The sequence below is a fragment of the Heyndrickxia acidiproducens DSM 23148 genome (genome assembly GCF_000374345.1).
Taxonomy (GTDB): domain Bacteria; phylum Bacillota; class Bacilli; order Bacillales; family Bacillaceae_C; genus Weizmannia; species Weizmannia acidiproducens.
Genome location: NZ_KB894000.1, coordinates 1 through 46,258 on the forward strand (window position 1 = coordinate 1; position 46,258 = coordinate 46,258).

Annotated in this window: 57 protein-coding genes, 1 rRNA gene, 2 pseudogenes and 2 other annotated features; all 60 genes and pseudogenes read right to left on the bottom strand. The window is 44.7% G+C overall.

The window, feature by feature from the left end; genetic code table 11:
- A pseudogene (locus C232_RS19415) lies at positions 1 to 127 on the bottom strand (DNA-directed RNA polymerase subunit alpha); the annotation flags it as partial.
- Between the two features lie 177 nt (positions 128 to 304).
- A complete protein-coding gene (gene rpsK, locus C232_RS0110290; protein WP_018663935.1) occupies positions 305 to 694 on the bottom strand; it encodes a 30S ribosomal protein S11 in 390 nt (129 codons plus the stop codon).
- Positions 695 to 718: 24 nt separating this feature from the next.
- Entirely contained in the window at positions 719 to 1,084 is a 366-nt protein-coding gene (gene rpsM / locus C232_RS0110295) for a 30S ribosomal protein S13 (protein ID WP_018663936.1), read from the bottom strand.
- Positions 1,085 to 1,104: 20 nt separating this feature from the next.
- On the bottom strand, positions 1,105 to 1,218 hold the full coding sequence (gene rpmJ / locus C232_RS0110300) for a 50S ribosomal protein L36 (RefSeq protein WP_018663937.1): 114 nt from the start codon (positions 1,216 to 1,218) through the stop codon (positions 1,105 to 1,107).
- A 131-nt stretch (positions 1,219 to 1,349) separates the two neighbouring features.
- Positions 1,350 to 1,568, bottom strand: coding sequence for a translation initiation factor IF-1 (gene infA, locus C232_RS0110305; RefSeq protein ID WP_018663938.1), 219 nt, complete (start codon positions 1,566 to 1,568; stop codon positions 1,350 to 1,352).
- A 473-nt stretch (positions 1,569 to 2,041) separates the two neighbouring features.
- A complete protein-coding gene (locus C232_RS20375) occupies positions 2,042 to 2,167 on the bottom strand; it encodes a hypothetical protein (RefSeq protein WP_018663939.1) in 126 nt (41 codons plus the stop codon).
- A gap of 15 nt (positions 2,168 to 2,182) precedes the next feature.
- Positions 2,183 to 2,839 (bottom strand): adenylate kinase, encoded by a 657-nt coding sequence (locus C232_RS0110315; protein WP_018663940.1) that lies wholly within the window; start codon positions 2,837 to 2,839, stop codon positions 2,183 to 2,185.
- 67 nt (positions 2,840 to 2,906) lie between these two features.
- Positions 2,907 to 4,199 (bottom strand): preprotein translocase subunit SecY, encoded by a 1,293-nt coding sequence (secY, locus tag C232_RS0110320; RefSeq protein WP_018663941.1) that lies wholly within the window; start codon positions 4,197 to 4,199, stop codon positions 2,907 to 2,909.
- A complete protein-coding gene (gene rplO, locus C232_RS0110325) occupies positions 4,199 to 4,639 on the bottom strand; it encodes a 50S ribosomal protein L15 (protein ID WP_018663942.1) in 441 nt (146 codons plus the stop codon). The genes secY and rplO overlap by 1 nt, the downstream gene beginning before the upstream one ends.
- Positions 4,640 to 4,669: 30 nt before the next feature.
- Entirely contained in the window at positions 4,670 to 4,849 is a 180-nt protein-coding gene (rpmD, locus tag C232_RS0110330) for a 50S ribosomal protein L30 (protein ID WP_018663943.1), read from the bottom strand.
- Between the two features lie 13 nt (positions 4,850 to 4,862).
- On the bottom strand, positions 4,863 to 5,363 hold the full coding sequence (gene rpsE, locus C232_RS0110335; protein ID WP_018663944.1) for a 30S ribosomal protein S5: 501 nt from the start codon (positions 5,361 to 5,363) through the stop codon (positions 4,863 to 4,865).
- Between the two features lie 21 nt (positions 5,364 to 5,384).
- Complete coding sequence (gene rplR / locus C232_RS0110340; RefSeq protein ID WP_018663945.1) at positions 5,385 to 5,747, bottom strand: 50S ribosomal protein L18; 363 nt, start codon at positions 5,745 to 5,747, stop codon at positions 5,385 to 5,387.
- Positions 5,748 to 5,778: 31 nt separating this feature from the next.
- On the bottom strand, positions 5,779 to 6,315 hold the full coding sequence (gene rplF, locus C232_RS0110345) for a 50S ribosomal protein L6 (protein WP_018663946.1): 537 nt from the start codon (positions 6,313 to 6,315) through the stop codon (positions 5,779 to 5,781).
- 29 nt (positions 6,316 to 6,344) lie between these two features.
- Positions 6,345 to 6,743: a 30S ribosomal protein S8 gene (gene rpsH / locus C232_RS0110350; protein ID WP_018663947.1), complete on the bottom strand. Its 399-nt coding sequence runs from the start codon at positions 6,741 to 6,743 to the stop codon at positions 6,345 to 6,347.
- A gap of 30 nt (positions 6,744 to 6,773) precedes the next feature.
- A complete protein-coding gene (locus tag C232_RS0110355; RefSeq protein WP_018663948.1) occupies positions 6,774 to 6,959 on the bottom strand; it encodes a type Z 30S ribosomal protein S14 in 186 nt (61 codons plus the stop codon).
- A gap of 26 nt (positions 6,960 to 6,985) precedes the next feature.
- Positions 6,986 to 7,525 (bottom strand): 50S ribosomal protein L5, encoded by a 540-nt coding sequence (gene rplE, locus C232_RS0110360; RefSeq protein ID WP_018663949.1) that lies wholly within the window; start codon positions 7,523 to 7,525, stop codon positions 6,986 to 6,988.
- Positions 7,526 to 7,551: 26 nt separating this feature from the next.
- Positions 7,552 to 7,864 (bottom strand): annotated as a pseudogene (rplX, locus tag C232_RS18540) (50S ribosomal protein L24).
- 36 nt (positions 7,865 to 7,900) lie between these two features.
- Positions 7,901 to 8,269, bottom strand: coding sequence for a 50S ribosomal protein L14 (gene rplN / locus C232_RS0110370; protein WP_018663950.1), 369 nt, complete (start codon positions 8,267 to 8,269; stop codon positions 7,901 to 7,903).
- A gap of 45 nt (positions 8,270 to 8,314) precedes the next feature.
- Positions 8,315 to 8,578: a 30S ribosomal protein S17 gene (gene rpsQ / locus C232_RS0110375; protein WP_018663951.1), complete on the bottom strand. Its 264-nt coding sequence runs from the start codon at positions 8,576 to 8,578 to the stop codon at positions 8,315 to 8,317.
- Positions 8,579 to 8,598: 20 nt separating this feature from the next.
- Complete coding sequence (rpmC, locus tag C232_RS0110380; RefSeq protein WP_018663952.1) at positions 8,599 to 8,802, bottom strand: 50S ribosomal protein L29; 204 nt, start codon at positions 8,800 to 8,802, stop codon at positions 8,599 to 8,601.
- Entirely contained in the window at positions 8,792 to 9,226 is a 435-nt protein-coding gene (gene rplP / locus C232_RS0110385) for a 50S ribosomal protein L16 (RefSeq protein WP_018663953.1), read from the bottom strand. Before rplP ends, rpmC begins: the two co-directional genes overlap by 11 nt.
- Before the next feature lie 2 nt (positions 9,227 to 9,228).
- Positions 9,229 to 9,885, bottom strand: coding sequence for a 30S ribosomal protein S3 (rpsC, locus tag C232_RS0110390; RefSeq protein ID WP_018663954.1), 657 nt, complete (start codon positions 9,883 to 9,885; stop codon positions 9,229 to 9,231).
- Positions 9,886 to 9,888: 3 nt separating this feature from the next.
- Positions 9,889 to 10,230 carry a 50S ribosomal protein L22 gene (gene rplV, locus C232_RS0110395; RefSeq protein WP_018663955.1) on the bottom strand — a complete coding sequence of 114 codons (342 nt, stop codon included), beginning with the start codon at positions 10,228 to 10,230 and terminating at the stop codon, positions 9,889 to 9,891.
- Between the two features lie 18 nt (positions 10,231 to 10,248).
- The gene (gene rpsS, locus C232_RS0110400) at positions 10,249 to 10,527 is read right to left on the bottom strand and encodes a 30S ribosomal protein S19 (protein WP_018663956.1); all 279 of its coding nucleotides are present in this window, start codon (positions 10,525 to 10,527) and stop codon (positions 10,249 to 10,251) included.
- Positions 10,528 to 10,587: 60 nt separating this feature from the next.
- Positions 10,588 to 11,418 carry a 50S ribosomal protein L2 gene (gene rplB / locus C232_RS0110405; protein ID WP_018663957.1) on the bottom strand — a complete coding sequence of 277 codons (831 nt, stop codon included), beginning with the start codon at positions 11,416 to 11,418 and terminating at the stop codon, positions 10,588 to 10,590.
- Positions 11,419 to 11,455: 37 nt separating this feature from the next.
- Positions 11,456 to 11,740, bottom strand: coding sequence for a 50S ribosomal protein L23 (rplW, locus tag C232_RS0110410; RefSeq protein ID WP_018663958.1), 285 nt, complete (start codon positions 11,738 to 11,740; stop codon positions 11,456 to 11,458).
- A complete protein-coding gene (rplD, locus tag C232_RS0110415) occupies positions 11,740 to 12,363 on the bottom strand; it encodes a 50S ribosomal protein L4 (protein ID WP_018663959.1) in 624 nt (207 codons plus the stop codon). The genes rplW and rplD overlap by 1 nt, the downstream gene beginning before the upstream one ends.
- Positions 12,364 to 12,387: 24 nt before the next feature.
- A complete protein-coding gene (rplC, locus tag C232_RS0110420) occupies positions 12,388 to 13,017 on the bottom strand; it encodes a 50S ribosomal protein L3 (RefSeq protein ID WP_018663960.1) in 630 nt (209 codons plus the stop codon).
- A 38-nt stretch (positions 13,018 to 13,055) separates the two neighbouring features.
- Complete coding sequence (rpsJ, locus tag C232_RS0110425) at positions 13,056 to 13,364, bottom strand: 30S ribosomal protein S10 (RefSeq protein ID WP_003354783.1); 309 nt, start codon at positions 13,362 to 13,364, stop codon at positions 13,056 to 13,058.
- A gap of 340 nt (positions 13,365 to 13,704) precedes the next feature.
- The gene (gene tuf / locus C232_RS0110430; protein WP_018663962.1) at positions 13,705 to 14,892 is read right to left on the bottom strand and encodes an elongation factor Tu; all 1,188 of its coding nucleotides are present in this window, start codon (positions 14,890 to 14,892) and stop codon (positions 13,705 to 13,707) included.
- 124 nt (positions 14,893 to 15,016) lie between these two features.
- Positions 15,017 to 17,095 (bottom strand): elongation factor G, encoded by a 2,079-nt coding sequence (gene fusA, locus C232_RS0110435; protein WP_018663964.1) that lies wholly within the window; start codon positions 17,093 to 17,095, stop codon positions 15,017 to 15,019.
- Between the two features lie 50 nt (positions 17,096 to 17,145).
- Positions 17,146 to 17,616, bottom strand: coding sequence for a 30S ribosomal protein S7 (gene rpsG, locus C232_RS0110440; RefSeq protein WP_018663965.1), 471 nt, complete (start codon positions 17,614 to 17,616; stop codon positions 17,146 to 17,148).
- A gap of 39 nt (positions 17,617 to 17,655) precedes the next feature.
- Positions 17,656 to 18,075 carry a 30S ribosomal protein S12 gene (rpsL, locus tag C232_RS0110445; protein WP_018663966.1) on the bottom strand — a complete coding sequence of 140 codons (420 nt, stop codon included), beginning with the start codon at positions 18,073 to 18,075 and terminating at the stop codon, positions 17,656 to 17,658.
- A gap of 96 nt (positions 18,076 to 18,171) precedes the next feature.
- Entirely contained in the window at positions 18,172 to 18,420 is a 249-nt protein-coding gene (locus tag C232_RS0110450; protein ID WP_018663967.1) for a 50S ribosomal protein L7ae-like protein, read from the bottom strand.
- Between the two features lie 191 nt (positions 18,421 to 18,611).
- Positions 18,612 to 22,205, bottom strand: a complete 3,594-nt coding sequence (gene rpoC, locus C232_RS0110460) for a DNA-directed RNA polymerase subunit beta' (RefSeq protein ID WP_018663969.1) — start codon at positions 22,203 to 22,205, stop codon at positions 18,612 to 18,614.
- A 150-nt stretch (positions 22,206 to 22,355) separates the two neighbouring features.
- Complete coding sequence (rpoB, locus tag C232_RS0110465; protein ID WP_026314572.1) at positions 22,356 to 25,916, bottom strand: DNA-directed RNA polymerase subunit beta; 3,561 nt, start codon at positions 25,914 to 25,916, stop codon at positions 22,356 to 22,358.
- A gap of 236 nt (positions 25,917 to 26,152) precedes the next feature.
- Complete coding sequence (locus C232_RS0110470; RefSeq protein ID WP_018663971.1) at positions 26,153 to 26,755, bottom strand: class I SAM-dependent methyltransferase; 603 nt, start codon at positions 26,753 to 26,755, stop codon at positions 26,153 to 26,155.
- Positions 26,756 to 26,852: 97 nt separating this feature from the next.
- Positions 26,853 to 27,218, bottom strand: coding sequence for a 50S ribosomal protein L7/L12 (gene rplL, locus C232_RS0110475; RefSeq protein ID WP_018663972.1), 366 nt, complete (start codon positions 27,216 to 27,218; stop codon positions 26,853 to 26,855).
- A 61-nt stretch (positions 27,219 to 27,279) separates the two neighbouring features.
- A complete protein-coding gene (gene rplJ / locus C232_RS0110480) occupies positions 27,280 to 27,786 on the bottom strand; it encodes a 50S ribosomal protein L10 (RefSeq protein ID WP_018663973.1) in 507 nt (168 codons plus the stop codon).
- 35 nt (positions 27,787 to 27,821) lie between these two features.
- Positions 27,822 to 27,965: a sequence feature (ribosomal protein L10 leader region), on the bottom strand.
- A gap of 48 nt (positions 27,966 to 28,013) precedes the next feature.
- Positions 28,014 to 28,712, bottom strand: a complete 699-nt coding sequence (gene rplA, locus C232_RS0110485) for a 50S ribosomal protein L1 (RefSeq protein WP_018663974.1) — start codon at positions 28,710 to 28,712, stop codon at positions 28,014 to 28,016.
- A gap of 109 nt (positions 28,713 to 28,821) precedes the next feature.
- Complete coding sequence (gene rplK / locus C232_RS0110490) at positions 28,822 to 29,247, bottom strand: 50S ribosomal protein L11 (protein ID WP_155891565.1); 426 nt, start codon at positions 29,245 to 29,247, stop codon at positions 28,822 to 28,824.
- A 208-nt stretch (positions 29,248 to 29,455) separates the two neighbouring features.
- Positions 29,456 to 29,989 carry a transcription termination/antitermination protein NusG gene (gene nusG / locus C232_RS0110495; RefSeq protein WP_018663976.1) on the bottom strand — a complete coding sequence of 178 codons (534 nt, stop codon included), beginning with the start codon at positions 29,987 to 29,989 and terminating at the stop codon, positions 29,456 to 29,458.
- 146 nt (positions 29,990 to 30,135) lie between these two features.
- Positions 30,136 to 30,321, bottom strand: a complete 186-nt coding sequence (gene secE / locus C232_RS0110500) for a preprotein translocase subunit SecE (RefSeq protein ID WP_018663977.1) — start codon at positions 30,319 to 30,321, stop codon at positions 30,136 to 30,138.
- Positions 30,322 to 30,350: 29 nt separating this feature from the next.
- Entirely contained in the window at positions 30,351 to 30,497 is a 147-nt protein-coding gene (gene rpmG, locus C232_RS19420) for a 50S ribosomal protein L33 (protein ID WP_081622753.1), read from the bottom strand.
- A 139-nt stretch (positions 30,498 to 30,636) separates the two neighbouring features.
- Positions 30,637 to 31,287, bottom strand: coding sequence for an RNA polymerase sporulation sigma factor SigH (gene sigH / locus C232_RS0110505; protein WP_026314574.1), 651 nt, complete (start codon positions 31,285 to 31,287; stop codon positions 30,637 to 30,639).
- Positions 31,288 to 31,360: 73 nt separating this feature from the next.
- A complete protein-coding gene (locus C232_RS0110510) occupies positions 31,361 to 31,870 on the bottom strand; it encodes an NYN domain-containing protein (RefSeq protein ID WP_018663979.1) in 510 nt (169 codons plus the stop codon).
- 1 nt (position 31,871) lies between these two features.
- On the bottom strand, positions 31,872 to 32,615 hold the full coding sequence (gene rlmB / locus C232_RS0110515) for a 23S rRNA (guanosine(2251)-2'-O)-methyltransferase RlmB (protein WP_018663980.1): 744 nt from the start codon (positions 32,613 to 32,615) through the stop codon (positions 31,872 to 31,874).
- 2 nt (positions 32,616 to 32,617) lie between these two features.
- Complete coding sequence (locus C232_RS0110520) at positions 32,618 to 33,040, bottom strand: Mini-ribonuclease 3 (RefSeq protein WP_018663981.1); 423 nt, start codon at positions 33,038 to 33,040, stop codon at positions 32,618 to 32,620.
- Positions 33,040 to 34,437 (bottom strand): cysteine--tRNA ligase, encoded by a 1,398-nt coding sequence (cysS, locus tag C232_RS0110525; protein ID WP_018663982.1) that lies wholly within the window; start codon positions 34,435 to 34,437, stop codon positions 33,040 to 33,042. Before cysS ends, C232_RS0110520 begins: the two co-directional genes overlap by 1 nt.
- Positions 34,418 to 35,089, bottom strand: a complete 672-nt coding sequence (cysE, locus tag C232_RS0110530; protein ID WP_026314576.1) for a serine O-acetyltransferase — start codon at positions 35,087 to 35,089, stop codon at positions 34,418 to 34,420. The genes cysS and cysE overlap by 20 nt, the downstream gene beginning before the upstream one ends.
- A gap of 114 nt (positions 35,090 to 35,203) precedes the next feature.
- Positions 35,204 to 35,430, bottom strand: a binding site (T-box leader).
- Positions 35,431 to 35,473: 43 nt separating this feature from the next.
- Positions 35,474 to 36,931 carry a glutamate--tRNA ligase gene (gene gltX / locus C232_RS0110535; RefSeq protein ID WP_018663984.1) on the bottom strand — a complete coding sequence of 486 codons (1,458 nt, stop codon included), beginning with the start codon at positions 36,929 to 36,931 and terminating at the stop codon, positions 35,474 to 35,476.
- Between the two features lie 178 nt (positions 36,932 to 37,109).
- Complete coding sequence (ispF, locus tag C232_RS0110540) at positions 37,110 to 37,586, bottom strand: 2-C-methyl-D-erythritol 2,4-cyclodiphosphate synthase (protein WP_018663985.1); 477 nt, start codon at positions 37,584 to 37,586, stop codon at positions 37,110 to 37,112.
- 25 nt (positions 37,587 to 37,611) lie between these two features.
- Positions 37,612 to 38,316, bottom strand: a complete 705-nt coding sequence (ispD, locus tag C232_RS0110545; RefSeq protein ID WP_018663986.1) for a 2-C-methyl-D-erythritol 4-phosphate cytidylyltransferase — start codon at positions 38,314 to 38,316, stop codon at positions 37,612 to 37,614.
- 34 nt (positions 38,317 to 38,350) lie between these two features.
- Positions 38,351 to 39,445: a PIN/TRAM domain-containing protein gene (locus tag C232_RS0110550; protein ID WP_018663987.1), complete on the bottom strand. Its 1,095-nt coding sequence runs from the start codon at positions 39,443 to 39,445 to the stop codon at positions 38,351 to 38,353.
- Positions 39,446 to 39,739: 294 nt separating this feature from the next.
- Positions 39,740 to 41,110 (bottom strand): DNA repair protein RadA, encoded by a 1,371-nt coding sequence (gene radA, locus C232_RS0110555; protein WP_018663988.1) that lies wholly within the window; start codon positions 41,108 to 41,110, stop codon positions 39,740 to 39,742.
- 125 nt (positions 41,111 to 41,235) lie between these two features.
- Complete coding sequence (gene clpC / locus C232_RS0110560; RefSeq protein ID WP_018663989.1) at positions 41,236 to 43,686, bottom strand: ATP-dependent protease ATP-binding subunit ClpC; 2,451 nt, start codon at positions 43,684 to 43,686, stop codon at positions 41,236 to 41,238.
- 16 nt (positions 43,687 to 43,702) lie between these two features.
- Entirely contained in the window at positions 43,703 to 44,770 is a 1,068-nt protein-coding gene (locus C232_RS0110565; RefSeq protein ID WP_018663990.1) for a protein-arginine kinase McsB, read from the bottom strand.
- Complete coding sequence (locus C232_RS0110570; protein WP_018663991.1) at positions 44,770 to 45,315, bottom strand: protein-arginine kinase activator protein McsA; 546 nt, start codon at positions 45,313 to 45,315, stop codon at positions 44,770 to 44,772. The genes C232_RS0110565 and C232_RS0110570 overlap by 1 nt, the downstream gene beginning before the upstream one ends.
- 21 nt (positions 45,316 to 45,336) lie before the next feature.
- Positions 45,337 to 45,798 (bottom strand): CtsR family transcriptional regulator, encoded by a 462-nt coding sequence (locus C232_RS0110575; protein WP_018663992.1) that lies wholly within the window; start codon positions 45,796 to 45,798, stop codon positions 45,337 to 45,339.
- Positions 45,799 to 46,051: 253 nt separating this feature from the next.
- Positions 46,052 to 46,167, bottom strand: a 5S ribosomal RNA gene (rrf, locus tag C232_RS0110580).
- Positions 46,168 to 46,258: the final 91 nt, after the last annotated feature.

A 46,258-nucleotide genomic window follows, 5' to 3' on the forward strand; every position in this document is an offset into this window, starting at 1 on the left:
TACGACGTAAGGAGTTACCCAAAGTAGTACCATATCCACGCTCAAGCGGCTCTACGACGAACTTTCCATAAGTAGCGTCATCGCTAACCTCAACCGTTTCAATTTTTGGCTTTTCAATTTCGATCATTCAAGTTTACCCTCCTTCAAAACGTCGAAACCCCGTATAGATCCCGAAAAACGAGTTCTATTCGAAATTCCCATGTTGCATTCCCTATTGTGCACAACAACTGGATTATTCAAATCTTTTTACAAGATTATACATCATATCCCATTATTGACAAGGATACAAAATCTATACACAAAATTAAACACGGCGACGTTTTGGCGGGCGGCAACCATTATGCGGAACAGGAGTTACATCTTTAATGGCCGTTACTTCAAGTCCTGCAGCCTGCAGCGCGCGAATAGCAGCTTCACGGCCGGCACCAGGGCCTTTAACCGTAACTTCCAAAGTTTTCATTCCATGTTCCATTGATGCTTTGGCAGCTGTTTCAGCAGCCATTTGTGCAGCAAATGGCGTGGATTTACGTGAACCTTTGAATCCAAGCGCTCCTGCACTGGACCATGCAACAGCATTCCCATGGGAATCAGTGATGGTTACAATTGTGTTATTAAAAGTTGAACGAATATGAGCTACACCAGCTTCAATATTCTTTTTTACACGGCGTTTACGAGTATTCGTTTTACGTGCCATAAATGAAACAACCTCCTTTGCAAATTATTTTTTCTTACCAGCGACAGTTTTACGAGGGCCTTTACGGGTACGTGCATTGTTCTTTGTATGTTGTCCGCGTACAGGCAAACCGCGGCGGTGACGAAGGCCTCTGTAAGAACCGATTTCCATCAAACGTTTGATGTTCAGGGAAACTTCACGGCGCAGGTCGCCTTCCACCTTCAGCTTATCCACGATGTCACGGATTTTGTTAATTTCATCTTCTGTTAAGTCGCGTACACGCGTATCTTCAGAAATTCCAGCCTCAGCAAGAATTTTAATCGCAGTTTGTTTTCCAATACCATAAATGTAGGTTAAAGAAATGACAACACGTTTATCACGCGGAATGTCAACACCAGCAATACGTGCCATAGATGTGCACCTCCTTTAAATTATCCTTGTTTTTGTTTGTGTTTTGGATTTTCACAAATTACCATAACTTTGCCTTTTCTGCGGATGACTTTGCACTTTTCACAGATCGGCCTGACAGATGGTCTTACTTTCATTTGTTTTACCTCCTTAATATAACGGAGTGTACCATTAGGTAGCATAGTACACGTTTTGTCTGCAAAGCGTTCGCCTGAATGATCCGGTCGTGCTGCAAACACTCGTGCAATACATGACTTTATTATAGAAGTTATTTGAAACGATACGTAATTCTTCCACGTGTTAAATCATATGGGGACAGTTCTACTGTTACTCTGTCGCCGGGCAGGATCCGGATAAAATTCATCCGGATTTTCCCGGAAACATGTGCAAGAACAGTGTGACCATTCTCTAATTCTACCTTAAACATTGCATTCGGCAAAGTTTCGCTTACCTTGCCTTCAACCTCAATAACATCATCTTTCGCCATCGAACTTTTCTCCCTTCTTCTAACATTTGGGACCTTAAAAATACCTATCCATAAACCTCACATCATATGGCCCGCCTTTATTCCTAAACCAAGACAAAATAACGAACAACACCAAATAAACAGTGTAAATCGGCCCTCATTATTCCATCGCGAAACCGGGCGTCCGGGGAACTGGTGAGAGCGGTATAGGTGGTCCTTAAGGCAAAATGGTTCTTCATGTCATTCTTGACCAATCCCATGTCCGGCATACACGCGAACGATAGAAAGCCTTTTGCATGAAAAAATTGAATTGCATGAGAGACGTTCGAATGACGTTCGCAAACCTTCTGAAAGGCAGCGAGCATTCCTCATCTATTTTCAACAAAATATTTTAGAAGAAGAATGTCATCAGTATCAGTTGGAGCCATATTTCAGCTGACCAATATTCTGTAAGCATCAATGGTGAAAATCGTCACGAAAACCATTATAACCTTTTAAGCCCAAAAATGCATCCAACTTGAAAAGATTTTTTTAGAAAATCCCACCATAATGAAGTTGGCAGCTAAACCTCTTTCCAAATCAAACGGTTTTGAAGCCGCGCTGCTTTCACTGGCTCTCATGAATTCATCCTGTCGTTAATGGTCTGCTAATTGGCTTAGCAATTCATCGATATCTGCAAACACCTGATCGATTTCCTGCTGGCCATTTATATTACGCAAGTAGCCTTTTTGTCTGTAAAAATCAAGAAGCGGTTTTGATTGTTTCATATTTACTTCAAGCCGGTTATGGACGGTTGCTTCATGATCATCCGCCCTTTGGTACAACGGCCCGCCGCAACGGTCGCAAACATCCGCAACTTTAGGTGGATTAAATTCCAAATGATACGTAGCACCACAGTTTGAACAAATTCTCCGGCCGGTTAAACGTGCCATCAAAAATGCTTTATCCACTTCAATATTAATACAGTAGTCAATCTGTTTGCCAAAGCTGCTTAAAATATCTTCCAACGCCTCAGCCTGTGCGACTGTCCGCGGAAAACCGTCAAGCAGGAAGCCATTTTGGCAGTCAGCCTTACTTAAGCGTTCGCGTACAATCCCGATCGTAACCTCATCCGGAACAAGTTCGCCTTTATCCATGTAAGATTTGGCCTGAAGTCCCAGCTTCGTTTCTTCCTTCATCGCTGCCCGAAACATATCTCCAGTCGAAATATGAGGAATGGAATACTTATCAATGATCTTTTCAGCCTGAGTCCCTTTTCCGGCACCGGGAAGGCCCATTAACACTAAATTCATCGGTACAGCCCCCTCAATCTCTAATATCGGTTTTTAGGCACAAATGGATTGCCCGCCAAAACCTTTTCTATTTAATAAACCCTTTATAATGGCGTTTGACTAATCGAGCTTCCAACTGCAGCATGGTTTCAAGCGTAACACCGATGACGACGAGCAAGCTGGTGCCGCCAATTCTTGCAGATGTCGGCAAACCGACAACATTGGTGAAAATGACTGGAAGTATCGCGATTACCGCCAGGAAAATCGATCCGACAAATGTTAGACGGTATAAAACACTTGTCACATAGTCCTGTGTATTCTTGCCCGGCCGGATACCGGGAATATAACCGCCCTGTTTCTTTAAATTATCCGCAAGCTTTTCCGGGTTGACTTGTACAAATGCATAAAAGTAGGTGAAAGCAATAATTAAAGCAACGTAGATCACTGCTCCTACCGGTTTCGTATAATCGAAAATCCATTGAATCGTGCTTGCGATTTGGTTCGAACCGAAAAACGATGCAATCGTTTGGGGCGCGATAATAAAAGAAATCGCAAAGATAACGGGAATAACGCCTGCAGCATTCACCTTTAAAGGCAAGTGGGCAGACTGTCCGCCAACAGCATTTCTTCCGGTAAGATGTTGTGCATATTGGATTGGAATTTTTCTTGATGCTTGTTGAAAGAAGATAACCCCAACCACAATTGCTAATACAATGACCAGAAGCAAGGCCAAAAGGATGATTTTCAAAAATAGCTGTGATCCGGCATTTTCAATTTGTTGCGCGTAGATTTGATTGACTGCATTTGGGATTCCGGCAATAATCCCGGCCATAATCAGTATGGATATTCCGTTTCCAACACCCTTTACCGTGATTTGCTCCCCAAGCCACATCAAGAAAGTTGTCCCGGCTGTCAGTGTAAGGGCAATGATCAAATAAGTCCCAAAACCGGAGTTCGTAATCAGTGCGCCCTGCGCCAAATTATTAAAGCCGTATGACATACCAAACCCTTCTATCAAAGAAAGGACTACGGTAAAATAACGTGTAAACTCCGCGAGCTTACGACGCCCGACTTCCCCTTGTTTATGCCATTCGGCAAATTTAGGGACAACATCCATTTGCAAAAGCTGCACAATAATGGATGAAGTAATATATGGCATAATCCCCATTGCAAAAATGGAGAAGTTTTGTAAAGCCCCGCCGCCAAATGTATTGAGAAAACCAACCAAGCCATTTGAGGCGGAAGCTTCTAAAACTTCTGCATCTACATAGGGAACTGGTATAAACGCGCCAATGCGGAATACAACCAGCATGAGAAGGGTGAAAATAATTTTATTTCTTATCTCACCCACACGCATAAAATTGGAGATTGTCTTAAACATTAAATCACCTCAATAGAACCGCCGGCAGCTTCAATTGCTTCTTTAGCAGCAGAGGAGAATTTATGGGCTTTAACCGTGAGCTTTTTCTCGAGTTTCCCATTTGCAAGTACCTTAATACCTGATTTTTCCTTGCTGACTAAACCTGTTTCCAAAAGCAGGGCAGGTGTGACTTCGGTGCCATCTTCAAAACGGTTTAAAGCATCCAAGTTTACAACTGCGTATTCTTTGCGATGGATATTCGTGAAACCGCGTTTCGGCAAACGGCGGAATAAAGGCGTTTGACCACCTTCAAAACCAAGACGGACACCGCCGCCTGAACGAGCCTTTTGGCCTTTATGGCCCTTCCCGGCAGTTTTACCATTTCCGGACCCGATTCCACGGCCAACACGATTACGTTCTTTACGGGAACCTTCAGCAGGTTTTAATTCATGAAGTTTCATTGTTGCACCTCCTTATTGTAAGATCTTTGATTAATGCTCTTGTACGGAAACAAGATGATCGATTTTATTAATCATACCGCGGATCGCAGCATTATCTTCATGCTCAACAGTTTGATTGACTTTGTGCAGACCCAGGGCTTTTACAGTTTCGCGCTGGTCTTGCGGACGGCCAATTACACTGCGGGTGAGGGTGATTTTTAATTTTGCCATTAGCGTTCCCTCCTTAACTTAATAGTTCTTCCACAGATTTATTACGCAATTTCGCAACTTCATCCGCATGTTTCAATTGCCCGATCGCGTCCATCGTTGCACGGATCATGTTGATTGGCGTATTTGAACCTAAAGATTTGGATGTAATATCAGCAACGCCTGCCAGTTCCAATATGGCACGGACAGGACCGCCTGCGATAACACCAGTACCTGGAGAACCTGGTTTTAATAAAATTCTGCCAGCGCCGAAGTGGCCGATCACTTCATGCGGAATTGTTGTGCCATTAACAGGCACTTCAAGCAATTGTTTTTTTGCATCCTCAACGGCTTTGCGGATCGCATCCGGTACTTCCTGTGCTTTACCTGTTCCAAAGCCGACATGTCCGTTTCTGTCTCCAACGACGACAAGTGCTGAGAAACGGAAACGGCGTCCGCCTTTCACAACCTTTGCAACACGGTTTATTGTTACAACACGTTCTTCTAATTCAAGTTTGTTTGGGTCAATACGAAGCATTCATTTTTCCCTCCTTTATGATTAAAATTGTAATCCGTTTTCGCGGGCAGCATCTGCAAGTGCTTTGACGCGGCCATGATACAAGTAACCGCCGCGGTCGAATACAACTTCTTCCAACCCTTTTTCAAGGGCGCGCTTTGCAATTAATTCGCCAACTTTTTGAGCAGCTTCAACATTGCCTGTTGATTCAAGGTTTAAATCTTTGTCAAGTGTAGAAGCACTCACCAATGTTACGTGATTCACATCATCAATCAATTGCGCATAAATGTTTTTATTTGAACGATATATGTTTAAACGCGGGCGTTCAGCAGTACCGCTTAATCTTGCGCGGACGCGGGCATGTCTTTTTTTCCGTACCTGATTTTTATCCGGCTTTGTGATCATTGAATTCACTCCTTTCTCAAACTACGCAGCATTACTTACCAGTTTTACCTTCTTTTCTACGTACATATTCGCCTTCATAACGAATTCCTTTGCCTTTGTAAGGTTCCGGCGGGCGAACGTCGCGGATGTTCGCAGCAAGCGCGCCAACGCGTTCTTTGCTCATCCCTTTAACGACGACTTTTGTATTTGAAGGGACTTCAACTTCCAAGCCTTCTTCTGGTTCAAATTCAACAGGATGGGAGTACCCGACATTCAACACAAGTTTTTTGCCTTGTTTTTGGGCACGATATCCGACACCGACCAATTCCAATGATTTTTCGAAGCCTTTTGATACACCATCGATCATGTTTGCAAGCAGCGCGCGTGTTGTGCCATGCAAAGCACGATGTATTTTGCTATCAGAAGGACGTGTTACGTTAATGATATTGTCTTCAATTTTGATGGCCATATCAGGGCTGAAGCTGCGTGATAATTCACCTTTTGGCCCTTTTACCGTAACAGTGTTTTCGTTAATGGTTACCGTAACTCCAGCTGGAATTTCAACTGGCTTTTTTCCGATACGTGACATATTCTGCACCTCCGTTCAACTTCAATTTATTACCAAACGTATGCCAATACTTCGCCGCCGATTTTGTTCGTGCGTGCTTCTTTATCTGTCAAAACACCTTGAGAAGTAGATACGATCGCAATACCAAGGCCGTTTAATACTTTAGGCACCTCATCAGCCTTCGCATAAACACGCAGGCCCGGTTTACTGATCCGTTTAATTCCTGTAATGACGCGTTCGTTGTTTGAACCGTATTTCAGGAAGATCCGAATGATACCTTGTTTATTGTCTTCAATATACTCAACATCACGAACAAAGCCTTCGCGTTTCAGGATTTCAGCGATTTCTTTTTTAACCTTAGAAGCCGGAACTTCCAATTTCTCGTGACGGACTGTGTTTGCATTACGAATACGAGTGAGCAAATCTGCAATTGGATCTGTCATGACCATTTATGATAACCTCCTTCCCCAATATGGGTTTTACCAGCTGGCTTTTTTGACGCCAGGAATTTGACCTTTATATGCGAGTTCACGGAAACAAATACGGCAAAGTTTAAATTTGCGAATGACAGAATGTGGTCGGCCGCAACGTTCGCAACGAGTATAAGCTTGCACTTTATACTTCGGTTCGCGTTTTTGTTTCACAATCATAGATTTTTTAGCCACGTTTTCGCCTCCCTTTTAGCGCGAGCTTATTTTTGGAATGGCATTCCGAGTTGTGATAACAGTTCACGAGATTCTTCGTCAGTATTCGCAGTTGTGACAATGACAATATCCATACCGCGAACTTTGCTGACTTGATCATAATCGATTTCAGGGAAAATCAATTGTTCTTTAATCCCTAAAGTGTAGTTTCCGCGGCCGTCAAAAGATTTCTTCGAGACGCCGTGGAAGTCACGGACACGTGGAAGAGAAACTGAAATCAGTTTATCTAAAAATTCATACATGCGTTCACCACGGAGGGTCACTTTTGTGCCGATCGGCATGCCTTCACGCAAGCGGAAACCGGCAATGGAATTTTTAGCTCTGGTGATAACCGGTCTTTGTCCGGAAATCAAAGTCAGTTCTTCAACAGCATTATCTAATAGTTTAGCGTTTTGAACAGCATCACCAACACCCATGTTAATGACGATTTTATCAACTTTAGGCACTTGCATTACTGATGTATAGTTAAATTTGCTTGTTAAAGCAGGAACGATTTCTTTTACGTATTTTTCCTTTAGGCGGTTCATGTCGTGTACCTCCCTTCATCTAAAAACTATTTATCTAATACTTCGCCAGATTTTTTTTGCTACACGGACTTTTTTGCCATCTTTTACATCATATCCAACACGTGTCGGTTCGTTTGTTTTCGGATCAACAACCATGACATTGGATACGTGAATCGGTGCCTCCATGTCGAAGATTCCGCCTTGTGGATTCGCCTGGGTAGGTTTTGAGTGTTTTTTTACAACATTCACACCTTCTACAATCACGCGGTCCTTTTTCGGGAATGCAGCAAGGATGGTACCGGTTTTGCCTTTGTCTTTACCTGAGATTACCATTACTTTGTCGCCTTTTTTTACATGCATCTTCATCGCACCTCCTTGAACATGAATCGGTATTTTTTAAAGCACTTCCGGAGCTAACGATACGATCTTCATGAAATTGTTGTTGCGCAATTCACGAGCGACCGGCCCGAAGATACGTGTACCGCGCGGGCTTTTATCATCACGGATAATCACGCAGGCATTTTCATCAAAGCGGATATATGAACCGTCACTGCGGCGGACGCCACTCTTTGTACGGACAACAACAGCTTTTACGACTTCGCCCTTTTTGACAACGCCTCCTGGTGTTGCTTGTTTCACAGTCGCAACAATGACATCGCCAATATTCGCTGTTTTGCGGCCTGAACCACCCAGTACTTTAATGGCTAAAACTTCACGGGCACCGGAATTGTCAGCTACTTTTAAACGGGTTTCTTGTTGTATCATTTCGTTTACCTCCCTTCGGAATAAACAGGTATCCGAACCTTTCTATTAAATAATAACTGCTTTTTCAACGATTTCTACGAGGCGAAAACGTTTTGTTGCTGAAAGCGGGCGGGTTTCCATGATGGTAACAATATCGCCTGTCTTTGCTTCATTGTTTTCATCATGTGCCTTGAATTTCTTAGAGTATTTGACACGTTTGCCATAAAGAGAATGTTTCTTATAAGTTTCTACCAGCACCGTAATCGTTTTATCCATTTTATCGGATACGACGCGGCCGGTATAAACTTTTCGTTGGTTGCGTTCACTCATGTATCGCTAACCTCCTCCCATTATCGATTGTTAAGACCAATTTCTCTTTCACGAATTACAGTTTTCATACGGGCAATCGATTTACGAACTTCACGAATGCGGGCAGTGTTTTCTAATTGACCAGTCGCAAGCTGGAATCGAAGGTTGAATAGTTCTTCCTTCAGCGATTTAACTTTTTGTTCTATTTCGGCAGTGGTAAGGTCACGAATTTCTTTAACTTTCATTAGATTCACCACCAATTTCTTCTCGTTTTACAAACTTGCATTTAATTGGAAGCTTATGTCCTGCAAGGCGCAATGCTTCACGAGCAACTTCTTCCGGAACGCCGGCAATTTCAAATAAAATTCTGCCGGGTTTTACAACGGCAACCCATCCTTCAGGTGCACCTTTACCGGAACCCATCCGTACTTCCAAAGGTTTTGCAGTGTACGGCTTGTGAGGGAAGATTTTAATCCAAACTTTACCGCCACGTTTCATATAACGTGTCATCGCAATACGGGCAGCTTCGATTTGGCGGTTTGTAATCCATGAAGCCTCTAAAGCCTGTAAACCATATTCGCCAAAGCTTACTTCTGTACCGCCCTTTGATTTGCCGCGCATTTTTCCGCGGTGGTCACGGCGGTATTTTACACGTTTAGGCAATAACATGATCAGTTTCCCCCTTCCTCAGTTTTTTTCTTAGCAGGAAGAATCTCTCCGCGATAGATCCATACTTTTACACCGAGTTTACCATAAGTTGTGTCGGCTTCAGCGTGTGCATAGTCGATGTCTGCACGAAGCGTGTGCAACGGCACAGTACCTTCGCTGTAGTGTTCCGCACGGGCAATATCAGCACCGCCTAAACGGCCGGACACTTGTGTTCTGATCCCTTTAGCCCCTGCACGCATTGCACGTTGAATGGCCTGTTTTTGCGCACGGCGGAAAGAAACACGATTTTCTAACTGACGAGCGATATTTTCAGCAACTAATTTTGCATCGATATCCGCTTTTTTGATTTCCACGATATTAATGTGGACCCTTTTTCCTGTTAATTCATTTAACGCTTTGCGTAATGCTTCAACTTCGCTGCCGCCTTTACCGATAACCATACCGGGTTTGGCCGTACGAATCGTAATGTTTACACGGTTTGCTGCACGTTCAATTTCCACGCCGGAAACAGAAGCATCAGAAAGGCGTTTTTCGATATATGCGCGAACTTTAATGTCTTCGTGCAATAAATCTGCATAATCTTTTTCAGCATACCATTTAGATTCCCAGTCACGAATCACTCCGATTCGCAAACCGTTTGGATTTACTTTTTGACCCACGAATTATCCCTCCTTTTGATCTGATACTACGATAGTAATGTGGCTTGTGCGTTTATTAATTTGGCTTGCACGGCCCATTGCACGCGGGCGGAAACGTTTGAGTGTCGGCCCTTCGTCTACATAAGCCTGTGATACGACAAGGCTGTTTACATCCATATCATAGTTGTGTTCTGCGTTTGCGATCGCAGAGTTAAGCACTTTTTCAATAATAGGCGAAACAGCTTTTGGCGTATATTTAAGAATGGAAATCGCTTCTCCCGCTTGCTTTCCTCGAATTAAATCAACAACCAGACGTGCTTTACGAGGAGCAATTCGAACTGTTTTAGCGACAGCTTTTGCTTGCATAGGAATACCCTCCTCTCATTAGCGTTTTGTTTTCCTATCTTCACCGGAATGGCCTTTGAAAGTACGTGTTGGTGCAAATTCACCAAGCTTGTGGCCTACCATATCTTCTGTAATATAAACAGGTACATGTTTGCGCCCGTCATAAACTGCAATCGTATGGCCTACAAATGCAGGAAAGATTGTAGAACGGCGTGACCATGTTTTAATGACCTGCTTTTTATTGGAATCATTTAATTTTTCGATTTTAACCATCAAATGCTCATCAGCAAAAGGACCTTTTTTTAAGCTGCGACCCATTGTTGAACCTCCCTTCGTGATTGCGCTACGGTTCTATATGCGAACCGTAGTCCAATCGCATTATTTTTTACGGCGACGTACAATGAATTTATCCGATTTGTTCTTTTTCTTGCGTGTTTTGTAACCAAGTGTCGGTTTGCCCCAAGGTGACATTGGCGATTTGCGTCCGATTGGCGCTTTACCTTCACCACCACCATGAGGGTGATCATTAGGGTTCATGACAGAACCGCGGACTGTTGGGCGGACACCCTTCCAGCGTTTACGTCCTGCTTTACCAATATTGACCAGTTCATGTTGTTCGTTGCCCACTTGGCCGATTGTTGCGCGGCAAGTAGCCAATACCATCCGTACTTCTCCTGAATTCAGGCGGACAAGCACATATTTGCCTTCTTTACCAAGCACTTGTGCAGATGCGCCGGCAGAACGGATTAATTGGCCGCCCTTGCCTGGTTTCAGTTCAATATTGTGGATCACTGTACCAACAGGGATAGCAGAAAGCGGAAGTGCATTCCCTACTTTAATATCAGCATCCGGTCCGGACATAATTTCCATGCCGACTTTTAAATTTTTCGGTGCAATAATATATCTTTTTTCACCATCTGAATAATGGATCAATGCGATGTTTGATGAACGGTTCGGGTCATACTCGATTGTAGCAACGCGTCCTGGTATACCATCTTTATCACGTTTGAAGTCAATAATACGGTATTGACGCTTATGACCGCCGCCATGATGACGAACTGTTAACTTCCCCTGGTTGTTGCGGCCGGCAGTTTTGCTGAGCGGTGCCAGAAGTGATTTTTCAGGTGTATCTGTTGTGATTTCCTCAAAATCCAAAGCCGTCATGCCGCGACGCCCGTTAGAGGTCGGTTTGTATTTTTTGATCGCCATGTTTTTCCCTCCTCTTCAAGTCTAATTAATGACAAAATTAAAGTTCAAAAATTTCAATTTCCTTGCTATCAGGTGTTAAAGTGACAACAGCTTTACGGCGCTTGTTTGTATAGCCTGCGAAACGGCCCATGCGTTTGAATTTGCCTTTGTAGTTTGCAACATTCACTTTTGCAACTTTAACATCAAATACTTCTTCGACAGCCTTTTTGATTTGTGTTTTGTTTGCTTTCACATCAACATCAAAAGTATATTTTTTATCAGCTGTCAATTGCATTGAGCGTTCAGTAATAACGGGGCGCTTTAGAACATCACGTGCATCCATTAACCAAGCACCTCCTCTACTTTTTGTACAGCGGATTGTGTCATGATCAATTTATCATGGCTGATAACATCCAGTACGTTTACACCGGAAGCTTCCACTACCGTAATACCCGGGATATTGCGTGCAGATAAAGCGACATTTTCATTTAATCCGTCTGTTACAACAAGTGCTTTTTTGTCGACTGACAAGTTTTTCAGTACAGCAACAAAATCCTTTGTTTTCGGTGCATCAAAATTCAGTGCATCCAATACTAAGATATTTTCTTCCTGGACTTTCGAAGACAATGCTGACTTAATCGCCAAACGGCGTACTTTTTTAGGTAATTTATAGCTGTAGCTGCGTGGAACAGGGCCAAACACGGTACCACCGCCGCGCCATTGTGGAGAGCGGATGGAGCCTTGGCGTGCACGGCCGGTTCCTTTTTGACGCCATGGTTTACGCCCGCCGCCTCTGACTTCAGAACGGCCTTTCACTTTATGTGTTCCTTGACGCAAGGAAGCTCTTTGCATAATAATGGCTTCAAATAATACATGTTCATTCGGTTCGATACCAAAAACGGAATCATTCAGTTCAATTTCTCCAACTTTTGAACCGCTTTGGTTGTATAGAGCTACTTTTGGCATTCCTGTTTCCTCCTTTCTTTACGGTTATTTTGCTTTTATGGCTGCACTCACTTTAAGCAAAGATTTTTTAGGACCAGGAACATTTCCTTTTATAAGAAGCAGATTACGTTCAGTATCCACTTTGACAATTTGCAGGTTTTGAACCGTAATTTGTTCTCCGCCTGTACGTCCAGGCAAGGCCTTTTGCTTAAACACACGGTTTGGCGCTACAGGACCCATTGAGCCCGGACGGCGATGATAACGGGAACCGTGGGCCATTGGGCCGCGTGATTGTCCGTGGCGTTTAATCACACCCTGGAAACCTTTCCCTTTTGAAATTCCGGTAACATCTACTATGTCACCTTCTGCAAAAATATCTACTTTGACTTCTTGACCAATTTCAAAATCACCAGTATTAACTCCGTCAAACTCACGAATGAAGCGCTTAGGAGCCGTATTGGCTTTTGTTGCATGACCTTTTTCAGGTTTAATTGCTAATCTGTCCGGTTTGTCGGAAAAACCAAGCTGAATTGCTTCATAGCCATCTGTATCAGCTGTTTTCTTTTGCAGCACCACATTTGGAGTCGCTTCAACAACCGTAACAGGGATAAGATCGCCATTTTCAGCAAAAACTTGTGTCATACCGATTTTTCTTCCTAAGATTCCTTTGGTCACGAGTCACACCTCCTGTAATTTATTCAATATGTTTATCATTAAAGTTTAATTTCAATGTCAACGCCAGATGGCAGGTCCAAACGCATCAAAGAATCAACAGTTTGCGGTGTTGGATTCACGATATCGATCAGACGTTTGTGTGTGCGCATTTCAAATTGCTCACGGGAATCTTTGTATTTATGCACAGCGCGAAGAATCGTATAAACCGATTTTTCAGTTGGCAACGGAATCGGCCCCGATACCGCTGCACCGGATCTTTTTGCTGTTTCTACAATTTTTTCTGCAGATTGATCAAGGATTCTGTGGTCGTAAGCTTTCAAACGAATGCGGATCTTTTGTTTTGCCATTATTTTCCCTCCTTTATCGCCTATTTGATAATAGACATTCTCCATGGAAATTTCCTGCACACGCGCCATGGCAAAGCGGCCGGGTGTGTCAGCAACCTCCCACTTCATCGCAGTCAAAGACCAACATCAATCATTATACACAAATTGCGCAGGCAATGCAACATTAATCTTGATCTTCTGCGTTTTCAACACGGGTTCTATTATACACACGAAAAAGCTCCATCTCAAGCTTTGGAAAAAATTACGCCGTATGACGCGAGCAGAGGATACATTTTAGCATATTGTTTTTAAGGCAAAAAAAAGCAACCAGGGAAACCCTGATTGCCTTTTGTTTGATCGCTTATTTTTCAATAGAAGCTACTGAACCTGCACCTACTGTACGTCCGCCTTCACGAATAGAGAATTTAGTTCCTTCTTCGATCGCAATCGGAGCGATGAGTTCAACAGCCATTTCAACGTTATCACCAGGCATAACCATTTCTACACCTTCAGGCAAAGTGATAATGCCCGTTACGTCAGTTGTACGGAAGTAGAACTGAGGGCGGTAGTTTGAGAAGAATGGCGTATGGCGTCCGCCTTCTTCTTTTGTTAATACGTAAACTTGTGCTTTAAATTTTGTATGTGGTGTGATGGAACCTGGTTTTGCCAACACTTGGCCGCGTTGTACTTCTTCACGGGCAACACCGCGGAGAAGCGCACCGATGTTGTCACCTGCTTCAGCATAGTCAAGAAGTTTACGGAACATTTCAACGCCGGTAACCGTTGTTTGTTTTGGTTCATCATTCAAACCAACGATTTCAACAACATCGCCGACCTTCAATTGGCCACGTTCTACACGGCCGGTAGCAACTGTACCACGACCGGTAATTGAGAATACATCTTCGACAGGCATCATGAAAGGTTTGTCTGTTTCACGTTGCGGAGTTGGAATGTATTCGTCAACAGCATCCATCAATTCAATGATTTTTGCTTCGTATTCAGGATCGCCTTCAAGAGCTTTCAAAGCAGAGCCTTTGATGACCGGTACTTCGTCACCAGGGAAGTCATATTCAGAAAGAAGATCACGAACTTCCATTTCAACGAGTTCAAGCAATTCTTCGTCATCTACCATGTCGCATTTGTTTAAGAATACAACGATGTAAGGTACGCCTACTTGGCGGGAAAGAAGAATATGTTCACGCGTTTGCGGCATTGGGCCGTCAGCTGCAGATACAACCAGGATAGCGCCGTCCATTTGCGCAGCACCAGTGATCATGTTTTTAACATAGTCCGCGTGTCCAGGGCAGTCAACGTGTGCATAGTGGCGTTTTTCAGTTTCATATTCCACGTGTGCAGTGTTGATTGTGATACCACGTTCACGTTCTTCAGGAGCACCGTCGATTTGGTCGTATCCGCGTGCTTCAGCTTTACCTTGTTTTGACAGAACAGTAGTAATTGCAGCTGTCAATGTAGTTTTACCATGGTCAACGTGACCGATTGTTCCAATATTACAGTGCTCTTTTGAACGATCGAATTTTTGTTTAGCCATTAGGAAATCCTCCTTAATATTTTAGATTATAAGTATAGATATGGCTTTAAAGCTGCGTAAACAACTTTAAAGCGTGATGAACCAACCTAGTAGTAGTTATACTTCATTAAAAGCAATAAATCAATTATTCGCCTTTATTTTTTTTAATGATTTCTTCTGCAATGGATTTCGGTACTTCTTCATAGTGGTCAAAGTGCATGGTAAATACACCGCGTCCTTGCGTACTTGACCGAAGAGCTGTTGCATACCCGAACATTTCAGAAAGCGGAACAAACGCACGGACAACTTGCGCATTACCGCGTGCTTCCATTCCTTCCACACGTCCGCGGCGTGCTGTAACTTGTCCCATGATGTCGCCGAGATATTCTTCAGGAATGATAATTTCCACTTTCATGACAGGTTCAAGCAATACCGGGTCACATTTTGATGCCGCATTCCTCAACGCAAGGGAAGCAGCAACTTTAAATGCCATTTCACTTGAGTCGACATCGTGGTAAGAACCATCGTACAGTTTTGCCTTAATATCAACTAAAGGATAGCCGGCTAAAACACCGCGCTGCATGGCATCTTCCAAACCGGATTGGATTGCCGGGACGTATTCACGCGGAACAACACCACCGACGATCGCATTTTCAAATTCAAAACCTTTTCCTTCTTCGTTTGGAGTAAATTCAATCCAAACATCACCATATTGCCCGCGGCCACCGGATTGGCGAACAAATTTACCTTGGACTTGGGCAGCCTTGCGGAAAGTTTCGCGGTACGCAACTTGAGGCGCGCCGACATTTGCTTCTACTTTAAACTCGCGTTTCATCCGGTCGACGATGATATCAAGGTGAAGTTCACCCATTCCTTCAATGATCGTTTGCCCGGTTTCCTGGTCAGTATGCGCGCGGAAAGTCGGATCTTCTTCCTGCAGTTTTTGCAGTGCTGTTGTCATTTTATCCTGGTCTGCCTTCGATTTCGGTTCAACAGACAATTGAATAACCGGTTCAGGGAATTCCATCGACTCAAGGATAACGAGACTATCTTCATCGCAAAGCGTGTCACCGGTTGTCGTATCTTTTAAACCAACTGCAGCTGCGATGTCACCGGCATAAACCTCGTCAATTTCTTTGCGGTGGTTTGCGTGCATTTGCAGGATACGGCCGACGCGTTCACGTTTGCCCTTTGTTGAGTTTTGAACGTAGCTTCCGGCGCTTAATGATCCGGAGTACACGCGGAAGAATGTCAGTTTACCAACAAACGGGTCTGTCATCACTTTGAAAGCCAGGGCAGAGAACGGTTCATCATCGTTGGAATGCCTTACGACTTCTTGATCACTGTCCGGAAGTGTACCTTTAATAGGCGGTACGTCCAATGGAGATGGAAGGTAGTCAATAACCGCATCAAGCATTAATTGGACACCTTTGTTTTTAAATGCAGAACCGCAAAGTACAGGGAAGAATTCAACGTTAACTGTACCTTTACGGATGGCAGCTTTTAATTCTTCTTTAGAGATCTCTTCGCCGCCCAGGTATTTTTCCATGAAGTCTTCGTCAATTTCAGCAACTGCTTCCAACAGTTTTTCACGGTATTCTTCAGCTGTTGCTTTATATTCTTCCGGAATTTCACGAACTTCAATCTTTGTGCCCAGATCATCGTCATAGAATGTTGCTTTCATTTCGACGAGATCAATAATGCCTCTGAAGTCATCTTCGGCACCAATTGGCAGTTGGACTGCATGTGCATTGGCTTGCAAACGTTCATGAAGGGTACCTAGCGAATATAGGAAGTCAGCCCCGATTTTATCCATTTTATTAACGAATACAATACGAGGGACCCCGTATGTTGTCGCCTGGCGCCAAACAGTTTCAGTTTGAGGCTCAACTCCGGATTGGGCATCAAGAACAGCAACTGCACCATCCAGCACACGCAGTGAACGTTCAACTTCAACCGTGAAATCCACGTGTCCTGGTGTGTCGATAATGTTTACGCGGTGGTCATGCCATTGTGCGGTTGTCGCCGCAGATGTAATGGTAATACCGCGCTCTTGTTCCTGTGCCATCCAGTCCATTTGAGACGCACCTTCATGCGTTTCGCCGATTTTATGAATACGGCCTGTATAATAAAGGATGCGCTCGGTCGTTGTGGTTTTACCGGCATCGATATGGGCCATGATACCGATATTACGAGTCTTTTCTAAGGAGAACTCTCTTGGCATCTCGTATTTCTCCTTCCTTTAATAGGTGTAATTTTAGGAATGAAAGAATATTACCAGCGATAGTGCGCGAACGCTTTGTTGGCTTCAGCCATTTTATGCGTGTCTTCGCGTTTTTTCACTGATGCGCCCGTGTTGTTTGCAGCATCCATAATTTCATTTGCAAGGCGTTCTTCCATTGTTTTTTCTCCGCGCAGGCGTGAATAGTTTACCAGCCAGCGAAGCCCTAAAGTTGTACGGCGTTCAGGCCGAACTTCAACCGGCACTTGATAGTTTGCACCACCAACACGGCGTGCTTTAACCTCAAGAACAGGCATAATATTTTTTAACGCTTGATCAAAAACTTCCATTGGATCTTTACCCGAGCGTTCACGGATAATGTCGAATGCAGAATAAAGGATAGTTTGAGATTTACCTCTCTTACCATCAATCATCATTTTATTAATTAAACGTGTTACCAACTTTGAATTATAAATCGGATCCGGTAATACATCTCTCTTTGCGACAGGTCCTTTACGTGGCATGAATGATCCTCCTTTCAGCAGGTCTTATGATTGCACTTCTTATTTCTTTTCTTTTGGTTTTTTCGTACCGTATTTAGAACGGCCTTGTTTACGGTTTTCTACGCCGGCAGTATCGAGTGCACCGCGTACGATGTGGTAACGTACCCCTGGCAAGTCTTTTACACGGCCGCCGCGGATCAGCACGACACTGTGTTCCTGCAGATTATGGCCAATACCAGGAATATAAGCTGTTACTTCAATACCGTTTGTCAAGCGGACACGCGCATATTTACGAAGCGCCGAGTTTGGTTTTTTCGGTGTCATGGTACCAACACGGGTACATACTCCGCGTTTTTGAGGTGATGACAAATCCGTATTGATTTTTTTGAAGCTATTATAGCCTTTATTCAGCGCAGGCGATTTTGATTTCTCAAATTTTGATTTACGAGGCTTGCGCACCAATTGATTAATTGTAGGCATTTGTTTTTCCTCCCTTCGAACAATTTAGTTCCACACATCCAGGTGGTTCATTTAATGGTAAAAACAAACTTTCGCGGTTGTATCCGCAAAAAGAGTTTAATAAATGAGTGCAACAGTTGCAGCTCCGACCTCTATACCGCACGCTTTGCCGAGCTGTTTTTTTGACTCAACAGTGGTAACCGGTATTTGAAACGCTTCAGCAATTGATATGACCTTGTTTGTGATATTCGGATCAGCATCCTCCGCAACAAGCAATTCATCTGCTTTGCCGGATTTTAACGCCTTTACTGTTTGTTTCGTTCCTACAATAAAAGATTTAGCCTGAGTTACTTTTTCATAAGACATATTTGCATCCTCCAAAGCATACAGGTATTGATAGGAGCACCTTGAATATATTATCACTTTAAAATTTCAAAGTCAATAATCATATTGAAAAAACAATTGGCCATTTCTCCCACATCCGCTAAAGCATATATCAGTTTGCAAAGAAAAATGGAGGGTGCGCCGGTTTCAGCACCGGCGCCGCCCTTCAATCCTTATTCTGCAGGGACTTCTTCATCTTTTTTTACAATTTCGGGAATGATCGTACGGTAACGGGGCATTCCCGTACCCGCTGGAACCAGTTTCCCGATAATCACATTTTCTTTTAAGCCGAGAAGCTCATCGCGTTTGCCCTTGATCGCCGCATCGGTTAACACACGTGTTGTTTCCTGGAAGGATGCAGCAGACAAGAATGAGTCTGTTTCCAGCGAAGCTTTCGTGATCCCGAGTAATACCGGGCGGCCTGTTGCCGGCAGACTGCCTTCAAGCAGCGCCTTTTCGTTGGCCTCAGTAAACTGATGGATGTCAAGCAATGAGCCCGGAAGTACATCTGTGTCGGCAGCATCCATGACTCTTACTTTCCTCAGCATCTGGCGGACCATAACTTCGATGTGTTTATCCCCGATTTCGACCCCCTGCATCCGGTATACTTTCTGTACTTCGTGGAGCAGGTATTCCTGTACGGTTGTCACATCTGTAATCCGGAGCAGATCTTTAGGGTCAATAGAACCTTCTGTTAGCTCCTGCCCTCTCTTCACATGGTCATTTACCGCAACTTTGAGCCTTGATGTATAAGGGGCAGTATAGGTGCGTGTTTCAACCGAACCCTGAATGACAATTTCGTATTGGCGGTCACGGCCTTCACCAATTGAAGTTACAACGCCATCCACCTCGGAAATGACTGCCTGCCCTTTTGGATTCCTTGCTTCAAACAGTTCCTGGATACGCGGGAGACCTTGGGTAATATCGTCTCCGGCCACACCGCCTGTATGGAAGGTCCGCATCGTCAGCTGGGTACCTGGTTCACCAATGGATTGGGCAGCAATAATACCAACTGCTTCCCCAACTTCAACTTCCTGGCCTGTTGCAAGGTTGCGCCCGTAGCATTTCTTACATACACCGTGGCGCGTGTTACAGGTAAATGCCGAACGGATCCAAACTTTTTCATAGCCGGCATCGACAATTTCCTTGGCGATGTCTTCTGTAATGAACTCATTTTCATGGACAATAATTTTTCCTGTCTCAGGATGTTTGACCGTTTTCCTTGAATAACGCCCGGTTAAGCGTTCTTCAAGTGTTTCAATGATTTCCGTTCCTTCCTTCAGTGAACTGATTAATAAGCCGCGGTCTGTGCCACAGTCATCTTCACGGATAATGACATCCTGGGCCACGTCAACAAGACGGCGGGTTAAGTAACCAGAGTCAGCTGTCTTCAGGGCGGTATCGGCAAGACCTTTACGGGCACCGTGCGTAGAAATGAAGTATTCTTGAACGGTTAAGCCCTCGCGGAAACTGGACTTGATCGGCAACTCAATAATCCGTCCGGCCGGGTTGGCCATTAAACCGCGCATGCCGGCAAGCTGTGTAAAGTTAGATGCATTCCCACGGGCACCGGAATCACTCATCATAAAGATAGGATTTCGTTTATCCAGCGAATCCCCGAGCTTGCCCTGGATCGTATCTTTCGCAGCGCTCCATATTGAAATCACCCGGTCATAACGTTCATCTTCAGTAATTAAACCGCGCCGGAACTGTTTCATGACATTGTCCACTTTAATTTGGGCCTCATGCAGGATTTCCTCTTTTTCACCCAAAACAACGATATCGGCCACACCGACTGTAATTCCGGCCTTGGTTGAATATTTAAAGCCCAGGTCTTTTAAGCGGTCAAGCATTTTGGAGGTTTCAGTGATCTTGAAACGTTTAAAGACTTCCGCAATAATGCTTCCAAGGAAACCTTTGACAAACGGCCGGATCAGCGGCTGCTGTTTAATGTGTTCTTTAACGTCAACAGTTGGATCCACAAAATATTTGTCAGGTGTTTTTTCTTCAAGATTGGATTTTGTTGGTTCGTTAATATACGGGAAACTTTCCGGCAAAATTTCATTGAAAATGATTTTCCCAACCGTTGTGATTAACAACTGATTATTTTGCTCTTCTGTAAACGTCGGGTTCTGCAGGGAACCGGCTCTAACCGCAATTCTTGAGTGAAAATGTACATAGCCGTTGTAATAGGCCATGTAAACTTCATTAATATTATTAAAGATCGAACCTTCACCGATTGCATCTTCCCGTTCAAGGGTCAGGTAATAGTTCCCCAATACCATGTCCTGGGAAGGCGTAACAACCGGTTTCCCGTCTTTCGGATTCAGGATATTTTGCGCAGCCAGCATAAGCATGCGTGCTTCCGCTTGCGCCTCTGACGACAGCGGTACGTGAACAGCCATTTGGTCACCGTCAAAGTCAGCGTTGTAAGCTGTACATACGAGCGGGTGAAGGCGAATGGCACGCCCTTCGACAAGCGTTGGCTCGAATGCCTGGATCCCAAGCCTGTGCAGTGTAGGGGCACGGTTCAGCAATACCGGATGCTCTTTAATCACTTCTTCGAGCACATCCCAAATTTCGGGCTGCAGACGTTCAATTTTACGTTTTGCGCTCTTGATATTATGGGCAAGGCCTTTTTCAACAAGTTCTTTCATCACAAAAGGTTTGAACAGTTCGATTGCCATTTCCCGGGGTAGCCCGCATTGGTACATTTTTAAGTTCGGGCCGACGACAATAACGGAACGGCCGGAATAGTCAACCCGTTTTCCCAACAGGTTTTGGCGGAAACGGCCTTGTTTCCCTTTTAACATATGGGAAAGTGATTTTAACGGGCGGTTTCCCGGTCCGGTTACAGGGCGTCCGCGGCGTCCGTTGTCGATTAAGGCGTCAACTGCTTCCTGGAGCATGCGTTTTTCATTCTGGACAATGATACTTGGCGCGCCAAGGTCGAGCAGTCTTTTCAAGCGGTTATTCCGGTTGATGACGCGGCGGTACAAATCATTCAAGTCGGATGTTGCAAAGCGTCCGCCTTCCAGCTGAACCATCGGGCGTAATTCAGGCGGGATAACAGGAATAACATCTAGAATCATCCAATCCGGTTTGTTACCGGAGTTACGAAAAGCTTCCAGCACTTCCAGGCGTTTAATCGCACGGGTGCGGCGCTGCCCCTGGGCAACTTTCAGCTCTTCTTTTAAAGCGCCCACTTCTTTATGGACATCGACATCCTGCAAAAGCTTTTTAATGGCTTCTGCTCCCATGCCGGCTTGGAATTTATTGCCGTATTTTTCACGGTATGCACGGTATTCCTTTTCCGAAAGCAATTGTTTCTTCTCAAGCGAGGTATCCCCTGCTTCTGTAACCACATAGGACGCAAAGTAAATGACCTCTTCCAAAGCACGTGGAGACATGTCGAGCACAAGGCCCATCCGGCTTGGAATGCCTTTGAAATACCAGATATGCGAAACAGGAGCAGCAAGTTCAATATGGCCCATTCTTTCACGGCGCACTTTCGCCCTCGTGACTTCGACACCGCAACGGTCGCAGACAACGCCTTTATAACGCACACGTTTATATTTCCCGCAGTGGCATTCCCAGTCCTTTGTCGGCCCGAAAATACGCTCGCAAAAAAGTCCGTCTTTTTCAGGCTTCAAAGTCCGATAGTTAATTGTTTCAGGTTTCTTCACTTCACCGTACGACCAGGAACGGATTTTATCAGGTGAAGCAAGACCAATTTTCATATACTCAAAATTATTTACATCCAGCAAGGGGCCAGCCTCCCTTTCGTCTTTAGGTTCAAACCTTAAAACTTTTCATAGAAGAACAGAAACAGAAGTCAGAAATGGACGGATTGGCATATGCATATATGTTGATCCGGCTTGTGACCTCTCTTTCTGTTTCATTCTAATTACTTGCCATTATTCTTTCGATGCCCCGATTCCTTCCGGTTCTTCTTTCGTATCCGGAGCAATATTTAATGTATCTGCTTGATTAACGTCGTCTTCATCTTCCAGCTCGCGCATCTCAATTTCTTCGTCATCGCCTGACAAAATTTTCACGTCGAGGCCCAAACTTTGAAGTTCCTTAATTAGCACTTTAAACGATTCCGGCACACCAGGTTCCGGAACGTTTTCACCTTTAACAATGGCTTCATAAGTTTTCACACGGCCGACAACATCGTCCGATTTGACGGTAAGGATTTCCTGCAGGGTATAGGCAGCGCCGTATGCTTCAAGTGCCCATACTTCCATTTCTCCAAACCTTTGCCCGCCAAATTGCGCTTTACCGCCGAGCGGCTGCTGCGTAACAAGCGAGTACGGGCCGGTTGAACGGGCATGAAGTTTATCATCAACCATGTGAGCCAGTTTAATCATATACATGATCCCGACTGAAACACGGTTATCGAAAGGTTCGCCTGTACGGCCGTCGTAAAGGACAGTTTTGGCATCGCGGGCCATACCTGCTTCTTCAATCGTTTCCCAAACATCTTCTTCGCGTGCGCCGTCAAATACCGGCGTCGCAACATGGAGTCCGAGCTTTCTTGCAGCCATGCCAAGGTGGAGTTCAAGCACTTGCCCGATGTTCATCCGGGATGGTACACCAAGCGGATTTAACATGATTTGGACAGGTGTCCCGTCCGGCATAAACGGCATATCCTCTTCAGGAAGAATCCGCGAGATAACCCCTTTATTCCCATGGCGTCCGGCCATTTTATCGCCCTGGTGGATTTTCCGTTTTTGAACGATATAAACACGTACAAGCTGGTTGACACCAGGAGGCAGCTCATCGCCGGCTTCACGGGTAAAGACTTTTACATCCAGAATGATGCCGCCGCCGCCATGTGGTACGCGCAAGGATGTATCACGGACTTCGCGGGCTTTTTCGCCAAAGATGGCATGCAGCAGACGTTCTTCAGCTGTCAGTTCGGTTACGCCTTTTGGTGTCACTTTCCCGACGAGCAGATCGCCGTCTTTTACCTCTGCACCGATGCGGATAATGCCACGTTCATCGAGGTTTTTCAGCGCATCTTCACCAACGTTTGGAATATCGCGCGTCATTTCTTCAGGCCCTAATTTCGTATCGCGGGCTTCAGATTCATATTCTTCAATATGAATAGACGTATACACATCTTCTTTAACAAGTTTTTCACTCATGATGATGGCATCTTCATAGTTATAGCCATCCCATGTCATAAAGGCAACTAAAACATTCTGGCCAAGTGCCATTTCACCCATGTCCATTGACTGGCCGTCCGCCAAAATTTCACCTTTGACAACACGGTCGCCTTTTTTCACGATTGGGCGCTGGTTAATACACATTCCGTTATTGGAACGTTTAAATTTCTGCAGGCGGTATTTATCGAGGTCAGCCTCTACTTCCCGGCCGTCCACGTTCACCATGCGGCGGACCCAGATTTCACTGGCTTCAACATGTTCGACAATCCCGTCATACTTACAAATCAGCGCCGCACCGGAGTCTTTCGCATTAACATATTCCATACCGGTTCCGACAATCGGTGCAGAAGGTTTCATCAGCGGAACAGCCTGGCGCTGCATGTTTGCCCCCATCAATGCACGGTTCGAGTCGTCGTTTTCAAGGAAAGGGATACAAGCAGTCGCTGCAGACACAACTTGCTTCGGTGAAACGTCCATATAATCCACGCGCTCCGGTTTCACAGCGATGTTTTCACCACGGAAACGCGCTAATACCTCTTCCTCAATGAAGAACCCTTCATCGTTTAACAAGGCATTCGCCTGGGCAACAACATAATTATCTTCTTCATCAGCCGTCAGATAATCAATATGTTCCGTTACACGACCAGTTTCCGGGTCCACACGGCGGTACGGTGTTTCGATAAAACCAAACCGGTTCACTTTCGCATAAGTGGAAAGCGAGTTAATCAACCCGATGTTCGGGCCTTCAGGCGTTTCAATCGGGCACATCCGCCCATAGTGGGAGTAGTGGACGTCACGCACTTCCATGCCGGCGCGTTCACGTGTCAAGCCGCCGGGGCCCAGTGCAGAAAGCCTGCGTTTATGGGTCAATTCAGCCAGCGGATTCGTTTGGTCCATAAATTGCGACAACTGTGAGCTGCCGAAAAATTCTTTAATGGACGCGATCACCGGACGGATATTGATTAGTTGCTGCGGTGTAATGGTATTGATGTCCTGAATTGACATTCTTTCGCGCACGACGCGTTCCATCCGCGATAAGCCAATACGGAACTGGTTTTGCAGCAATTCGCCGACAGATCTTAAACGCCGGTTTCCCAAGTGGTCAATATCGTCAGTATCGCCAACACCATGCAGGAGATTGAAAAAGTAGCTGATTGAAGCTACGATATCTGCCGGTGTAATATGTTTAATGCTTTCGTCAATATAAGCATTGCCGATTACATTGATTACTTTTTCATTATCATCGATCGGGGCATAAATCTGGATGGATTGCAGCAAGACATCATCTTCCACAACACCGCCGACCTGATTATATGTTTTAAAGCCTAAGCCGTTTTCAAGATTAGGCAAAATTTTATCCAGTGTGCGCCGGTCTAAAACTGTCCCTTCCTCCGCGATAATTTCGCCGGTTTCAGGATCTGCCAGTGTCTGCGCTAAGCGCTGGCCAAACAATCGGAACTTCAAATGAAGCTTCTTATTCATTTTATAACGGCCAACGTTTGCCAAATCATAGCGTTTCGGATCAAAGAAACGTGAGATTAACAGGCTTTTTGCATTTTCAACAGTTGGCGGTTCACCCGGGCGCAGGCGCTCATAGATTTCAAGCAGCGCTTTTTCTGTGCTTTCTGTATTGTCTTTTTCCAATGTATTTCTTAAGTATTCATTATCACCGATCAATTCAATAATTTCCTGGTCAGAGCCAAAACCGAGCGCTCTCAGGAGAACGGTAATCGGCAATTTCCTTGTACGGTCGATGCGGACATAAGCAACATCTTTTGCATCTGTCTCATATTCGAGCCAGGCGCCGCGGTTTGGAATGACCGTTGCTGTAAATCCGTATTTGCCGTTTTTGTCCATTTTACTGTTAAAATAAACACTGGGGGAACGAACGAGCTGGGATACAATGACACGCTCCGCTCCATTTATGATAAATGTTCCTGTTTCAGTCATTAACGGGAAATCGCCCATGAATACGTCCTGGTCTTTTACTTCGCCGGTTTCCTTGTTTACAAGGCGGACCTTTACACGAAGCGGAGCTGCATACGTGACGTCGCGGTCTTTGCATTCATCAATCGGGTATTTCGGTTCACCAAGACTGTAATCAATAAACTCCAAAGACAGGTTTCCGGCAAAATCCTCAATTGGGGAGATATCCTGAAACATTTCCCTTAAACCTTCATCAAGGAACCACTGGTAGGATGCAGTTTGAATCTCAATCAGGTTTGGCAACTCTAAAATTTCCTTAATACGCGCATAACTTCTGCGTTGGCGGTGCCGTCCATACTGAACTAGTTGATGTGACAACTGATTCACCCCTCAAATCAAGCGTTTTGTTTGCGTCTTTTAGTCAAACAACACAAGGCTAAGACAAAAAGAAAAAGGGTTTTTCATAAAAAAACCACAATATCGCATGACGAGCTATTATTTTATAAGTATTTTCCATTTCATCCAAAATATATACTTGACAAAAATATTTTAGATAGTATAACGAAAAATAAGCTATTGGCATTTTTTAATTTTAACACGCAGCAAAATAAGAGTCAACTTTTTTTGCCTCTGAAAACATAATATCCCTTATCTTTGCCAATCAAATCGACTTCTTTGAATAATTCCTCCATTTTTTTCCTTGCTGACGGGGCGCCTTGTTTCTTTTGGATCACAACCCATAATTCCCCGTTGCCAGCCAGATGCCGGCAGCTCTCTTCAAAAATCCGGTGGACAACTTTCTTCCCTGCGCGAATAGGCGGATTGGTTACAATCAGGGCAAAATCATCCGTACGTACGTTTTCAAAAATATTGCTCTCGTAAATCTCTGTGTTGCCAATATGATTCTTTTCCGCATTTTTCCTGGCCAGTTCAATTGCTCTTTTGTTGAGATCCACCATATGGATGGTCCGGTCCGGAAAAGATTTCGCGAGTGCAAGCCCGATCGGCCCGTAACCGCAGCCCATATCAAGAACAGGGCCTTTTAGATCCGGCATTTGAACGCATTCTGCTAAAACGCGGGAACCGTAATCCACTTCCTTTTTTGAAAAAACACCTTGATCTGTTTGAAAATGCAAAAGATGCCCTCTGAGCGAAAAATCCCAGAATAAAGGCCTGCTTTCGGAATCAGGTTTTTGCGAGTAGTAATGATCAGCCATCTTATCGCCTCTTTCCTGGAGGTATGGGGTGATAATCGGAGTGTTGGGGTAATATTGGGAAAAGCCCGCTACAACAGCGGGCTTTTTAAAAAGGAACTTACTTGACTTCTACGCCAGCTCCAACTTCTTCAAGTTTAGCTTTAAGTTCTTCAGCTTCTTCTTTCGATACGCCTTCTTTAAGCGCCTTAGGAGCATTATCAACAAGTTCTTTTGCTTCCTTAAGGCCAAGGCCTGTGATTTCACGGACAGCTTTGATGACTTTGATTTTTTGTGCACCAACGCTTGCCAATACAACATCAAATTCAGTTTTTTCAGCAGCAGCATCTGCACCTGCAGCTCCGCCTGCAACAGCAACCGGTGCAGCAGCAGTAACGCCAAATTCGTCTTCAATTGCTTTAACAAGATCATTTAATTCAAGAACTGTCATTTCTTTGACAGCAGAGATGATTTCTTCTTTCGTCATTTTAATATCCTCCTAAATGGTTTTTGTTTTATACAATCCGTTATCCTTCAAACAGCGAATCTTAAGCGCCTTGTTCTTCTTTTTGGTCTGCAACAGCTTTTGCAGCAAGAGCCAGATTGCGGATCGGAGCTTGAAGAACGCTGAGCAACATAGAAAGCAAGCCTTCGCGTGACGGAAGTGCTGCAATAGCCTTGATATCCTCTACAGTTGCTAAATTCCCTTCGATGACCCCGGCTTTGATTTCCAAAGCTTCATGGTCTTTTGCAAAGTTATTTAAGATTTTAGCAGGGGCAACAACATCTTCTGCACTGAATGCAATCGCATTCGGGCCGACCAATACATCTTTCAAGCCTGACATTTCTGCAGCATCAACAGCACGGCGTGTCATTGTATTTTTGTATACTTTGAATTCAACGCCGGCTTCACGCAGCTGTTTACGGAGTTCAGTCACTTCCGAAACATCTAAGCCGCGGTAATCAACAACAACTGTAGACACGCTTGATTTTAATTTGCCTGTAATTTCATCTACAACCAGTTTCTTTTGTTCAACTACACTTGCACTGCCCATCTTGACACCTCCTATAGATATTCTTGATGAACATTTATACCAAATAAAAACCTCCATATCCGGGACATGGAGGTTTTACGCATACAGCCATAACAGACTGATAATCTATACGTATGACCTCGGCAGGAAATTAAGCTTTTTAAGGCACCTGCTGTCTACGGTACAAATGTTTTCTCTTTTTAAGACAAGACCCATTATAGCAAGACATGACAAGCATGTCAAAGGGATTATTTTACTGCAAAGGATGACGGGTCAACTTTTACGCCAGGGCCCATCGTCGAAGTAACGGAAACATTTCTCAGGTATGTTCCTTTAGCAGCCGATGGTTTTGCTTTAGCCAAAGTATCAAATAAGGTTGCAAAGTTCTCAACTAGTTTTTCTGTATCAAACGATGCTTTCCCGATAGGAGCATGAACATTACCGGCTTTATCCACGCGGTATTCAACTTTACCGGCTTTGATATCGTTAATGGCTTTTGTGACATCGAATGTTACGGTGCCGGTTTTAGGGTTTGGCATTAAACCTTTAGGCCCAAGGATACGCCCTAATTTACCAACCTCGCCCATCATGTCAGGGGTTGCAACAATAACATCAAAATCAAACCAGCCTTGTTGAATTTTATTGATATAATCTGCATCGCCGACATAGTCAGCACCTGCAGCTTCTGCTTCTTTCAACTTTTCGCCTTTTGCAAATACCAAAACGCGTTGTGTTTTACCTGTTCCGTTAGGAAGGACAACAGCTCCGCGGATCTGCTGGTCTGCTTTTTTAGGGTCAACGCCCAGACGGAAAGCAGCCTCGACCGTTGCATCAAATTTTGTGAAGCTTGTTTTTTTCACAAGTTCAATCGCTTCTTGAACAGAATATGCTTTAGAACGGTCGACAAGTTTTAAAGCTTCTGTGTATTTTTTTCCTTTTTTAGCCATTTTATTTTCCTCCTCGATTGTGGTTTTAACGGATTAACCTCCCACGAAAAAGGTTGCGAGCAAGTTCAGCATCGCAACCTCGTCGGACAGAAACCATTGTGCGCATGAATTAGTCTTCGATCGTAATACCCATGCTGCGCGCAGTGCCTTCCACCATGCGCATAGCCGCTTCAACGCTGGCCGCGTTTAAGTCAGGCATTTTTGTTTCGGCGATTTCACGCACCTTGTCACGCTTCACTGTTGCCACTTTTTTCTTGTTTGGTTCACCGGAACCAGACTCAATGCCGGCTGCCTTTTTCAGTAAAACTGCAGCAGGCGGAGTTTTTGTGATAAATGTAAATGAACGGTCTTCAAATACTGTAATTTCAACAGGTATGATAAGACCGGCTTGATCTGCAGTACGAGCGTTAAATTCTTTACAAAATCCCATAATATTTACACCAGCCTGACCAAGTGCAGGACCAACCGGCGGAGCTGGGTTTGCTTTTCCAGCAGGGATTTGCAATTTTACAAGTTTCACTACTTTTTTAGCCACGAGACACACCTCCTTAAGTCCGTGATGTGGTAATAGGGACATGCCCTCCCACTCATACAAGTAAATCTCTATTTAAAAATAAAGATGATATGAATTGTCCAGTCTCTGTTCGTCTGCTTTCTGCGCCCCATTCCGGAGCCGTGCCGGAGAACATACTGACTTATAACATATTATCATCTACGTATAAGGATTTCAAGTTTTTCTCAAATTATATTTTATCAATCTGTTCAAATACCAGGTCAACCGGCGTTTCTCTGCCGAACATATTGACCATGACCTTTGCTCTGCCTTTGTCGCGGTCCATCTCGATAATTTTGCCGGCAAAGTTTGCAAATGGCCCTTCTTTTACGGTTACCGTTTCACCAATTTCGAAATTCACATCAGTCCGTTTTTCTTCCATCCCCATCCGCTTCAGGATTGTATTGATTTCTTCCGGAAGCAGCGGCGATGGTTTCGATCCCGAACCGGATGAACCAACAAAACCCGTTACACCCGGCGTATTCCGGACAACATACCAGGAATCATCCGTCATCACCAGTTCCACCAGTACATAACCGGGAAAAACCTTTCGTTTCACAACCTTTTTCTTTTCATTTTTAACTTCTACTTCTTCTTCTTCAGGCACAACAACGCGGAAAATTTTATCCTGCATACCCATGGTTTCCACACGTTTCTCCAAATTTGTTTTTACTTTATTTTCATAGCCAGAATACGTATGCACAACATACCAGTTCTTTTCCATTTATTAGGACTTGATGTCCGTCCCTCCCTGCTGGACTTAAATATTTCAACAAATCAAAAAACCCGTTAACCGGGCTAAAATCGTTGTTTATTATCTTCTATTATCTCCATTATACCATGATTAAATCAAGACAAAAATAAAATTCCTTACTGTGTGCCGGCAGCCCAGCGGATAATTGCCGAAATGCCCATGTCAACGGCAAGAAAAAATAAAGCTAAAAATGCAACGGTTGCGATGACCGTAATCGTATATTTTACCAGTTCATTGCGCCCCGGCCAGCTGACCTTCCGCATTTCAGAAGATACATTTCGGAAAAACTTTGTTATGGACATGTCCTCTCACCTCCAAAAACCCATCATCATTATTTCGTCTCACGATGGATGGTGTGCGTCTGGCAATGCTTGCAGAATTTTTTCAATTCTATTCTTGCAGACTGGCTTCCATGTACTACAGTTGTATAATTACGCGAGCCGCATTGCGAACAGGCCAGCGCTGTTTTCTTTTGCATAAGATCACCAGCTGTCTTTCGTTTCTTCAAATTAAATTTTCATCCTATCCCCAAAAATAACACGCTTATGCCGGGGTTGTCAATATTAGGGCAGAGAAAGCGGCATCCCGCTTTCTCTGCCCTTCTGCAAATCTATCTGCTAAAACGTTAACTCTCTCATTTCCAAAAAACGTTCCAGTTTCTTTTTTACCCGCTGTAAAGCGTTATCAATTGATTTTACATGACGATTCAGTTCTTCAGAAATTTCCTGGTAGGACTGCCCGTCCAGGTACAGGGCGAGCACCCTTCTTTCCAGGTCACTGAGGAGTTCAGATATTTTGTCTTCAATACGCATATATTTTTCTCTAATGAGTATTAGTTCTTCCGGGTTGGAAATTTTTGCGCCGGTAATGACATCCATGAGAGTGCGGTCGGATTCTTCGTCATATATCGGCTTGTCCAATGAAATATAAGAATTAAGCGGGATATGCTTTTGGCGGGTTGCTGTTTTGATTGCGGTAATGATTTGCCTGGTGATGCACAGTTCGGCAAAGGCTTTGAAAGAGGTAAGCTTCCCCTCCCTGTAATCGCGTATCGCTTTATATAAACCGATCATGCCTTCCTGGACGATATCTTCGCGATCCGCTCCAATCAAAAAATAGGAACGCGCTTTTGCACGGACAAAATTGCGGTATTTCTGAATCAGGTAATCTAACGCTTCACTCTCGCCTGTATGAATCCACTCTACCAACTCTTCATCTTTCACGATGCTATATCTCTCGTTATGTGCTACCTCAGCATTTAGGTTCACATATATCCCCCCGACCTCTATAAGCATTAGATAGAAATTATTATACAGTACAGAATTTTCGCGCGTCAACCTTTCATTGTTCTCCTCTGCGCAGTTTTTCAAAAATTTCTATGACTTCTTTACTCAACGGGATCCTCGTAACCGGCTTGTCTTCCTGAATGGATTTAACCCTTTTTTTAATATTCCGCTCTATCATTTCAACTTTAGTCAGCAATTCACGCGCTGATAGCCTTAGTGCGCCCTGGCCGAATATTTGCCACTGCTCTGTAAAATCCGAGGTTGCCACATAGATTTGGGTTTTTAAATTATTTAATTTGATTGCCATTTTTTCAATGCACTGGTCTGCCGTTTCGTTTTCTTTTGTATAAATCACCTCGACTTTATAATGGCGGTATTTTTTCTCTAAACTTTTAACATCGTATGCATCAAAGATGACGATCACTCTGTCATCCGTATAACCCTGGTACTCTGCCATAATTTCCACCAGCCGGTCCCGGGCAGCTCCCAGGTCCTTTTGTTTTAATTCGCGCAGTTCGGGCCAGGCGCCGATGATATTGTAGCCGTCCACCAGCAAAATATTCATTTTAATCACCCAGCGGATGGCGGTTTCTGAATACCTCATACATCAATAAACTTGCTGCCACAGAAGCATTCAGCGATGTAACATGCCCGGCCATCGGCAGTTTCACGAGAAAATCGCAGGCTTCTTTGACAATCCGGCTGATGCCCTTTCCTTCACTTCCGATCACCATCGCCAATGGCAGGTTTGCGTCCATTTTCCGGTAATCCTGGCTGGCGGAAGCATCCGTACCCATGATCCAGATGCCGCGTTTCTTCAGATCCTTAATCGTGCGGGCCAGGTTCGTAACACGCACAACCGGAATATGTTCAATCGCTCCCGTGGATGCTTTCGCAACTGTAGCTGTCAGCGCAACCGAGCGGCGTTTCGGGATGATGACGCCATGGGCACCCACCGCATCTGCTGTTCTTAAAATAGACCCCAGATTATGCGGATCTTCCAGTTCATCCAGGATCAAAAAGAACGGAAGCTCATTCCTTTTTTCCGAAAGCTGAAAAAGATCCTCTATTTCTGCATACCGGTAAGCCGCAATCAGTGCAACAACCCCCTGATGCACCCCGCTAACCATGGCATCAATTTTTTGTTTTGGGACAGATTGGACAAACACGTTCTTCTGTTTGGCCAGCTGCATGACCTGCTGCATCGACCCCTTTTGGGAACCTTCCGCAATCCAAATTTTATTGATTTCCCGGCCGGATCTTAATGCCTCGAGTACCGGGTTTTTTCCGGCAATGTATTCCTGGTTCATTTTTAGCGCGCCTCCTTTCCGTTCCCGGCAATTTCAATCGCTCTTTCGATTAAGGTTTCCATTCTCTCCCGGTTTCCCGCCAGGTAATGGTAGCCGATCAGTGCTTCAAAAGCCGTGCTGTGCCGGTAAGTTTGCACATCTGTATTTTTAGGAACCGTCCCGGATTTTGCATTTCTGCCGCGTTTTGCAACCGCCTGCTCTGCTTCTGTCAGCAGCTGTTCCTCGTAAAAAGTTTTTAAAATGGCCGCCTGTGCTTTTGCAGAGACAAACCGGACAGACGCCCGGTGAAGCTGGTTCGGTTTTGTCCGGCCCTGCAGCAGAACATGGTGCCGGATATACTGTTCATAAACGGCATCTCCCATATATGCCAATGCAAGGCTGTTTAAGTGTTTAAAGTCGATTGTCTTTTCATTCTGTTCCAACATCATAACCGTCTCCATCTTATGCCCTGGGGCGTATCTTCAAGTACAATATTCATTTCTTTCAACTGATCGCGAATTTGGTCTGCCAGTTGGAAATTCCGTGCTTTTCTCGCTTCGTTTCTTTTTTCAATCAAAGCTTCGATATCTTCATCAAGCCATTTTTCATCTTCTAATTTCAGCCCCAAAACAGCGGACAGATCTTCAAATGCTTTGATAAAGGCCTGCAATACTTTCTCAGACGTATTCTTTTCCCGCAAATAATAGTTCGCCTGTTTTGACAGATCAAAAAGGACGGAAATGCCGTTTGCTGTATTAAAATCATCGTCCATCTCACGGATAAACTGACGATGGAGCGCATCAACCGCCTCCAGGTATTCCCGGTCATTATCCGCTAAATTCGCACTCGACTGCAGGCGGTGTTTCAAGTTTTGATAGGAAGTCTTAATTCTATCAAAACCCGCACGCGCATTTTCCAGCACCTCTTCGCTGTAATTAATCGGATGGCGGTAATGGACCGACAGCATGAAAAAGCGCAGGACCTGCGGATCGTGCTGTTTAATAATGTCGTGAACGAGCACAAAGTTCCCGAGCGATTTCGACATTTTTTCATTATCAATATTAATATAACCGTTATGCAGCCAGTAACGTGCAAAAGGTTTGCCTGTCAGCGCCTCCGATTGGGCAATTTCGTTTTCATGATGCGGAAAGGTCAAGTCCTGCCCGCCTGCATGGATATCAATCGTATCGCCGAGGTACTTTCTGGCCATCGCGGAGCATTCAATATGCCAGCCCGGCCTGCCTTTTCCCCATGGGCTTTCCCATGAAATTTCCCCTTCTTTCGCCGCTTTCCAAAGTGCAAAGTCCAGCGCGTCGCTTTTCTTTTCCCCTACTTCAATTCTCGCACCGGATTTCAATTCGTCAATAGATTGATGTGACAACTTTCCATATTCCGGAAAGCTGCGCGTGCGATAATATACATCACCGCCGGATTCATAAGCATAGCCCTTCTCGATTAATTTGCCAATAAATTGAATGATCGTATCCATGTTTTCGGTGACCCGCGGGTGGACATCGGCATGGCTGCATCCAAGGGCCGTTACATCCTCAAAATAGGCTTTAATAAAGCGGTCACTGATCGCCGGCACTTCTTCGCCAAGCTCTTTTGCAGCCCGGATCAGTTTATCGTCCACATCGGTAAAATTCGACACATACTGGACATCAAAGCCGCGGAACTCCAAATAACGCCTGACTGTATCAAATACAATCGCCGGCCGGGCATTTCCTATATGGATATAATTATAAACCGTCGGGCCGCAGACATACATTTTTACTTTCCCGGCTTCAAGCGGGACAAATGGTTCCTTTTTCCTTGTTAATGTATTATACATCTGAATGCTCATATGATTGGTGTACTCCTTCCTTTCTCAGCCTTTCCAATTCGCCTTGCATCATTTCAATTTCCTTCTGTAAAATGGCCAAACGGTCTGCAACCGGATCGGGCAGCTCATTATGTTTTAAATCCTTTTTAATTTTTACACCGTTTTGCACCACCACTCTGCCTGGAATACCGACAACCGTGGAGTTTGGCGGAACGTCTTTCAATACGACAGACCCGGCGCCTATTTTTGAATTTTCCCCAACGACGATCGAACCTAGTACTTTTGCCCCCGTTGCAATTAAGGCATTGTCTTTGATTGTCGGATGGCGCTTGCCTTTTTCTTTCCCTGTCCCCCCAAGCGTCACTCCTTGATAAACGGTTACGTTATCGCCAATTTCGCAAGTTTCCCCAATGACAACTCCCATGCCGTGATCAATGAAAAAACGCCTGCCAATTTTGGCTCCCGGATGGATTTCAATCCCCGTTAAAAACCGGCTCATTTGCGAGATGACACGGGCAATAAAGAATAATTTCTTTTTATAAAAAAAGTGTGCGACCCGATGTGCCCAAATGGCATGCAAACCGGAGTACGTCAATATCACTTCAATAGAAGTCCTCGCTGCAGGATCCTGATCAAACACGACTTCGATATCTTCCTTTAGCCTTTTGAACAACATGTTGTTCCCCTTTCGTACGGAAATTCCCTTTCATTTCTCCTCCCGCCGTGATTGATTTGCAATCTTGTAAAAAAGGTTTAGCGGTTAAAAAAGAAGCGCCCCTGCCATATAGACAGAGACGCTTCTTTCTGCGCGGTTCCACTCTGTTTGGCTGCAAAAACTTTTCCAGCCCAACTTTTCCCTATTAACGGGCGGTCCCGCTGCATCCTACTGTCTTTACGTTCAGACCCAGGCTCGAAGGTGCATTTCAAAAAAGGAGGGGCTTAAACCACTTTCAGCCGGTGATGGTTCTCTCTTTCAAGCATCCTTTTTCTACTTCTCCTTCTCAACGCTTTTTCCTATCTTTTATTAACTTTATCATATTATATTTGGAGCAAAATGTTAACCAATACATTGCTGCAGGCGTGATTTTACTTTGTCTCTCCCAAGCAGTTCAATCAGGCTCTGGAGTTCAGGGCCGTGGCTGGAACCGCTGACCGCTACACGGATCGGCATGAACAGCTTTTTGCCTTTATGACCGGTTGCTTTTTGGACCGCTTTGATCGCTTTTTTAATTTCAGGTGCTTCGAATACTTCCAGCTTATCAAGTTCCTGCAAAAATGCCGCCAGCACTTCCGGTACTTGTTCTTCGCCTAAAATGGCCTTTGCTTCTTCATCATACTCGACTTTCTCAGTAAAGAAAAGCTTCGAAAGCTCGACAATTTCCGCGCCATAGCTCATTTGTTCCTGATACAGGGAGACGAGTTTGCGTACCCACTTATCTTCTTCCGGCGTCCTTTTTTCCGGGACAAAGCCGGCTTTTACAAGATGCGGCAGCGAAAGTTCGACAACTTTATCCAGATCCAGCTTCTTCATATACTGGTTATTCATCCATTCCAGTTTATGCCGGTCAAATAACGCCGGCGATTTTGAAAGCCTTGACGGATCGAAAATTTGAATGAGTTCTTCACGCGAGAAGATTTCCTCTTCACCTTTTGGGGACCAGCCAAGCATTGCAATAAAATTAAAGAGCGCTTCAGGCAGGTAACCCAGATCAGCATACTGCTCAATGAATTGAATAATGCTGCCATCGCGTTTGCTCAATTTTTTGCGGTGTTCATTCACAATCAAAGTCATGTGGCCGAAAACCGGCGGCTCAAATCCAAACGCTTCGTAAATCATCAATTGTTTCGGCGTATTCGAGATATGGTCATCCCCGCGCAAAACATGTGAAATTTCCATTAAATGGTCATCCAGCGTAACCGCAAAGTTATAGGTCGGGATCCCGTCTTTTTTCACAATGACAAAATCGCCGATGTCATCTGACTCAAATGATACTTCTCCTTTGACCATATCATTGAACGTGTAGACCCGGCCTTTCGGAACTTTAAACCGGATGCTCGGTTCTCTGCCCTCTGCTTCCAGTCTTTCCTGGTCTTCTTTTGTCAGATGGCGGCATTTACCGGAATAGCGCGGCGTTTCCCCGCGGGCAATCTGCGCCTCGCGTTCTGCTTCCAGCTCTTCTTCCGTACAGTAGCATTTGTAGGCCAGACCGCGGTCCAGGAGATCATTATAGTATTTTTTATAAATATCGAAGCGTTCCGATTGCCGGTAAGGGGCAAATTTTCCGCCGACATCGATGCTTTCATCCCAGTCCATGCCAAGCCATTTTAAATATTTTAATTGGCTTTCTTCTCCGCCTTTGACATTCCGTTTCTGGTCGGTATCTTCAATCCTTATGACAAACGTGCCGCCTTGGCTGCGCGCAAATAAATAATTAAATAAGGCTGTACGGGCATTGCCGATATGCAGAAAACCTGTCGGGCTTGGCGCATAACGGACCCTGATATCTTTTGTCATGTCGATTCTCCTTTATTTCTGTCACTTATTCGGGTCACAAAGGCATCCTTAGCCTTTGTCCATCTTTAAGACCGTGGGAGGTGAGCCCCCCACTGACACTGATTGAAATTTCACTTTATCCTAGTTTATTTTATCACCGTCTGTGGGCGGATGAAAGGTTTAGATGAAATTCAGCCGCTCAGGCTTCTTCCAAAAGGATCACCGCCTGGGCGGCAATTCCTTCTTCCCGCCCGGTGAACCCGAGCTTTTCAGTAGTGGTTGCTTTTACATTCACTTGCTCCACTCCACCTTCCAGTAACTCGGCGATCCTTTCGCGCATGCTGCCAATATGCGGGGCCATTTTCGGCTGCTGGGCGATAATCGTGCAGTCGACATTGCCCAATTTAAACCCTTTTTGTTTCACAAGCCTCCAAACATACATCAGCAATTTAGCGGAGTCGGCATTTTTAAATGCGGGGTCAGTATCCGGGAAATGCCTGCCAATATCGCCTTCTCCGATTGCTCCGAGGCATGCATCCGCTACTGTGTGCAGCAGGACATCTGCATCTGAATGTCCGAGCAGTCCTTTGTCATGGGGAATGTGAACGCCACCAATCACTAAAGGGCGCCCCTCTGCCAATTGGTGTACATCAAACCCTTGTCCGATCCGGATCATTTTTTTCGCCTCTTTCCTCAGCTTTTTATGGATATAACCGTCTCTCTTTACGGGCATATTTTTTTAGAATCGCTTCTGCAAAATAGAGATCTTCCGGCGTTGTAATTTTTATATTATCATAACTCCCCATGACAATATGTACGGGAATGCTTAAACGTTCAACCAATGAAGCTTCATCCGTGCCTAGAAAATGTTCGGCAGCCGCTTTTTCGTGTGCCATCTTCAATAAAGGCATGCGAAAAGCTTGTGGCGTTTGAACCTGCCACAAGCTGCTGCGCTCCACCGTTTCTGTAACGGTATGGCCTTTTACCCTTTTTATTGTATCTTTAACCGGAACCGCTGCAATTGCGGCTCCTTTTTCCGCTGCAGCCCTCACCAATTCACGGATCGTTTCAGGCTGGATAAAAGGCCTTGCGCCATCATGCACGAGAATGATCCCGGCCCCGCCTGCAAGCCCCAGGCCGTGGTACACGCTGTACTGGCGTTCATCCCCGCCGCAGGTAAAAGCGATTTTGCCGGCACCGGGCATTTCGTTTACAACTTCAGACATTTTCTGCCGGTCCTGCGGCTGGACTGGCAGGATGATCTTCCGGCAGTCGGGATCCCGCAAAAAAGTTTCTGCCGTGCGGGCAATCACCGGCCTGCCATCCAGTTCCAGAAATAATTTATTCATTCCGGCTCCCATTCGCTTGCCCTGCCCGGCTGCGGGAATAATCACATCATAATCCATACCGAATCCGTTCCCCCATTATCTGCATTTCTTCTTATAATGCCTTTTCCAATAATTTTGGTTTTGCAAAAATCATCCGCCCGGCTGAAGTTTGCAGCACACTTGTAACCAGAACATCGATCCGTTTGCCGATATAATTCTTGCCTTCCTCCACGACAATCATCGTGCCATCATCCAGATAGGCAATCCCCTGGTGATGTTCTTTCCCGTCTTTAATCAGCTGGACATTCAATTCTTCACCCGGCAGTACAACCGGTTTGACCGCGTTGGCCAAATCATTGATATTCAGCACCCGGACTTTTTGAAATTCGCATACTTTATTTAAATTATAATCATTTGTAACCACAATGCCGTTTGTCAATTTGGCGAGTTTAATCAGCTTGCTGTCAACTTCCTGAATATCCTCAAAATCGCCTTCATACATCTGCACTTCAATCGGCAGATCATTCTGGATCCGGTTTAGAATATCAAGCCCGCGCCTTCCCCTGTTTCTTTTCAGGGCATCTGACGAGTCTGCAATATGCTGCAATTCTTCAAGCACAAACAGCGGGATTACAATCGGGCCGTCTAAAAATCCGGTTTGGCAAATATCTGCAATCCGGCCGTCTATAATGACGCTCGTATCGAGAAGTTTCATGGTTTTTGCCTGCGCGGGTGCTGCTCCTTCCTGCTCGTGTTCGGTTAAACCCTTACGTTTATGCGGACGGTTAAAGAAAAGATTGACAAACTCCTCTCTTTTCTTAAATCCTACCTGGAATCCGATATAGCCCAGCAGCACTGTAAATATAATCGGTACTACTGTATTTACAATCGGAATGCCTCTAAATGGAATGGCCACCAGGTAGGCAATGAACAAACCAAATATTAAACCGAGGCTTCCGGATAATATTTCTGTTATCGGGACTTTGACTAATGAATCTTCAAACCAATCGACAAAATCAACGATATAATGAATAGACCAGAAAGATATAAGATAAAAGATAAGAGCACCTAGCACTGCCGAAGAATATGGATTGGCAATTATCATATAGTGGGACAGATTCATGAGTCTGAAAACATCCGGCAATAAAAACACACCGAGCGTACCGCCAACCAAAACAAGACAGATTTGCACCAGTCTTTTTAACATATTTTCACCTCCTTTAATCATTATAAACAAAAAATATAGTTTAAAACGTATGGTGGTACATTATTTTTAGTATGCAGTCTAACTGAAATCTGCTGCACAGATTCAGTATTGTCAGGCATCATTTAATCCCCCTCCCTTCCGTTATGGTTGCCTTAGTGGTCACCATAATCTATTATCCAAACAACACCTGTTTTATTTTTTCCCGGCCGACGCCCTGGCTTCCCCATCATTCGCCTGCCTGGTGCAATTAACCGATAAATTCCAGACAGCGGGCGATAAGGGGGGTTTTTAGCTTCATTCCCCCAGTGCGAACTGCAGTGCTTCCTGGACAGAGGCTGCCCCGATCACTTCAATTTCACCCGGAGGCGTCCATCCTCCCAAATTATTTTTTGGAATAATGGCCCGTTTAAATCCAAGTTTTGCCGCTTCCTGTACACGCTGCTCAATTCGCGTCACCCTTCTGACTTCGCCTGTCAAGCCCACTTCACCAATGATACAGTCTTCCGCTTTCGTAGGCTGGTCCCGGAAACTGGAGGCCACACTTACAGCAATCGCCAAGTCAATTGCCGGCTCATCCACCTTCAATCCGCCGGCTACTTTTAAATACGCATCCTGGTTTTGGATCAGAAGCCCTGCCCGTTTTTCCAGCACCGCCATAATTAGCGTCACCCTGCCCTGGTCAATTCCCGTTGCCATTCGCCTTGGCATATTGAAAAATGTCGGGGCCAATAGCGCCTGGATTTCTACCAGTACCGGCCGCGTCCCTTCAATCGAAGCTACAACGGTTGAACCCGACGCACCTTTTGTCCGCTCCTCCAAAAAGATTTCAGAAGGATTTTTGACTTCTTCAAGCCCCATTTCTTTCATTTCCAGGATAGCAATTTCATTGGTGGAACCAAAGCGGTTCTTTACCGCTCTTAAAATACGGTATGAATTATGCCGTTCCCCTTCAAAGTAAAGAACGGTATCAACCATATGCTCAAGTACTCTTGGTCCGGCCAGCGATCCTTCTTTTGTCACATGGCCGACGATAAAAATGGCAACTCCTTTTGTTTTTGCAATCCTCATCAGCTGCGAAGTGCTTTCCCTTACCTGCGAAACGCTCCCCGGAGCTGAAGTGATATCAGGGTGGTAAATGGTTTGAATGGAATCAATGATGACAAAGTTCGGTTTTAATTCATCAATGGCCTGCTGAATGTAAGCCAGATTGGTTTCAGGTAAAACATATAAATGTTCCGCATTGATTTTTAAACGGTCCGCTCTTAACTTCGTCTGCTTTGCAGATTCTTCTCCGGAAATATAAAGGACATGAAAATCATGCTCCGCCAGCTGTGCCGATACCTGCAGCAGCAAGGTAGACTTACCGATCCCCGGGTCCCCGCCGATCAGCACAAGCGAACCGGCAACAATACCGCCGCCCAAAACACGGTTCAACTCTTCAAACTCCACTTTTGTCCTTTTTTCTTCCTTAGATTCTATAGACGTAATAGGGGCTGCTTTGGTTTCACTTCCCGGCTCAGTATGTAAAAAATATCCCTTTGGTTTCGGTGTTTCAATTTCCTCCACCATTTGATTCCACTGGTTGCATTGGGGGCATTTTCCCATCCATTTTGGTGATACATACCCGCAATTCTGGCAAACAAATTTCACCGTCTTTTTTGCCATACGTAACCCCTTTCCTTACTGTACTTCTATTTTAAAGGTCTTTACATAATATTTACTTAACAAGTTCCCTATTGATAAAAAAAGGGTACAATTGTCATGCCCGATTGTACCCTTTCCATCCACTATCATGAATTGGTCGAGACTGTTTCAGACTCCTTCATTTCTGTGAAAGTAAACTCGCCGTCCTGCACATCGACCTTTACATTTTGCCCTTCTTTGACATTGCCTTTTAACATTTCTTCAGAAAGGCGGTCTTCAATATTCTTTTGAATGGATCTGCGCAACGGCCGCGCCCCGTATTCAGGGTCATAGCCTTTTTCAGCAACTTTCTCTTTTGCAGCATCCGTCAGGACCAATTCAATCTGGTGTTCTTTCAGCCGGTCCGACAATTCCTTCACCATCAATGTGACAATTTCTTTCAATTGTTTCCGCTCCAGTGAATGGAAGACAATTGTCTCATCGACACGGTTTAAGAATTCAGGACGGAAGGCTTTTTTCAATTCTTCCAGTACTTTATCCTTCATATCCTTGTAGTCTGCATCCGCCGTATCCTGAACGCTGAAACCGACAAATTTATTTCGTTTCAAAGCATCCGCCCCGACATTGGATGTCATGATCACAATCGTGTTGCTGAAATCCACGGTGCGTCCTTTAGAATCTGTCAAACGCCCATCATCCAATACTTGCAGAAGAATGTTAAAGACATCCGGGTGGGCTTTTTCAATTTCATCGAGCAGGACTACAGAATATGGTTTTCTGCGTACCTTCTCTGTCAGCTGCCCGCCTTCTTCAAATCCGACATATCCAGGAGGAGAACCAACCAAGCGGGAGGTTGAATGTTTCTCCATGTATTCCGACATGTCAATCCGGATCATTGCCTCTTCATCGCCAAACATTGCCTCGGCTAACGCACGCGCCAGCTCTGTTTTCCCGACTCCTGTAGGCCCAAGGAATATAAAGGAACCGATCGGGCGTTTTGGATCTTTTAATCCTGCCCGTGCCCGGCGGACTGCCTTTGCCACGGCAATCACCGCTTCCTCCTGGCCAATCACGCGGGAATGGAGAATTTCCTCTAAATGCAGTAATTTTTCTGTTTCTGTTTGCGCTAATTTGGTTACCGGAATTCCTGTCCAGCTGGAAACAACCAAAGCGATATCTTCAACGGTCACTTCGCTATTTTCCTGGCCTTGTTTTTCCTTCCAGTTTTTCTTGGTTTCCTCCAGTTGTTCACGCAACTTCTGCTCGGAATCCCTGAGTGAAGCAGCTTTTTCAAATTCCTGGCTTTGCACGGCTGCATCTTTTTCTTTGCGGACCTCTTCCAGTTTCAATTCAAGCTCTTTCAAATTTGGCGGGGTTGTAAAGGAACGCAGGCGCACTTTAGAACCCGCTTCATCAATTAAATCAATCGCTTTATCAGGCAGGAACCGGTCTGCTATATAACGGTCTGACAGTTTAACAGCCGCCTCAATGGCTTCATCGGTAATGGAAACACGGTGATGGGCTTCATAGCGGTCCCTTAAGCCCTTTAAAATTTGAATAGATTCTTCTGCTGACGGTTCATCCACCTGGATTGGCTGGAACCTTCTTTCCAAAGCAGCGTCTTTTTCAATATATTTTCGGTATTCATCTAACGTAGTGGCCCCGATGCACTGCAGTTCACCGCGTGCAAGTGATGGTTTTAAAATATTGGATGCATCAATTGCACCTTCTGCTCCGCCTGCGCCAATTAATGTATGCAATTCATCAATGAACAAGATAATATTTCCTGCCTGGCGGATCTCATCCATTACTTTTTTCAAACGATCTTCAAACTCACCGCGGTATTTCGTGCCGGCAACGACCGTACCCATATCCAGCGTCATCACCCGTTTGTCGCGCAGCGTTTCCGGAACTTCATTATGAACAATCTGCTGGGCGAGGCCTTCTGCAATCGCCGTCTTCCCGACACCCGGCTCGCCAATTAAGACCGGGTTATTTTTTGTCCGCCGGCTCAGCACTTCAATGACACGCTGGATTTCCTTGCTGCGGCCAATCACCGGGTCAAGCGAATCTTCCCGCGCAATTGCCGTCAGATCACGTGCCAGGCTGTCCAGTGTTGGTGTGCTTACATTAGCAGCCGATCCGCCCTGCATGGACGCTTCACTGTTTCCTAATAATTGCAGCACCTGCTGCCTTGCTTTATTTAAACTGACACCCAGATTTGTCAAAACGCGTGCTGCGACACCTTCGCCTTCACGGATTAGACCGAGGAGGATATGTTCTGTTCCGACGTAGGAATGCCCGAGTTTGCGTGCTTCATCCATTGACAGTTCAATCACTTTTTTGGCTCTCGGTGTATAGTGGATTGTTTGGGAAATTTCCTGGCCATTTCCAATCAGATTTTCAACTTCTTCCTGGATCTTTTCCGAGCTTAAGCCGAGTCCGTATAATGCTTTGGCTGCAATGCCTTCCCCTTCGCGAACCAGCCCAAGCAAAATATGCTCTGTTCCGATGTTATTGTGTTTTAATCGAATGGCCTCTTCCTGTGAAAGCGCCAGTACTTTTTGGGCTCTTTCAGTAAATCTGCCAAACATCATCTGTCATTCCTCCTGTTCATTTGATCTCCTCAAGTCTCAAACGCTCTCTAATCAGTGTAGCCCTTCTTATATCCCTTTCATACGGGCGAAGTGTCCTTCCCGCGTACTGTTGCAGAAAACCCGGCTGTGTTAAAATCATTAATTCATTCAAAATATGTTTCGAAATGTTTTGAATATAACCGAGATCAATCCCTAACCGGACATCAGATAAGCATTGGGCTGCCTCTGCTGTTTCAATAATCCTGCTGTTCTGCAGTACACCCAGCGAACGAAAGACTCTGTCTTCTAATTGTATGTTGGACGTCTGCATCAATGCTTCCCTTGCTGATCTTTCCTGCTCAATGATTTGCTTAATGATGCTTGTTAAATCCGAAATAATGTCTTCTTCAGATTTTCCCAGCGTCATTTGATTGGAGATTTGGAAAATATTGCCGATGGCTTCGCTGCCTTCACCATAAATTCCTCTCACAACCATTCCGAGCTGATGGATGGCCGGGATGATCTGTTTGATGCGCTGCGTCAGGACAAGGCCCGGGAGATGCAGCATTCCTGATGCCCTGATTCCTGTACCGACATTTGTCGGGCAGCTTGTCAGGTACCCCAGCTTTTCGTCAAAAGCGTAATCCACCCGGCTTTCAAGCAAGTCATCAAGATTTTCAGCTTTATCAAGCGCCTCTTGCAACTGAAGTCCGGGAGAAAGACATTGTATTCTTAAATGATCCTCCTCATTTATCATAATACTAATATCTTCTTCATTTGACAAAATAACTGCACCCACGTTTGCTTCTTCGGCTAGTTGGGGACTGATCAAATGCTTTTCAACCAATACCCTTTTTTCCAGCGGTTTCAGCTCATCCATTTTTAAAAATTCAGCATGGATCTCATCCGGGAAATGGTTGAGAGCAACATCCTTTATTGTAGAAATGATTTCCCTTGCTTCCTCATTACTAAACAAAGTTGGGAAACGGTAATTTTTTAGATTTCGGGCAAGCCGGATCCGTGAAGTCAGCACAATTTCGGATTCCGGCCCTTCCTGGTTCATCCATGAACTGGATACTTCATTTAAAAAATGTTCCAATGACATTATTGCTGGCCTCCTTTTTCGGAAGAAGCACCCTCTAACGCCCGGATCTGGTCACGCAGTTCCGCAGCTTTTTCAAATTCTTCCTGTTCAATTGCCAAATGCAGGGCTTCTTTTAATTCAGCCATTTTTTTCTTTGTGTAAATAGAGCCGCCGATGCGCGCCGGAATTTTCCCTTCATGTTCCAGATTCCCGCCATGCAGCCGTGAGAGAATCGGCTCCAATTGATGATGGAAAGTCTCATAGCAATGCGGGCACCCGAACCGGCTCGTGCTTAAAAATTGGTTAAACGTCATGCCGCAATGGCTGCAGCGCAGAACGTCATGGTTGGGAGCCGCTTGTTGTTTGACAATTTGAAGTGCCGGATCAAAATTAAACAATCCTGAAAGCAGGTTATCGAAAGAAAAGCTTTTCCCCCAATCTAACGAAAACATTTCACCTTTTTCCCGGGCACAATGTTCGCACAAATGGAATTCCGTTTTTTGGCCGTTTACAATTTTGGTAAAATGCATGGTAGCCGGCCTTTCATTACATTCCTGGCAAATCACGTCTTTCTCACCTCTTTAACATCATTTATATTTTAAAGTGGTCAGCATAGACTTCAGTATTCTTGCACGCAACTCATCCCGTTCGGGCAGTTGGATATACAATACCGAGCGGTCCATTACACTTAGCATAATTTTAGCTTCCCTTTTGGAAATGACTTCTTCCTCAACCAACCGGAAAATGATAGCCTCTGCATTTGACTGTGAAATGACATTCCCGATGTGTATCAAAAGCTGGTCGATCAGTTCCGCATCACTTTCCGGTCTCACTTTTATAATCCGGATGTAACCGCCCCCGCCCCTCTTACTTTCAACAATATACCCTTTTTCAACCGTAAACCTCGTATTAATCACATAATTTATTTGTGAAGGGACACATTGGAACCTGTCTGCGATTTCATTCCGCTTGATTTCCAATATCTCGGTTTCATTTAATTCTAAAATACGCTTCAAATAATTTTCAATAATGTCTGAAATATTTCTCATCAAAGCCACCTCCTGTTTATTTTGACTTTGACTATATTTGACTTTAATTATACATGATATACTACGGAAAATGCAACTAGGAAAACTGCCCACTTTTCAGTATTTCTGTTTGTGGGGAGGATTAGACGTTTTTATTGTATTTTAGCAGATCTGGGTTATTATTTGTCCGGAAAAATGGGTGAGATGGGGAAAACGGGGACATTCGAATATTTTACGCATCAAAAAGGCCAGCTGAATCAGCTGGCCTTTGTTTGCCCGGCAACGTCCTACTCTCGCAGGGGGAAACCCCCAACTACCATCGGCGCTGAGAAGCTTAACTTCCGTGTTCGGGATGGAAACGGGTGTGGCCTTCTCGCCATTATTGCCGGACCGTATTAAGTTGTAAAGGATGTATTCCTTCAAAACTGGATAGGAGAAAAACGGTAAAACCAAGAATTGCACTTCTAAACTGTCCAGCTCC

Bases quoted from the DNA above. Each gene is read 5' to 3' on its own strand.
- rpsK (WP_018663935.1), bottom strand. From the start codon at position 694: ATGGCACGTAAAACGAATACTCGTAAACGCCGTGTAAAAAAGAATATT.
- rpsM (WP_018663936.1), bottom strand. From the start codon at position 1,084: ATGGCACGTATTGCTGGTGTTGACATTCCGCGTGATAAACGTGTTGTC.
- rpmJ (WP_018663937.1), bottom strand. From the start codon at position 1,218: ATGAAAGTAAGACCATCTGTCAGGCCGATCTGTGAAAAGTGCAAAGTC.
- infA (WP_018663938.1), bottom strand. From the start codon at position 1,568: ATGGCGAAAGATGATGTTATTGAGGTTGAAGGCAAGGTAAGCGAAACT.
- C232_RS20375 (WP_018663939.1), bottom strand. From the start codon at position 2,167: ATGAGAGCCAGTGAAAGCAGCGCGGCTTCAAAACCGTTTGATTTGGAA.
- C232_RS0110315 (WP_018663940.1), bottom strand. From the start codon at position 2,839: ATGAATTTAGTGTTAATGGGCCTTCCCGGTGCCGGAAAAGGGACTCAG.
- secY (WP_018663941.1), bottom strand. From the start codon at position 4,199: ATGTTTAAGACAATCTCCAATTTTATGCGTGTGGGTGAGATAAGAAAT.
- rplO (WP_018663942.1), bottom strand. From the start codon at position 4,639: ATGAAACTTCATGAATTAAAACCTGCTGAAGGTTCCCGTAAAGAACGT.
- rpmD (WP_018663943.1), bottom strand. From the start codon at position 4,849: ATGGCAAAATTAAAAATCACCCTCACCCGCAGTGTAATTGGCCGTCCG.
- rpsE (WP_018663944.1), bottom strand. From the start codon at position 5,363: ATGCTTCGTATTGACCCAAACAAACTTGAATTAGAAGAACGTGTTGTA.
- rplR (WP_018663945.1), bottom strand. From the start codon at position 5,747: ATGATCACAAAGCCGGATAAAAATCAGGTACGGAAAAAAAGACATGCC.
- rplF (WP_018663946.1), bottom strand. From the start codon at position 6,315: ATGTCACGTATCGGAAAAAAGCCAGTTGAAATTCCAGCTGGAGTTACG.
- rpsH (WP_018663947.1), bottom strand. From the start codon at position 6,743: ATGGTCATGACAGATCCAATTGCAGATTTGCTCACTCGTATTCGTAAT.
- rplE (WP_018663949.1), bottom strand. From the start codon at position 7,525: ATGAACCGCCTAAAGGAAAAATACGTAAAAGAAATCGTTCCTGCTTTA.
- rplN (WP_018663950.1), bottom strand. From the start codon at position 8,269: ATGATACAACAAGAAACCCGTTTAAAAGTAGCTGACAATTCCGGTGCC.
- rpsQ (WP_018663951.1), bottom strand. From the start codon at position 8,578: ATGAGTGAACGCAACCAACGAAAAGTTTATACCGGCCGCGTCGTATCC.
- rpmC (WP_018663952.1), bottom strand. From the start codon at position 8,802: ATGAAAGTTAAAGAAATTCGTGACCTTACCACTGCCGAAATAGAACAA.
- rplP (WP_018663953.1), bottom strand. From the start codon at position 9,226: ATGTTATTGCCTAAACGTGTAAAATACCGCCGTGACCACCGCGGAAAA.
- rplV (WP_018663955.1), bottom strand. From the start codon at position 10,230: ATGCAAGCAAAAGCTGTCGCTAAAACAGTTCGAATTGCTCCTCGTAAA.
- rpsS (WP_018663956.1), bottom strand. From the start codon at position 10,527: ATGGGTCGCAGCTTAAAAAAAGGTCCTTTTGCTGATGAGCATTTGATG.
- rplB (WP_018663957.1), bottom strand. From the start codon at position 11,418: ATGGCGATCAAAAAATACAAACCGACCTCTAACGGGCGTCGCGGCATG.
- rplW (WP_018663958.1), bottom strand. From the start codon at position 11,740: ATGGATGCACGTGATGTTCTAAAGCGCCCCGTTATTACTGAACGCTCA.
- rplD (WP_018663959.1), bottom strand. From the start codon at position 12,363: ATGCCAAAAGTAGCTCTATACAACCAAAGCGGTTCAAAAGTTGGAGAA.
- rpsJ (WP_003354783.1), bottom strand. From the start codon at position 13,364: ATGGCAAAACAAAAGATCCGCATTCGTTTGAAAGCTTACGACCACAGA.
- tuf (WP_018663962.1), bottom strand. From the start codon at position 14,892: ATGGCTAAACAAAAATTCGATCGTTCAAAAGAGCACTGTAATATTGGA.
- fusA (WP_018663964.1), bottom strand. From the start codon at position 17,095: ATGCCAAGAGAGTTCTCCTTAGAAAAGACTCGTAATATCGGTATCATG.
- rpsG (WP_018663965.1), bottom strand. From the start codon at position 17,616: ATGCCACGTAAAGGACCTGTCGCAAAGAGAGATGTATTACCGGATCCG.
- rpsL (WP_018663966.1), bottom strand. From the start codon at position 18,075: ATGCCTACAATTAATCAATTGGTGCGCAAGCCTCGTAAATCAAAATTT.
- C232_RS0110450 (WP_018663967.1), bottom strand. From the start codon at position 18,420: ATGTCTTATGAAAAAGTAACTCAGGCTAAATCTTTTATTGTAGGAACG.
- C232_RS0110470 (WP_018663971.1), bottom strand. From the start codon at position 26,755: ATGGCTGATCATTACTACTCGCAAAAACCTGATTCCGAAAGCAGGCCT.
- rplL (WP_018663972.1), bottom strand. From the start codon at position 27,218: ATGACGAAAGAAGAAATCATCTCTGCTGTCAAAGAAATGACAGTTCTT.
- rplJ (WP_018663973.1), bottom strand. From the start codon at position 27,786: ATGGGCAGTGCAAGTGTAGTTGAACAAAAGAAACTGGTTGTAGATGAA.
- rplA (WP_018663974.1), bottom strand. From the start codon at position 28,712: ATGGCTAAAAAAGGAAAAAAATACACAGAAGCTTTAAAACTTGTCGAC.
- nusG (WP_018663976.1), bottom strand. From the start codon at position 29,989: ATGGAAAAGAACTGGTATGTTGTGCATACGTATTCTGGCTATGAAAAT.
- secE (WP_018663977.1), bottom strand. From the start codon at position 30,321: ATGTCCATAACAAAGTTTTTCCGAAATGTATCTTCTGAAATGCGGAAG.
- rpmG (WP_081622753.1), bottom strand. From the start codon at position 30,497: ATGCAAAAGAAAACAGCGCTGGCCTGTTCGCAATGCGGCTCGCGTAAT.
- C232_RS0110510 (WP_018663979.1), bottom strand. From the start codon at position 31,870: ATGAATATTTTGCTGGTGGACGGCTACAATATCATCGGCGCCTGGCCC.
- rlmB (WP_018663980.1), bottom strand. From the start codon at position 32,615: ATGAACCAGGAATACATTGCCGGAAAAAACCCGGTACTCGAGGCATTA.
- C232_RS0110520 (WP_018663981.1), bottom strand. From the start codon at position 33,040: ATGTTGGAACAGAATGAAAAGACAATCGACTTTAAACACTTAAACAGC.
- cysS (WP_018663982.1), bottom strand. From the start codon at position 34,437: ATGAGCATTCAGATGTATAATACATTAACAAGGAAAAAGGAACCATTT.
- gltX (WP_018663984.1), bottom strand. From the start codon at position 36,931: ATGACAAAAGATATCAGGGTCCGTTATGCGCCAAGCCCGACAGGTTTT.
- ispF (WP_018663985.1), bottom strand. From the start codon at position 37,586: ATGATCCGGATCGGACAAGGGTTTGATGTACACCAATTGGCAGAGGGG.
- ispD (WP_018663986.1), bottom strand. From the start codon at position 38,316: ATGGATTATGATGTGATTATTCCCGCAGCCGGGCAGGGCAAGCGAATG.
- C232_RS0110550 (WP_018663987.1), bottom strand. From the start codon at position 39,445: ATGTTAAAAAGACTGGTGCAAATCTGTCTTGTTTTGGTTGGCGGTACG.
- radA (WP_018663988.1), bottom strand. From the start codon at position 41,110: ATGGCAAAAAAGACGGTGAAATTTGTTTGCCAGAATTGCGGGTATGTA.
- clpC (WP_018663989.1), bottom strand. From the start codon at position 43,686: ATGATGTTTGGCAGATTTACTGAAAGAGCCCAAAAAGTACTGGCGCTT.
- C232_RS0110565 (WP_018663990.1), bottom strand. From the start codon at position 44,770: ATGTCATTGGAACATTTTTTAAATGAAGTATCCAGTTCATGGATGAAC.
- C232_RS0110575 (WP_018663992.1), bottom strand. From the start codon at position 45,798: ATGAGAAATATTTCAGACATTATTGAAAATTATTTGAAGCGTATTTTA.